General features: G+C 49.6%; 34 protein-coding genes and 1 pseudogene. 12 read left to right on the top strand and 23 right to left on the bottom strand.

Annotated elements, in window-relative coordinates; translation table 11 throughout:
- Window positions 1–313 precede the first annotated feature (313 nt).
- The 4 genes from DSM465_RS0109360 (at window position 314) to DSM465_RS0109345 (ending at window position 4,017) form a co-directional block, all read left to right on the top strand.
- Window positions 314–658 (top strand): DUF3870 domain-containing protein, encoded by a 345-nt coding sequence (locus tag DSM465_RS0109360; protein ID WP_008881326.1) that lies wholly within the window; start codon window positions 314–316, stop codon window positions 656–658.
- 79 nt (window positions 659–737) lie between these two features.
- On the top strand, window positions 738–1,901 hold the full coding sequence (locus tag DSM465_RS0109355; RefSeq protein ID WP_029761209.1) for a DUF819 family protein: 1,164 nt from the start codon (window positions 738–740) through the stop codon (window positions 1,899–1,901).
- Window positions 1,902–1,923: 22 nt separating this feature from the next.
- A complete protein-coding gene (locus tag DSM465_RS0109350) occupies window positions 1,924–2,991 on the top strand; it encodes a dipeptide epimerase (protein WP_008881328.1) in 1,068 nt (355 codons plus the stop codon).
- Between the two features lie 18 nt (window positions 2,992–3,009).
- Window positions 3,010–4,017, top strand: coding sequence for a C40 family peptidase (locus tag DSM465_RS0109345; protein ID WP_029761208.1), 1,008 nt, complete (start codon window positions 3,010–3,012; stop codon window positions 4,015–4,017).
- Between the two features lie 165 nt (window positions 4,018–4,182).
- Here DSM465_RS0109345 and DSM465_RS0109340 read toward each other — a convergent pair whose 3' ends face one another.
- From DSM465_RS0109340 to brnQ, 6 genes are all read right to left on the bottom strand, one after another.
- Window positions 4,183–5,655 carry a sodium:solute symporter family protein gene (locus tag DSM465_RS0109340; protein WP_008881330.1) on the bottom strand — a complete coding sequence of 491 codons (1,473 nt, stop codon included), beginning with the start codon at window positions 5,653–5,655 and terminating at the stop codon, window positions 4,183–4,185.
- Window positions 5,652–5,852, bottom strand: coding sequence for a DUF3311 domain-containing protein (locus tag DSM465_RS0109335; protein WP_008881331.1), 201 nt, complete (start codon window positions 5,850–5,852; stop codon window positions 5,652–5,654). The genes DSM465_RS0109340 and DSM465_RS0109335 overlap by 4 nt, the downstream gene beginning before the upstream one ends.
- A gap of 43 nt (window positions 5,853–5,895) precedes the next feature.
- Window positions 5,896–7,080: a M20 family metallopeptidase gene (locus DSM465_RS0109330; RefSeq protein WP_008881332.1), complete on the bottom strand. Its 1,185-nt coding sequence runs from the start codon at window positions 7,078–7,080 to the stop codon at window positions 5,896–5,898.
- Between the two features lie 175 nt (window positions 7,081–7,255).
- The gene (locus tag DSM465_RS0109325; RefSeq protein ID WP_029761207.1) at window positions 7,256–8,485 is read right to left on the bottom strand and encodes a hydantoinase/carbamoylase family amidase; all 1,230 of its coding nucleotides are present in this window, start codon (window positions 8,483–8,485) and stop codon (window positions 7,256–7,258) included.
- Window positions 8,486–8,730: 245 nt separating this feature from the next.
- The gene (locus DSM465_RS0109320) at window positions 8,731–10,038 is read right to left on the bottom strand and encodes a helix-turn-helix domain-containing protein (protein WP_008881334.1); all 1,308 of its coding nucleotides are present in this window, start codon (window positions 10,036–10,038) and stop codon (window positions 8,731–8,733) included.
- Between the two features lie 466 nt (window positions 10,039–10,504).
- Entirely contained in the window at window positions 10,505–11,815 is a 1,311-nt protein-coding gene (gene brnQ, locus DSM465_RS0109315) for a branched-chain amino acid transport system II carrier protein (protein ID WP_008881335.1), read from the bottom strand.
- A 346-nt stretch (window positions 11,816–12,161) separates the two neighbouring features.
- Here brnQ and DSM465_RS19850 point away from each other — a divergent pair, with 346 nt between their 5' ends.
- Window positions 12,162–12,329 (top strand): hypothetical protein, encoded by a 168-nt coding sequence (locus tag DSM465_RS19850; RefSeq protein WP_155121008.1) that lies wholly within the window; start codon window positions 12,162–12,164, stop codon window positions 12,327–12,329.
- 155 nt (window positions 12,330–12,484) lie between these two features.
- On the opposite strand, the gene DSM465_RS0109305 is transcribed toward DSM465_RS19850, so the two are convergent.
- Together DSM465_RS0109305 and DSM465_RS0109300 are read right to left on the bottom strand one after the other, a co-directional pair.
- A complete protein-coding gene (locus tag DSM465_RS0109305) occupies window positions 12,485–13,834 on the bottom strand; it encodes an N-acetylmuramoyl-L-alanine amidase (protein WP_029761206.1) in 1,350 nt (449 codons plus the stop codon).
- A 394-nt stretch (window positions 13,835–14,228) separates the two neighbouring features.
- A complete protein-coding gene (locus DSM465_RS0109300) occupies window positions 14,229–16,349 on the bottom strand; it encodes a YecA family protein (RefSeq protein WP_029761205.1) in 2,121 nt (706 codons plus the stop codon).
- A gap of 836 nt (window positions 16,350–17,185) precedes the next feature.
- On the opposite strand from DSM465_RS0109300, the gene DSM465_RS0109295 reads away from it, so the two are divergent.
- Window positions 17,186–18,790 (top strand): hypothetical protein, encoded by a 1,605-nt coding sequence (locus DSM465_RS0109295; protein WP_029761204.1) that lies wholly within the window; start codon window positions 17,186–17,188, stop codon window positions 18,788–18,790.
- A complete protein-coding gene (locus DSM465_RS0109290; RefSeq protein ID WP_029761203.1) occupies window positions 18,787–21,567 on the top strand; it encodes a DEAD/DEAH box helicase in 2,781 nt (926 codons plus the stop codon). The genes DSM465_RS0109295 and DSM465_RS0109290 overlap by 4 nt, the downstream gene beginning before the upstream one ends.
- A gap of 756 nt (window positions 21,568–22,323) precedes the next feature.
- Here the strand turns inward: DSM465_RS0109290 and DSM465_RS20090 are convergent.
- The 3 genes and pseudogenes from DSM465_RS20090 to DSM465_RS0109260 form a co-directional block, all read right to left on the bottom strand.
- Window positions 22,324–22,455, bottom strand: a complete 132-nt coding sequence (locus DSM465_RS20090; RefSeq protein ID WP_257788508.1) for a hypothetical protein — start codon at window positions 22,453–22,455, stop codon at window positions 22,324–22,326.
- A 175-nt stretch (window positions 22,456–22,630) separates the two neighbouring features.
- Window positions 22,631–24,518, bottom strand: a pseudogene (locus tag DSM465_RS0109265) (fructose-specific PTS transporter subunit EIIC).
- 149 nt (window positions 24,519–24,667) lie between these two features.
- Window positions 24,668–26,611, bottom strand: coding sequence for a BglG family transcription antiterminator (locus DSM465_RS0109260; protein WP_029761197.1), 1,944 nt, complete (start codon window positions 26,609–26,611; stop codon window positions 24,668–24,670).
- Window positions 26,612–26,807: 196 nt separating this feature from the next.
- Between DSM465_RS0109260 and DSM465_RS0109255 the strand changes: the two genes are divergently transcribed.
- Complete coding sequence (locus DSM465_RS0109255) at window positions 26,808–27,239, top strand: endonuclease domain-containing protein (protein ID WP_008881343.1); 432 nt, start codon at window positions 26,808–26,810, stop codon at window positions 27,237–27,239.
- A 73-nt stretch (window positions 27,240–27,312) separates the two neighbouring features.
- Here DSM465_RS0109255 and DSM465_RS0109250 read toward each other — a convergent pair whose 3' ends face one another.
- The 10 genes from DSM465_RS0109250 to DSM465_RS0109205 all read right to left on the bottom strand — a co-directional run bounded on the left by DSM465_RS0109250 (window position 27,313) and on the right by DSM465_RS0109205 (window position 37,371).
- A complete protein-coding gene (locus DSM465_RS0109250) occupies window positions 27,313–28,284 on the bottom strand; it encodes an MTP-1 family protein (protein ID WP_029761196.1) in 972 nt (323 codons plus the stop codon).
- Between the two features lie 285 nt (window positions 28,285–28,569).
- On the bottom strand, window positions 28,570–29,046 hold the full coding sequence (locus DSM465_RS0109245; RefSeq protein ID WP_029761195.1) for a macro domain-containing protein: 477 nt from the start codon (window positions 29,044–29,046) through the stop codon (window positions 28,570–28,572).
- 30 nt (window positions 29,047–29,076) lie between these two features.
- Window positions 29,077–29,454, bottom strand: a complete 378-nt coding sequence (locus DSM465_RS0109240; protein ID WP_011888315.1) for a DUF488 domain-containing protein — start codon at window positions 29,452–29,454, stop codon at window positions 29,077–29,079.
- Window positions 29,455–29,786: 332 nt separating this feature from the next.
- Window positions 29,787–30,671, bottom strand: a complete 885-nt coding sequence (gene galU / locus DSM465_RS0109235) for a UTP--glucose-1-phosphate uridylyltransferase GalU (RefSeq protein WP_008881347.1) — start codon at window positions 30,669–30,671, stop codon at window positions 29,787–29,789.
- Between the two features lie 17 nt (window positions 30,672–30,688).
- Complete coding sequence (locus DSM465_RS0109230) at window positions 30,689–32,035, bottom strand: TrkH family potassium uptake protein (RefSeq protein WP_035498382.1); 1,347 nt, start codon at window positions 32,033–32,035, stop codon at window positions 30,689–30,691.
- A 265-nt stretch (window positions 32,036–32,300) separates the two neighbouring features.
- Window positions 32,301–33,359 carry a BtaManbiosPhlase gene (locus tag DSM465_RS0109225; RefSeq protein ID WP_029761192.1) on the bottom strand — a complete coding sequence of 353 codons (1,059 nt, stop codon included), beginning with the start codon at window positions 33,357–33,359 and terminating at the stop codon, window positions 32,301–32,303.
- 2 nt (window positions 33,360–33,361) lie between these two features.
- A complete protein-coding gene (locus DSM465_RS0109220) occupies window positions 33,362–34,309 on the bottom strand; it encodes an MTP-1 family protein (protein ID WP_029761191.1) in 948 nt (315 codons plus the stop codon).
- Between the two features lie 39 nt (window positions 34,310–34,348).
- Entirely contained in the window at window positions 34,349–35,179 is an 831-nt protein-coding gene (locus DSM465_RS0109215; protein ID WP_008881351.1) for a carbohydrate ABC transporter permease, read from the bottom strand.
- On the bottom strand, window positions 35,166–36,044 hold the full coding sequence (locus DSM465_RS0109210; protein ID WP_008881352.1) for a carbohydrate ABC transporter permease: 879 nt from the start codon (window positions 36,042–36,044) through the stop codon (window positions 35,166–35,168). Before DSM465_RS0109210 ends, DSM465_RS0109215 begins: the two co-directional genes overlap by 14 nt.
- Window position 36,045: 1 nt before the next feature.
- The gene (locus tag DSM465_RS0109205; protein ID WP_029761190.1) at window positions 36,046–37,371 is read right to left on the bottom strand and encodes an extracellular solute-binding protein; all 1,326 of its coding nucleotides are present in this window, start codon (window positions 37,369–37,371) and stop codon (window positions 36,046–36,048) included.
- A gap of 475 nt (window positions 37,372–37,846) precedes the next feature.
- Between DSM465_RS0109205 and DSM465_RS0109200 the strand changes: the two genes are divergently transcribed.
- Entirely contained in the window at window positions 37,847–38,860 is a 1,014-nt protein-coding gene (locus tag DSM465_RS0109200; protein ID WP_008881354.1) for a LacI family DNA-binding transcriptional regulator, read from the top strand.
- A gap of 409 nt (window positions 38,861–39,269) precedes the next feature.
- On the opposite strand, the gene DSM465_RS0109195 is transcribed toward DSM465_RS0109200, so the two are convergent.
- Window positions 39,270–40,208: a DMT family transporter gene (locus DSM465_RS0109195; RefSeq protein ID WP_029761189.1), complete on the bottom strand. Its 939-nt coding sequence runs from the start codon at window positions 40,206–40,208 to the stop codon at window positions 39,270–39,272.
- 296 nt (window positions 40,209–40,504) lie between these two features.
- Here DSM465_RS0109195 and DSM465_RS0109190 point away from each other — a divergent pair, with 296 nt between their 5' ends.
- Both DSM465_RS0109190 and DSM465_RS0109180 read left to right on the top strand, forming a co-directional pair.
- Window positions 40,505–40,981: a hypothetical protein gene (locus DSM465_RS0109190; protein ID WP_029761188.1), complete on the top strand. Its 477-nt coding sequence runs from the start codon at window positions 40,505–40,507 to the stop codon at window positions 40,979–40,981.
- A gap of 304 nt (window positions 40,982–41,285) precedes the next feature.
- Entirely contained in the window at window positions 41,286–41,783 is a 498-nt protein-coding gene (locus DSM465_RS0109180; RefSeq protein WP_008881357.1) for a L,D-transpeptidase family protein, read from the top strand.
- Window positions 41,784–42,452: 669 nt separating this feature from the next.
- On the opposite strand, the gene DSM465_RS20260 is transcribed toward DSM465_RS0109180, so the two are convergent.
- Window positions 42,453–42,959 carry a hypothetical protein gene (locus tag DSM465_RS20260; RefSeq protein WP_394359147.1) on the bottom strand — a complete coding sequence of 169 codons (507 nt, stop codon included), beginning with the start codon at window positions 42,957–42,959 and terminating at the stop codon, window positions 42,453–42,455.
- A gap of 41 nt (window positions 42,960–43,000) precedes the next feature.
- On the opposite strand from DSM465_RS20260, the gene DSM465_RS20255 reads away from it, so the two are divergent.
- The gene (locus tag DSM465_RS20255; protein WP_029761186.1) at window positions 43,001–43,360 is read left to right on the top strand and encodes a pre-toxin TG domain-containing protein; all 360 of its coding nucleotides are present in this window, start codon (window positions 43,001–43,003) and stop codon (window positions 43,358–43,360) included.
- Window positions 43,361–43,389 lie beyond the last annotated feature (29 nt).

The raw sequence follows: 43,389 nt of genomic DNA, 5'->3' as shown, positions 1-43,389 counted from the left end.
GTCAAGTACATTTTGTGGTGAAGAGCCATATGCTATCTATAATACCATTTTAATCATAACGAAAAAGAATCTCCACTCCCGTGGCAACCGTTAATAGGCGTCAATCTAGTCACCGCTATAACCTTCTATTCCCGATGTCTTCCGTCATCATATGACGATAAGCAGATAAAAACAAAAAATAAAAATAATATTGACTATTTTATCCCCTTTTGTAAAAATAATTATAAAAGGCAAATGCGTATTGTGAGCACGTGTATGAATGTTTTTCATAACTCCCTCTCACAATGCCCGTATTTGCTCCGGAGGATCTGTTATGTTTGGCGATCATACCATTTATATCATTGGTGAAGCCAAAGCCCCTTCCAACAATCCAATCACTCAACAGTACAAACTATTCTTCATCGGACTTGTGGTGGATAGAGAAACAGGCAAAATTGTTGACGCGGACTGCACAACCACCATTGATTTAACGAGAGCCTTTATCCGAAGTCTATTCGTAGGTCAATCCATCTTGGATATCGAAGGGGTTTCTCAACAAATCCAAACACGCTATTTTGGCTCATCACAAAAAGCATTGACGGTTGCGTTTAAAAACGCAAGTTTAAAATACCAATCGATTCTTTCAGCTGCTTCATCTGTCTCGTCAAAACGCAGATGAAACCCAGCGAATAGAGGCGTCTCTTACTCTATTTGCTGGGTTTTTTCTTTTTACAAAACCAAAAAGGAGGAGAAGCTTTATGATTCAAGATGGAATCGTTTACTTAAGCGTCTTGCTAGCCTTTGCAGCTCTCGTTGCACTAGCAGAGCAAAAATCACGATCCAAGCTGTTTAAGGCAGTTCCCGGCATTATCTTTATTTATATTGGCGGGGCGCTAATGCAAACGATGGGAGTTTTCGGGACATCCGAATCGATCGATCAAACCTACAGCACCGTTCGGAGTGTACTTCTTCCCGCCATGCTGATTCTCATGTTGCTTCACTGCGATCTGCGCAAAATTATTAAGATGGGGCCAAAGATTCTTTTAACCTTTTTCGCCGCTTCACTCACCATTATTTTAGGTTTTACTATCACCTATGTATTGTTTAAAGGCTTGTATGCAGAAGGAACATGGAAAGCGTTTGCCGCGCTGAGCGGAAGCTGGACAGGTGGCTCCGCCAATATGGTTGCTTTACAAAGCATCTTGTCCGTTCCCGAAAATATTTTTGGCTATGCACTCATTATGGACACGGTGAACTACTCGATATGGGTTATGTTTATGTTTTGGCTTGTACCATTTGCTGACCGTTTCAACCGTTGGACGAAGGCCAATACAGTCACCATTCCAGCCGTAAATGATCAAATCGCTGCGGCGAATGAAAATCGCTCTGCAAGCATAGGCTTTACAGAGTTGATGATGATTATCGGGTTCAGCCTCCTCTTATCAACGATTTGTACCAAAATCGGTAATACATTACCCGAAATTGGAGCCGTTTTCAATGCATCCACTTGGGCTGTAGTCATCGCCTCCATCATCGGAATGGTTCTGGCCATGACTAAAGTAGCTGATATTCCGGGAACCAACGAGGTATCCAAAGTGATGCTGTACACGATTATTGCCTTAATTGCATCACAAGCTGACTTTTCTCAACTCTTTCAGGCACCGATTTACATCGTCTCTGGATTTATGATTTTGCTGATTCACGCCGTTCTCATGCTCGTTCTAGCCAAATTGTTCAAACTTGATTTGTTTACAATGGGAGTTGCTTCTTTAGCCAATATCGGAGGAGTTGCATCCGCTCCTATTTTGGCAGGGGCTTACCATCAGTCTCTGATTCCAGTTGGCATTCTCATGGCGTTGCTTGGCAATTTGCTTGGCACCTATTACGGACTGCTTATCGCCCATATTTTATCATCATTGTGATGCGCGAAAGGATGTTTGATTCATGAAAATAAAGCAGATCAACGTCACTACCCAATCCATTCCACTCGTGAAGCCATTTAAAACAGCCTTGCGAACAGTTACGCAAATTGAAAGCATCCTAGTCAAAGTCACCCTTGACAATGGGATTGAAGGATATGGAGCTACAGTTCCGACAGAAGCCATCACAGGGGAAACAAAACAAAGCATCATAGGAGTCTTGCAATATAGACTCATTCCGGTCGTCATCGGCCGCGATATTGAAATGATCGCGAAAAACACAAAAGATGTGCAAACATGTTGTGTCGGCAATACAAGTGCCAAAGCAGCACTAGACATGGCCATGCACGATGCACTTGGCAAACACTTAGAAATCCCCCTTTATCAATGGTTCGGTGGAAAAACTCATGATCATGTAAACGATATGACCATCAGCGTCAATCCAACAGAGCAGATGATTCGCGATGCAGAAATAGCAATCAACCACGGATTCTCCGTTCTAAAAATCAAAGTGGGGAAAGAGGCTAAAAAAGATATAGAACGAATCAAGCGGATTTACGAAGCGATTGGACCGAACGTAGTGCTGCGCATTGATGCCAATCAAGGATGGACGGCAAAAGAAGCTGTTCGTATTATTCGTCAATTGGAACAAAGCAACCTCCCAATCGAGTTTATCGAACAACCTGTTCCGAAATATGATATTGAAGGATTGCGCTTTATTCGCGAACGAGTCAACATCCCCATTATGGCAGACGAGAGCGTGTTTTCTGCTCACGATGCTCTCACACTCATTCGCTGCCAAGCAGTGGATTTGATCAATATTAAGCTGATGAAAACCGGAGGATTACGAGAAGCGTATACTATCGCCAGCCTTGCGGAATCAGCGGGCATACAATGCATGATTGGAAGCATGATGGAACCGACACTTTCCGTATTAGCGGCAGCCCATTTAGCAGCGGCTCACCCCAACATTACAAGAGTCGACTTAGATGCGCCACTATGGCTCGATGACAGCAACCAGTTCCCGTTCTTTCAAGGAAGCGAAATTCATCTTCCGAACTCTCCTGGGATTGGTATCTCCTATCCATCTTAATTTAAAGGAGGAAATGCTATGAATCTATGGAGAAGGATGATCACCGGTGTACTTTGCTTAATCTTCCTCTTTTCCCTTTTTACCCCTGTACACGCTAAAGCGGATGATAGCGAAACCGCCTATGTAGATGTAGCGGTTGCCACTCTTTGGGTTGAACCGGGAATAACCCGAAGCATTGATTCGCCATCCCTGTCCAACCCGGTTGATCTATGGACATGGACGAAAAGCATGTCCTATGAAGAAAAACTGTGGCTAGTCGGGAACCTCGAAACCCAAGCGCTATATGGCACCAAAGTAACGATATTGGAAAAACAAGGAGATTGGGTAAAAGTAGCCGTTCACGGCCAACCGACCCCTCGCCATTCGCTTGGCTACCCAGGTTGGATGCCGATTCACCAACTGACAAAAGGAACAGCGTTTTCCCAATTTCAGTCTAAGCCGTTTGCCCAAATCATCAAACCAACCGCTTGGCTTTACCATGATCCAAACAGCCGCAAACGGTTCATAGAAATCAGTTTTGCAACTCGTCTTCCAGTCATATCGACTACTAAGCACGCTGTAAAAGTGATGACACCTAGCGACGGAGCAAAATGGTTGAAACAGGAAGACGTCCAAATTTTCCGGACTGAAGCAGACATCCCGGCTCCTACTGGAGAAGATGTCGTTCGTACCGCCAAACAATTTTTAGGATTGCCATACTTATGGGCGGGGACGTCCGGGTTCGGGTTTGACTGTTCGGGATTTACCCATACCATTTATAAAGCCCACGGTATTACCATTCCACGCGACTCATCAGTGCAGGCGCAGTTTGGCCTCCCAGTTTCAGAAAAGGATTTACAACCGGGGGATCTCCTCTTCTTCGCCTATGATCAAGGCAAAGGAAGAGTACATCATGTAGGGATGTATATTGGTAATGGAAAAATGATTCACTCTCCAAACTCTAGCAGTACGGTTCGTATCGATGACTACCGTGCTCCGGGATATGGCGAGGAATTCGCAGGCGCTAGACGATACATTCAACGTTAATCTTTTCAGAGAATAGGCTACAAATTCCTTTTCAGACTGTTGGATGACAAAAACAAAGAAAACCGTTCTTTTTCGGTTGCGACAACGTAACCAAAAAAGAACGGTTTTTTCCTTATAACCTGAATGTGTCTCTCCAACCAATGACGGACAACCAATCCTTCTTCCTTACACCACCCGTTTTTCGGCATCAGCACGAACCGAACGAAACGGAATCAAGCTGACTGTGATGGTCACCGCAGTGTTGACGATCAACGCGACAATGCCGACGTTTAAATCTTGTACGACTTGCGGCAGTGATGGAAACAAAGTACCGACGCTGCTATCGGATAACGTAATGTACGCGACCGTAGCGACACCAGCTAAAATGCCAGCAAACGCTCCTTGCTTCGTGACAAAATTTTGCTTCTGCAAGCTTAAGACAAATGCGGGGAACAATTGCGTCACAAGGCTGTATCCCATAAGAAGCAACGCCACAATCGTATCACCGCCCCGGAACGTAAAGTACAATGAAACAAGAGCGATGACCGGGACGAGATATTTCGCCAACTTGGCGACTTGCTCGTCTGTTGCGGATGGCACAAACACTTGATACACATTTTTCACAAGTAACGTCGATGCGCTCATCAAAATCATCGACCCTGGCACCATCGCGGTGAGCAGCCCAGCGGCGCCAATGACCCCAACAACCCACGGGTCAAACGTTTGAATGGACAATTTTAATAATGCCAAGTCTGCATCCGAACCTTCAAGCCCTGGCACTTGCAAAATAGCCGTGAAGCCAACAAAAAAGACAAATAACAACACTAACTGATAAATCGGCAAAATAATGGCATTTTTCCGAAAGACGTTGGCACTTTTTGCCGAATAAATCGAGCCAAACGTATGAGGCCACATGTAAAAACCAAGCGCTGTCAACAACACAGTTGAAATGAACCATGAGGCGCTCATCCCTTTGTCCGGCAACGCTAAAAATCCGGGTTTCGCCTGCTCAACGGCCTCAAACATCGGTTGAATTCCGCCGTAATAGTGGAACGGAAGATAGATCCCTAAAAAGACGGCGACGACTAAAATCATGATATCTTTCACAACTGCCGTCCATGCTGAACCGTGAATGCCTGAAATCATTACGTAAATCGTGACCGCCAACACACCGATCCAAATCGCAGCAGTCGGGGAAATCGTGCCGTAGGAAGCTTCGGAAACGATGATACCCAGCCCTTTCAGTTGCAGCACTAAATACGGAATGAGCGCCACAACCCCTACCAGCGCTACGAGAACACCGAGCATCGGGCTGTCGTACTTGCGAGCGAAGAAATCTGATTGGGACATCAACCGATGCTCTTTCGCGTACTTCCATACTTTCGGCAGCATCCAATACGATAACACATAAGCTAGGCAGCCGTAAGCGATGATGTAAAACGTTGGCCCGCCTTTGCCATACGCCCAACCACTTCCACCAAGGAATGTAAATGTCGTATAAATCTCACCAGCCATCAAGAGAAACACAAAGATCGTACCAAACCCGCGGCCGCCGACCGTCCATTGCTCCAAGTTCATGTCTTTCCCCCTGCGCGCCTGCAGCCCCAGATAAAGAGAAAACAACAAGAAAGCAAAAATAATGATTAACGCCGCGTTCATGCTTGCTCATCCTCCTTCACCGCGGGATCAAAGCGATAAACAATCGCCATAATGACCGAAGTCACGATTACCCAAGCAACCAGCCAAAATAGCAGAAACGGCATTCCTAATACGTAAGGCTCCACCCGGTTCACAAATGGGATGCCACCAAGCATACCAAGAAACGGCAACACCATCAGCCAACGAATCGATTTCATCCTCTCCCCCCTCCCCTCATTGGATGAACGAAGGCGAAAACGGTTATTCCGCTTCCGCCAATAATTTCAACGTTGCACCGACAAACAATTGCACACCGATTTCGAGCGCATCTTCGTCAATCGTAAAGCGCGGATGGTGATGCGGATACACAATTCCCTTTTCTTCGTTTCTAGCGCCGACGTAGAAGAAGCTGCCTGGCGCTTTTTGCAAGAAGGCGGAGAAATCTTCGCCACCCATGTTCGGTTTCAAGCGGGCGACAGCTTCCTCCCCAAACAGTTCACGCGCTGTGTCTTCAATGACGCGCGTCACTTCATCGTAGTTCACAACCGGGCGATAGCCGTAGTTAAATTCGAACTCGTACGAGGCGCCATGCGCTTCGGTAATGCCTTTCACAATGCGCTCCATCCATTGCGGCACCGTGTGACGCAACGTGTCATCAAACGTGCGCACCGTCCCTTGGATTTCGACCTCTCCAGGCAGGACGTTATGCGCCGTGCCGGCGACAAATTGCGTCACGGACAAAACGAGCGGCTCGACCGGGTCAACGTAGCGCGAGACGATATGTTGCAAATTCGTCACGACTTGCGCCCCGATCGCGATAGCATCGATCGTTTGGTGCGGCATGGCTCCATGGCCACCCTTGCCGATAATGCGAATGAAAAAGCGGTCCGGCGCGGCCATCATCGGTCCGTACACAATGCCGACTTTTCCAAGATCAAGCGGCGACCAAAGGTGAGTGCCGATGACGACATCGACCCCGTCCATGACGCCAGCTTGCACCATCTCTTCCGCTCCTCCTGGGAACAGCTCTTCCGCGTGTTGGAACAAAAAGCGAATCTCACCACGGATCGTATCGCGCAACTGGGAAAAAATTTTCGCCGCGCCAAGAAGCATCGCCGTATGGCCGTCATGACCGCACGCATGCATGACGCCAGGGTTTTTTGAGGCAAACTCAAACGTATTTTCCTCTTGAATCGGCAGCGCGTCCATATCAGCGCGAATGGCGACGACCCGTCCCGGCTGCTTGCCGACAAGCCGCGCCATCACGCTTGTTTTCGTCGGCCTTGAAAGCTCAAGATGACCGAACGATTGCAGCGTCTCGTAGACAAACTGCGCGGTTTTCTCTTCTTGGAACGACAATTCAGGATGAGCATGTAGATGGCGGCGCCAGGCAATGACGTCCGCTTTCACTTCATCAACGAGTCGTTTAATTTCTTCCCTTGTCATCCAAGTTCTCCCCCTGTTCTTTTTTGTTCCTGTCGCCCTTGACGTCACTTTTGTCCCTTTGGCGGACGTTGATCAAGGTCAACTTCAACTCTAGGCATGTCATACGATGCTCAATGAAATGGCTCGTATGAGAGGTTCGTTAAACGTTTGACGCACCCTTCGTTTGTCTTTTTCGTTATTGTCCCTGAGCCAGCTGCCATACAGTATGATAAAGAACAGCCGCCCCTGCCACGCAATCATCTTTTGTGCTCCATTCTGCAGGGCTATGGCTCACCCCGTCTTGAGAGCGGACAAAAATCATTCCGATTGGACAGAGAGGAGCGAGCTGCACCCCGTCATGGGCTGCGCCGCTTGGCAGCCAAAACGGCGGATAACCGAGCTGCTTGCACGCTGCTTCCGCGGCATGCTTCACCTCGTCGGAACATAACACCGGCGGCATGTCTTGCAGCCATTCAGTCGTGACGCGAACGTTCCGTTCCTTCGCGATCACTTGTGCCCGCGCAGCCACGGTCTGCCACACTTGATCGCGCACCTCAGTCTGCAAGTCACGCAAGTCTAACACAAATTCGACCCGTTCCGGGATAATATTAATGCCGCCTGGAAACACGTGAAGCTGTCCGACCGTTCCGACCGTTGTCCCGGTTCGTCGCGCCTCTTCCTCAATCACTGCGATGATTTGAGCGGCCGCGGCCATCGGGTCGCGACGCAACGACATCGGTGTCGCGCCGGCATGCTCCGCCTTTCCTTCGACGGTGAATTTGACCCAGACAAGCCCGGCGATGCCGGTGACGATACCAACAGGAAGTCCTGCCTCCTCAAGTACCCGTCCTTGTTCAATATGTAATTCAACATACGCTTTGACCGTCCCAGGTTTTCGTGCCGCTTCATGCAAGCGGTGCGGATCAAGCCCCGCCTGCCTCATCGCCTCGGCGATGGAAATTCCATTCGCATCACAGTAATTGAGCGCTTCTGACGGCAACGTCCCAGCCATGGCGCGACTGCCGATCATGCCGAAACGAAAGCGGGCTCCTTCTTCGTCCGTAAACGCCACAACTTCAATCGGGTGATGTGTCTTCACTCCTTGCTCGTTCATCGCCTGAACGACCTCGATGCCTGCCAACACCCCGAGCGGACCGTCAAAACACCCACCGTTGTAAACCGAATCGACATGTGAGCCAATGAGCACCACCGGAGCCTCCGGATTCGTGCCTTCTTTCCGCCCGATCAAGTTGCCCGCTGCGTCTTCGTACACGGACAGACCTGCTTCGCGCATATAAGCGGCAACCAAGTCTTTCGCTCGCCGTTCCTCCGTGGTGAATGAGAGTCGTGTAATACCGCCGCCTGGCTGCTTCCCAACTTCCCCTAGTTCCATGAGTCGTCGCCAAAGACGTTCCCCCTGAACCAATTTACTCCCCACTTTCTCCTTCAGGAGATTTACGGATGAATTTCGGTTATGTCCTTAATTATAACGTATTAAACGAAATTTTCAAATATTACAAATCATAATGAATAGAATAAATATTATCTCAGCGAGCCCCTAGTTTTCTCTACTAGCGAGCGGCCCATTTCACCTTGACGACCGCACCTTTTTAGCCAAAACGATAAAAATCGGCTTCCACAAACAGCAGAAGCCGATTCACCATCTGATGATTATAAAAAAATGCGATACACTTTCCGCGGGCGTCCACGGGGATACGGACTGGTTTCCCCGATCGCCTCGGCAAGGCCAGCAGCCTCTAATTCTTTTAAAATCCGGCGGGCACTGCGCGGCAAAATTCCCATGTAGACAGCCAACTCATGTGCCTCAATCTCGTTCTTTCCTCGCTTGCGCAAAACAGCCTGAAGCTTGCCAAGCGTCGCAGCGCTTAAACTCGTGCGGCTGGCCAGTTGCCGCAGCTCCTCATCGCCGAGCGAGTAACGAATTCGCTCCCCCTTTCCTAACGGACCTGCAATCGTCCCATCATCAAAGGCAACCATCCAAGCTCCTCTTCCGCAGTGTTTCGCATGCAAAAATGCCTTTCCCGCTTGGATTTCCGCCTCGTACGCTGTTCGCCCGATGCCGATGCCGCACGCCACGATTTCGTCATAAAGGTGTGCCATCTCCTCCTCAGAAGGAATCGTTTTATAGCTGGCGGTCATCTCTTTTAACGCACCTCTTGTTGTAAAAATGACGTAGCGACCCGGTCCGGCGCATTTGAGCGATCCTTGTACTTTTTTCGTATACTGCAACAGTTTTTCTGTCGCCTTCAGTTCCATTTTATAAATCTCATCCGTTGAAAATGCCTCCGGGGATGTAATCATCATCGAATCCACTTCGATCATCTGCACGGCGACTTGTGCATCTTGTACATGGAGCATTTCCCCTGTGCGAATGATCGTTTGCACGACCGCTTCAACAGCTGAACGAGCGGGCAGCACCCGATACACTGGCATCCCCATTTTTTCCATTTCCAGATGAGCGGTTCGTAGGCAAGTGACGGCGGCTTTCGTTTTCCCTTGCCTCCATAAGTCGTAATGATAACTAGCAAGCTCTTGAGCGGAAATGCCTCCTTCGTAATGCTTGATATGCGGAACCGGCTCTTTAATGTCGGCTTCCTCAAGCAGTCGCTCCACTTCGCCGCGCTCATATGTATCAAAGCTTAGCTGAGAGATCGGAATTTGGTTGGTATAATACGCCTGCAGCAACGTACGATATAAGCTCGCCCCGGTATGCGGCACGTAAAACAGCGGCACCTCGATCTCACCGGACTGCTTGGCGATTGAATATGGCACTTGTCCGGAAAACAGCCACATATCGACCTCAGAGGCAAGCGGACGAATCAAGTCGAGAATTTCACTTTCGTTCCAATAAACGACTGGAAGGCAAACGAATTCTTTATATTCCTCCACCACCGATTGAATAATCGGTAACGAGTCGTCTGCTCCTAATATACCTAACCGAATGCGAATGACGCACACCTCCCCGCCCGAGGGCTAACAACGTCCTCATCTGCATGTCTTGCTTCCCCGAAACTCCTCTGATTGCCCGTTCGGGAACATCAACCTACGTCAAAGCCGTTGCTGTAGGCGCTTGAGCGAACATCCCACAGCATTTCAATACCGCTCTACCCTAACATTGGGCACATGTCTTTAGTCAAACAAATCGCGGTCACAAGACCAACATCTCCCGTTCCCGCAATCGCCATCTTCACGGTTTCTCACACCTTTATCCATCCATTGGGGCGATAAACGGCTTGTCCCTATTATATCGAATCACCTGCGGATATTCACAGGTTTCACCGAACTGCTTGAGTAACAGCGAAAAAAGAGGATGCCTCAAAAGCAACGAGGCACCCTTTTAATACCATATATACACACCAAACACCTTTATTATTCTATCATTTTTTGTTTAACTAGAGAGCGGAGGGTCTGTTAAGTCAGTCCCTTACGCAGCATGTTTCCGTCTCGTTGCGGACGGCCGGTCCATGATAAAGCCGAGCACAGCACCGATCAATGCTGGTACGATCCAACCGAGCCCGACCGAAAACAGCGGCGCCCACGAGAGGAGCGGTTCTAACCATGCCGTTTCCAACCCGATCGCTTTTAAACCGTCGTACAAGCTAAACACGCCGGTAAAGAGCAACGCAACACCGTACACTTTCGTCGAACCGCGGTAAAAGCGGCGGAAAAACGATAAAGCAACCAACACGATCGCCAATGGATATATCATCGTCAACACCGGAACAGAAACGGCGATCAGCGCATTTAACCCTATGTTCGACATCAAAAAGCTAAATACAGTCAGCACAGCGACATACGACCGGTACGAAACCGTCGGTGTAAGCTCCTGAAAATATTGCGCACAAGCGGTAACAAGGCCAACCGCCGTCGTCAAGCAAGCAAGAGCTACGATCACACCCAACAGCAACTTCCCGCCGTTGCCAAACAGCAGCGATGACACGTATGACAACAGCTCCGCTCCGTTGGCAAATGAGCCGGCATCAGCCATTCTTGCACCAATGATAGCAATGCCAGTATAAACGAGCGCGAGTCCTAATCCGGCGATCATCCCGGCTTGAATCGTCGCCTTTGCCTGCGACGCCGGCTGGTTAACTCCGCGGTCACGAAGCGCGTGGATGACGACGATGCCAAAAGCAAGGGCAGCGATCGTATCCATCGTTAAATACCCTTCCAGTACCCCTTTCGCAAACGGCGCAGAGGCGTACTTCTCCGCCGGCACCGCATGCGGGTTATCAAGCCGGATCAAACCGGTAATGCAAAGCACAGCAATCGAAAGCAGCAAGAGCGGCGTTAATAGTTGACCGATTCGATCGACAAGCTTCGATGGGTTTAAACTAAGCCAGTACACAAGGGCGAAAAAGATGCCAGTAAACAACCACATCGCGAAAGAAGCGCTTTCAGAAAAAAACGGCTTGACCCCAATTTCATAGGCAACGCTGGCCGCGCGCGGAATGCCGAAAAACGGACCAATTGCCAAATACACAGCGAGCGAAAAGCAAAGGCTGAACACCGGATGGACCGCGTTGCCGAGCGAACGGACACCGTCTTTGGCGAACGCCACCGCCGCGACCGACAACAGCGGCAACCCAACACCGGTAACGATAAATCCAAGAATTGCTGGCCATACCGCCGTTCCTGCTTCCATTCCTAAATATGGAGGAAAAATCAAGTTCCCCGCGCCAAAAAAGAGAGAAAATAGCATCAATCCTGTAAACAGCACATCTCTCGTTTTCATCATATCCCTCATTTCTATGTTAGCAAAATGAATTGAATATTCTGATATATCACAAAACAAACGCGCCACTTAGGATTATAATGAAATATTACTATCCTAATACGTTTTAAATATTATACTTTTTTTACTATTTTGTCAAGCCCCTGTTCTGGCTATTTCGTCCCAGCAGCCATCGAGCAAAGGCATGATCAGTCTTCAAAAGCCAACGAACTTCTGTGATTGGCTAACAATCCCCCTAAACAAGAAGGGTCATAGGTATATTTTACCTATAGAGACAATCTCTTGATGAAAGGAAGCTAGATTGACAAAAAAGTTACCCTCATAGAAACATTAAAGATGAACTAGTATGGATGGAAGAGAAGACAAAGATTGTTTGCTCGTTGCCAATCAATATCATGTCCAAACCAACACTTTAGAAAAACAAAATGAAGGACAAATAGGGATGTTGGTTGTCATTAGGCAAGTACATATCAATGTCTCAAAACTTCCCCCTCATGGTATGTGCAATAAGTGACAGGAATTACTCTTCCCCCGTGTGCTCATGCCGAGAAATGAAGGCTTTCTCGATTTGAAATGGTAAAAAAGCGCCCCGAAAAATCGGGACGCTTTTTGTCGTGCGGCCTGTATGCCGCAGATCCGTTGCCTATTTTTGGCAAAATGACCGGTTTGTTATTGAAAATAATGGCGCACGGCGTTCACGATAGCCGTCGTCACTGTTTCTTGATAGCTGTCTGTCGCCACAACCTCGGCATCCGACCGATTGCTTAAATAGCCAAGCTCAAGCAGCACAGACGGTCGTTCATTTTCCCGCAGTACGTAATAGTTGCCAAAGGCGAGGCCGCGAAATGGCAAAGCAGAGAGCTTTGAGAACGGCCCTTGGAACGATTGCGCCAACCCGTAGTCGGCGAACCGATCGTAATAGTAGGCGGTGATGCCAGAAGCATCTTCATCCTCCGCGCTGTCGTAGTGTAAACTAATAAACGCATCCGCCTGGTACAAACGGGCGGTGGCCACGCGTGCCGACAGCGGCACGTAATCATCATTGACACGCGTCAACACCACGCGCGCTCCGTATGTTTCGAGCTTTTCTTTCAACCGCTCGGCCGTTTCCATTGTCAATGTTTTTTCCGTTACGCCATTGACGCTTTCCGCTCCCCCGTCTTTGCCGCCATGGCCGGCGTCAAGCACGATCGTTTTTCCGGCAAGCACTTGAACAGGTGTGCGCGTCCATTTTTTTACATATTGACGCGGCCCATTTCCCTGAATGGTGGCAAGGTCAACAGCAGCAGGCGAAGCCGATTCAGCCACTGCCTCTTCCTGATTCCCGACGGCCTGTCCATTTTTCATTTCGACGTACTCCGCTGCCACCCAACCACCTAGCCCGGAACGGGTAACGATCTTATACCAATCTTGTTTTGTTTCGACAATCTCAACGCGCTCACCGTGCAAAAGCCGTCCGATCCGCTCCGCGTCCAATGACGGCGCAACCCGCACGTTCAGTGAATCAGCCGTCACGACTCCTGTCTGCCGTGAACCAGTTGGAGATTCGGCATCTACCAAATACGATGCCGCCACCCAACCAACAGCCTTTTTTGTGACGATTTGTTTCCATTCTCCCTTTTCTTTGATGACAATGACTTGATCCCCCTGTGCCAGATGGCCAATAATACGCCCATCTAGCCCCGGCTCTTGCCGAAGACGAAGCCGATCTTCTTGCACGATTTCCATTTCGCGCACAGGAGCGGCATACGATGCGGCAATCCATCCGATTTTATTCTTCTTCCATTCTATTTTCAACCAGCCGTCTTTTATATCGATCAACCGATACGTTTCACCACGGTGAACGTTCGCCAACGGACGGTACGGCACACCCGGCCCTTGGCGGACGTTCACCCGATCAACCGTCACGACAGCCAATCGTTCCTTCTTCTTATTTTCCCCTTTCACCTCTGCCGGCCAGGCAGCTGTAACCAAACAACACAAACAAACCAATATGGCGAACCATCTTCTTGGCCTCATGCACCTTCCCTCCTAGATGTCTCTCGTTCTACTATATGGTTCGCACGTAAGAGTCGATTTCCTGTCTGTCGGTCGGGAAAACCGCTCGACAGAACGAGCGCCAGCACGACGATAAACCGACAACGGATGCCCTATTTCCACACAATGTTCCCTAGCACGACAGCTGCCAAATGAAAAAGATACGAGCGTTGCCGAGTAACGGCGAAAACATTCTTTGCGTTCTCTCAGTGTCCCCCGCTCAGCACGGCTGATTCGTCCTTCCATCACTCCAAACGATAGAAAAATAACCATGAACAAGTTTTGCACTCCACCCAAGTGTGAAAATAGCACTCCAAGGCATACACATTTTCACAGAAAAAGAGGATGCCCCACAACGGGACACCCTCCCACATCTTTACACCTTAGCCAATGGCTGATCAAACTGAACGAACGCTTCTAGATAAGGAGCGGCCTGTGGCGGGTACACACGCTGAACGGAAGCCAGCTCCCCGTCTTTGTTAAAGGTGGCTTTTACGTACATACCAGGCTCTACATACGATGTAGCCGACGGAGTCAGACGCCAGTGAAGCTGCTCACCCGTCTCCAACCAGTCGAGTATGGCTTCTTCCTGGTCGACGTTCACCACTCGGAATGTCCCCGTCCGGTGCTCCCCTTTGTTTTCCATCATCTGTTCTGAAGCAGTATCTGCCATCACCACCGCTGAGTCAGACCGGTGATACAACCGGAGAAGACGGACGGCCTTCAACAACGGCTCGCTCAATTCCGCAACGAGTTGGCGCACGACCGGAGCATGGTTTGTCTGATAGCGGCCATCAAGCCATTTCGCGAACGCCTGAACGGCGCTTAATACTTGTTTTGCCTTATTAACAGTTGCATCCGGAGAAAACATGATATAGTGAAAGGCTAGACATTGCTGCCAATGACGCTCTTCTACCTCATCCCATGATGACAGCGACGTCGTCTGCAAATAATGGCCGACCGCTGTTACACCGAGGCGGTATTTCGCTTCCGTCGCTTCCGATTTTCCTTCCGTTTTTTCTTGATAAAATTCGATTAAATCCGCACCGAAAAAGCGTGCCTCCCATTCCGCCGGCATGACAAAATACTCCCCATCATCGAGCCGTTGAAACACTCGAATATGAGTTTTCCGCTCGGCTTTTGGCGTCACAAATGGCGAGAGCGGCAGCCCGTAGCGGGAACGGACACTGTTGGTATCGACCGTTACTGGACAGCCCGCTTTTCGGAGACGCTCGAACGTATGGTATTCATATGTCCGCAACCATTGCTCGACTTCTTCGTGCTCCCCGTCCATTGCCAACTCATGAACGGACCGTCCGTTCCATTCCTCATGCGGCACATGCAGCATCTGCTCTAACATCATCGCACTGTTGGCAACTAACGCCATATATTGCGGCTCGCCCGGCGGCAACTCGACATGGTACGATAGCAACTTCACTCCTTTTGGAACAACGTGCGTCTTCGTCGACCGCGACACGACCCGCGCAGACATACCGATTGCCTCAAGCGCTTCTGTCAGCACTCGTTCTGCGTCCACATCGAAGGCGGAAAATGTCATTGTCCGCCCTCTCCCTTCTAAAAAGCCCACTAATTCGTCGATATAAATAGGGCCAGAAGCAAGACGATCCCTATATTCGTACGTCACGCCGCGCAACGAACCTTTGATGGTTTCCGCGTTTTCTTCATCAATGATTCCTATTCCGTGTTGGGCTAGTTGGCGGAGAGCTTTCCGCGCATCGGATATGTCATAGACGATCGTCCATTGTTCCACCGATTCCGTATCACGCTCGGATAGTGAAGAAGCACGATGGCCCGCATCAACGATATCGAGAAAATGGACAAACACTAACTCTTCATACGGCATATCCGTCTCTTGAAGAAGTGTGCGTATTTGTTCTTCGGCTTTCTTCACCCCGTCCGGCCCGATGATAGAAGCAGCCCCCTGAACATAATAACCGTTGTCAGACGGTTCGAGAAACGCAAACATACCTCCCCACGGCACTACATTCGGCATCGTTTCACTAAATGGCATAAACAGCGTTTCTCCCGTCCACCGATCTACCGCTATCACTCCGTCGTCATTCCGGTCAACGAACTGGACAAGGCGCGGGACGAGCCCCACCCATCTATCGAGCATTTGCTTCAGCTCCGGAGTCAGATGGCGCCCTTTTTCGCGTTGAAACCACTCAACGCCGCGCATCCCGTTTGGAAAACGATGAACGAATAAATACCAAAGCGATTCGAGCTTCTCAAGCATCTCACTTTGCTTCTTTTGCCAAATTGCCTGACGGAACGCGTGTTTTACCGCCACTCGTTCGCCGTATGGCAACTCCTCATCCAAAAAGCGGCGCACCCGTTGCGACAATTCGTATTTCTGTTCGAAAAAACGATGTTGTCGCGCTCGCTTCGTCTCTTCTTCCATCACTTTGTTCATGCAACATTTCTTATATTTTTTCCCGCTTCCACACGGACACGGGTCATTTCGTCCGATCGACATGTAACACCCTCCTTTATGTTTCGCACCATCATATTCGCCAGAACAACTTACAATTATACAAAAGTGAATGTGAGTGGAAAAATCGAAACACTCGCAAAGACGGATGGCTACACCGCTTGCCCGAAAAGAAAACGAGCATGCCCATCAGAAAACTGCGGCAGTGTCTATGACTATCCGTCATAGCTGCAGACAACCGCCGAGAAACATCCGTTCATCAGCTCCAAACGAACGCAAAGAGGTCGAATATATGTACAAGAAGAAAAGAGGGAAACTTTGTCACGAATGCGTTCACCATCCATCAGGCAAACGAAAGTCGATTCCCTCTCACAAGATTCGGCTCTTTTCTCCATGAAATGTCCCTAAACAGGGAACAACGTCGGGAAAGGCGAAAAAGCGAGGAAAAGAGACTTCATCCTCGCTTTTGCTTTGCTTATTCTTAAAAGCCGGTGAAAAACAACCGTTTTCTGTCAAAAGCGGTTTGTGAAAGCCTTCAAACTCAAGATTTCTCAATGAGAAAAATAGATTTTTGTGTCAACAAAAGCACATCGTGCATGCATTCAACAAATTCGCCGTTCAATCATGGACTTGATCGACACTGCTTCTTCCTTTTCACAACAATGGTTTTTCGCCGCCGCATGGACAAGGGGCTTCTACGACGCTGCCGACATATCATTTCTGCTTTGTACAAAAAGCCCCGCCGTTGTCTTTATTGTATCATAGTTGATAGAAAAAAAGAAAATGCTCCTTCTTCCCATGGCGAAACGAGCATAGCAACCGTTCGGTCCCCCATGATATAATAAATGGATATTAAGAATGGACGGAAGGGATGAACCGCTATGTTGCAAACAGCCATCTCGAAACCTCTCTTGCAAAAGGCAGCAGCTGATTTGCAAAACGACCTACCGTTTTCCGTTTATAAACCCCTCATTCAAAAAGGGCGCGATTTATCACGGCGGGGATTTGTCTATAACGTCATCGTCATCGACAGCGAACGAATCAAAGGAAAAGTAGCTGACATAACCATTCACGATGTCACGCTCGATCTCGCCGACGTCATCGGCCACCATGACTGCCCATGCGAGACAGAAGGCCCTTGTTCGCACGTGCTGGCCTTGTTTTTTTACGTCTACGGAAACGTCCTTGACAACGGTGAATTGCTTCGCCAATGGAAGCAAGCAGAAAAGAAACCACCGCAAACCGTTTCCCCTGCCCCCAAAACATCAACGGTCGCACCAGCCGAATCGGTCGACGAATGGTGGGAGCAGTTTGCGAAGGCGCTTGATGAGTTTGCCGCCCGCCATCGCCGCCGCGACGATTGGCCGTATCGACTCGCCCATCAGCTGTTTCCGGCGCTAGTCAAAGGCGGCCCGAAACATCACGCCGCCCGGGGGTTGTACCGGTTTCATGCCGCCTTGTTTTTGTTCCATCATCTCATCGAGTACGGAAAAGAACGCGGTTGGCACCAACGTTTGTTTGGCTCATACGGGCAATTTTCCTGGCAGCAAGATGTCGAATATATCGCCGATGAACTGTTCGAGACGTTGGAGCGGTTCTCATCCAATCCGTCGGCATCAGCGCCTGACCCGCTGATTAAACAAACCGTCCCCTATGTGCGGGACTTATTGCAGATAGCGGACTTCTTCCCTTCGCTTATCTACGATCTTTATACGGCGGCTTGGGAGCTGCTGTTCACAACAGAGGCACAACGTTGGCAGGAAAAAGAGCACTTGCTCCGACTCGCCAAAGAAAAGCGAATTCCACTTGCCTTTTTGGCAGCCGCCCATTTAGCCTTTTTGCTGAAAGAGGATGAGGAAGCGTTTGCGTTATACCGGGTCTTTCCGGAGAGTGCCGCACCATGTTTTATCGAGTGGACGAAGCGGCTGATCACCTCCGGTCCGCCTGACCGGTTTGCATCGTTTTGGGCGAAAGGGAAACAAGAGCTTCCTTACTACTTAGCCGCCCTTCCGGAACCGGAACGAACAAAGTTTGTCAACGAGATCGGCCAGCTGTACGAATCATACGCCCAACAGAACAACCGATGGGATGAGTACGAAGCGCTCTTAAACCACTGTTTCCCATACAGCGCCAACCGCTATGTTCAATTTTTGCACCGCCAAGGACGCTACCAGCACATGATCGACTTGTACTTATGGGCGAATATGACCGCCCATGAAATGGATCCGCAGTTTTTAAAAATGCTCGAGAAGCAAGACCCTGCGCTCGTCTTACCGCTTTACCACCGGGCGGTCATACGGTTTGTCGAAGCAAAAAATCGACCAAGCTATCGCACAGCTGTTCGCTATTTAAAAAAGCTGCGCACGTGCTATCGGGCGCTGAAACAGACGAACGAGTGGAACGCCTATCTCGAACAGTTATGCACCAAGACCGCACGCATGCGTGCGTTTCATGAAGAACTACGGAAAGGAAAATTGCTTCCATGATGGAACAAGCGTTACAGACGATCACCCTTTCGTGTGAGTGGAGTGAGGAACGACAATGCTTTTGGCTCAGCAGTTCATCTCCCGCGACAAGCTGGGCACCACTTGTGTTCGCTTGGCATGAAGAAACGTTTTACGGCACGCTGATCGATTCCGTCATTGTCAATGGCCGAGAAGTGGTCCAACTATCACCGTGGCAAGCGCTCACCTTTTTTGCCTCGCGCCCATCGATCAGCTTCGTCGCCATCGAATGGAAAGACGAATTTACCGCCCAACTCGAGACATGGGCAAGGCAAATTTGGGACGATCTGCGCGAGCGTCGCTTCCGCCCCGATTTTGCAGCGTGGAAAGAACGCCGGTCGACGCTTTGGAGCGAGGCACAGCACACCCGCTGGCTCGGGCTCGACGCTGACCCGCACCCGTTCATTACAACATGGCGGTCGCTCGCGATCGCTGACTGGCTGTCGCGCGATCCGGAACTGCGCGACATCTGGCAAGAAATCATAAAGGCCTATCCGGCCATCCTAGCCCGCAACGACCAATGGATAAGTGGAGAAGACGATTGGCTCGAACAAATCGGTTGGCTTGGCGAACGGCCGCTGTTTACCGTCGGCTTGCGTCTCGTTGAACCGCCGGAAGACGGTGATTCATGGACGCTGGAAACCGTCTTGATCGCCTTAGACGACAGCGTTGTCGTCCCAGTGGACGAAATCCCGCGCGCTTGGCGCCCGTATGAACAGTCCATCGCCCGCGCCATCCGCCGCATCGAAACGATCATCCCATGGCTTGGTGGCAACGGTGAGCTGCGCAACGAGCTGTCCGATGACGAGGCGTGGCTCTTTTTGTCCGAAGAAAGCTTAAAGCTGACCGAAGCGGGTGTGCGGCTTCTCTTGCCCGACTGGTGGCATAACATCCGCCAGGCGCAGCTGTCCATCAAAGCGAAACTGTCTCCTTCCGTCCATGCCGAATCGCTCTTTGGCCTTGAACGCCTCTCCGACTTTGACTGGCGCGTGGCGACCAACGGCATCGAACTGACGGAAGAAGAGTTCGCGGCGATCGCCGAACAAAAGCGGCGCCTCATCCGCCTGCGCGGCCAATGGATCGCCCTTGACCCTGCGCTCGTCCGCCGTGCGCAAACGTTGATGGAAAAAGCGAAACAAGAAGGGGTGCCGATCCACGAAATCGTCGCCCAAACGTTATTGGCTGAAGCCAACGCACGCGACGAAGCAACAGATGAACACATTCCGATTCATATTGACGTCCAAAACCAATTCCGGGCGTTCATCCGCCAGCTGCATAACATTGACGAGCTCCCCACCGCTGTCGTGCCGCCGTCGTTTCACGGCACGCTCCGCCCGTACCAGCAACGCGGTGTCGACTGGCTCGCCTTTTTGCGCCGCTTTGGCTTTGGCGCCTGCCTCGCTGATGACATGGGACTCGGCAAAACAGTCCAGCTGCTCGCTTATTTGGCTTACGTCAAAGAAACGGAGCGCCCGGACACCCCGGCGCTTCTCATTTGTCCGACAAGCGTCATCGGCAACTGGCAAAAAGAATGCGCCCGCTTCACCCCTGAGCTGCGCGTCTACACGCACCACGGGCCCAACCGTGCGAAACATGAGGCGTTTTTGCAGACGGCGGGCAGGGCAGATCTTGTCATTACGTCCTATAGCTTAGCCCATTTGGACGGGGACGATTTAAAACAGCTTCATTGGCATACCGTTTGCCTTGATGAAGCGCAAAACATTAAAAACGCGCAGACGAAACAAGCGCGCGCCATCCGTCGCCTGCGCGCCAAGCATAAAATTGCCTTATCGGGCACGCCGGTCGAAAACCGCCTAAACGAACTTTGGAGCATTTTCCACTTCTTAAACCCGGGCTATCTCGGCAGCGCAACAGAGTTTGAACGCCGCTTTGCCGGGCCGATTGAAAAAGAAGGAGATGCCCATAAAAAAGCGGCGCTGCAGGCGCTCATCCGTCCGTTTCTCTTGCGGCGGACGAAAACAGACGAAGCGGTCGCCCTCAACTTGCCGGATAAGCTTGAACAAAAAGAATACTGCCCGCTCACAGCTGAACAGGCGGCTTTGTACGAGCAGCTCGTCAACGACACGCTCGAGCGGGCGAAAGCGGCGAGCCCGTTTGCACGGCGCGGGTTGATTTTGCAGATGCTAAACGGCATCAAGCAAATTTGCAACCATCCGGCGCTTTATTTAAGAGAACGATCGCCCCGCCAGCTGGTCGAGCGGTCGCATAAGCTCGAAAAACTCGTGGAACTCGTCGAACAAATCCGCGCCAATGATGAGTCTTGTCTCATTTTCACCCAATACGTGCGCATGGGCGAGATGATTCAGGAACTGCTTTCCGACTTGTTTGACGAACCGGTGCTGTTTTTAAACGGCAGTGTCCCAAAACCAACGCGCGACCGGATGGTGGATGAGTTCCAAGCGCGAAAAGCGCCAATTTTCCTTTTGTCGCTCAAAGCAGGCGGCACCGGGCTCAACTTAACCGCCGCCAACCATGTCATCCATTTCGACCGTTGGTGGAACCCCGCCGTCGAAAACCAGGCGACCGACCGCGCCTACCGTATCGGGCAAACGAAATTCGTCCACGTCCATAAGCTGATCACGACCGGGACGATTGAAGAAAAAATTGACGAGATGCTCGAACAAAAGCAAGCGCTCGCTGATGTGATCACTGAAGGCGAAACGTGGATCACCGAGCTGTCTGACGATGAGCTGCGCGACTTGCTCACCTTATCCGCCGCTGCGAAAGGAGGCGCTTGATCATGCCAGAAGAAAAGCGGAAACGGAAGAAAAAGAAGCCGGAAAACCCGTGGGAAAAGTTGCTGAAGCGGATGGAAGAAAAGTTGAAAGAGCGGGAAACACGACAGATGAGACGGTAAAAATCGATAACGCAGTATGACAAACGTGAGACGGGAAAACAAAACGTGGGCCACTTTGAAGTGCCCCTCCTGTCAAGTAGATACGAATAAAAAAGCACATGTAAGCAGCCTGAGTCCTCATTAACCCCCTAATGAATTTGGACACTCGATGAGGTGTTTTTATCATCGAAGTGACCAAATGAAGGGGGGCTTTTGATGTACATGAAACGAAGAAAACATTCGAAGGAAATTCAGCTACAAGTATTGAAAGAAGCAAGCGATGGGCTTACTACGTCCGCAGCGAGAGAAACGGATTGTATATCCGAAGAAACTCGATCGAAATCGCATGATTACCGGCTCGAATCAGTTATGGGAAATGGATGTGACAAGAGGAACGACAAGCGGGATCGGTGGATTTTCGAGCTTTCCCCTCTCCTTCATTGTTCATCAAATATATATCCACAGCTTTTCAACTTTACATCAAAGGTTTTTCGTGTTTTCCTCATAGAAAAATCCCCCTCTATAGTAGACAGATTCATGTGCTTTCTTTTTTCTGTCTACTATCAGGGGATCATATCACGTATTCCCACGCTGTTTTTTGCCTTCGAGCAGCGGAACGAACGATGTGAATTTTCGTCTAGACATCGAGCTGTGGTTGTCATCGTTCCTCATTAAGCGCATAGACGATCACGTCTTGTTTCATCGGATGGATGATCCACGACTCGTTGGCAACGCAAACGAATTGAATTTTATGTAAAGATCGTACGATTCGATGGTTTTGCAGCGTCATAGAAACAGTCCCTTCGGTCGATTCAAGACCGTCATCGCTATGTTCACTCCCCTTAATCGTGCTCGTACGACAACACCGGAAATAAGCCGCAAAGACAAAAAAGCCCGCTCCATTTCCCCTTTTTGTTTAGTGATACCAAGGTGTTGACAAAAGGGGCAATGGGGGGCTTTTACGCTTAACCGATCGTTTGCAGCAGGTTGTAGGCCTCTTCTTTCGTTTGCACAGCCAACAGCTGCTCCCGGAACGTTTCGTCCATCAGCTTGCGCGCCAGCATTTGCAAAATTTTAAGATGCTCATTGCCCGCGCTTTCTTCCGGAACAGCGATCATAAAGATGAGTTTAGCCGGTGTGCCGTCCAAACTGTCCCAGTCCACGCCATTTTTCTGCAACCCGAAAGCAACAGCTGGCTTGATCACCGCTTTTGATTTGCCATGCGGAATCGCAATGGAAAAACCGATCGCCGTCGAACTTTCTTTTTCCCGTTTGATGATCGCTTTTTTGAATTTCCGAGCGGATTCAATTACCCCTGCTCGATCTAACTTTCCGATTAGCTCATCAATCACTTGCTCTTTTGTGCTTCCTTGTAGCTCAATGTCAATCAGCTCAAGACTTGTTAAATCGGATAACGTCATCGTAACCAATCCCCTTTCCTTCTGCGCTACTTGTCTATCGCTACTGAACATCTTTTTTCAACATGTTCACCATCAAGGCAGTGACCATCACACCGATAACAATAGCCATGAAAAACATGATCCAGTTGTCCACCGCTCCTAATACAGCCACAACAGGACCTCCATGCGGCACATGATCACCGACCTTACTTACCATAGCAATGGCCGCTCCAACCATCGAACCAACCATAATGGACGGGATTACCCGCAGCGGATCTTTCGCCGCAAACGGAATCGCTCCTTCGGTGATACCGACAAGCCCCATCGCCAAGGCCGCTTTCCCTGCTTCTTGCTCTTCTTTCTCATATTTTTTCTTGTTTAATAGCGTCGCCACTCCCATGCCCAGAGGCGGAATACAAATGGCGGCTGCAATGGCTCCCATAATATAGACGTTGCCTTCCCCAATCATCGTCGCGCCAAAAAGGAAAGCGACCTTATTCACCGGGCCACCCATATCAAAGGCGATCATCGCGCCTAAAATCAGCGCCAAAGCGATGCTGCTTGTCCCTTGCATATTATTTAACAGGTGAGTAAGCCCACTCATCATGCTTGAGATCGGTTGGCCAATCACATAGATAAACAGCGCTGCGACCACAAATGTTGACAAAATCGGGATCACTAAAATGGGCATAATCGGTTGAATCATTTTCGGTACATTCCACGATTTCAACCATTTCGCTACATATCCAGCAATAAATCCAGCAACAATTCCACCTAAAAATCCGGCCCCTGCCTCACTATGATAAAAACTGCCGTTAGCGGCGATATAACCGCCAATCATTCCAGGCGCCAATCCCGGACGGTCCGCGATACTCATCGCGATGAATCCCGCTAAAATCGGAACCATGAACGTAAATCCAACACTACCGACACTTAATACCGCATTCCAAAATTCACTTTTCACTTGCAAGCCTTCGCCTGTCGGATCACCGCCAATGGCTAACGACAAAGCAATCAGCAATCCGCCGACCACGACAAACGGAATCATGTACGAGACTCCATTCATTAAATGACGATAAATAGGGTTTTGCTTCGACTTCATTTCTTTCTTATACTCTTCGACTGATTTCAGATTGGACTTGTATACCGGTACAGTTCCGTCTATAAACTGCTGGATTAATTTTTCCGGATGGCGGATTCCTTCTTGAACACCGACTTCGATCAATCTTTTTCCGACAAAACGGGACTTGTCCACCGTCTTATCAGCGGCGATAATAATGCCGTCCGCCTCACGAATCTCTTGCTCCGTCAGCTCATTTTCCACACCGATGGAGCCTTGTGTCTCTACTTTCATTTCGACCCCAAGTTTCTGCGCCGCCTTTTGCAAGTTTTCCGCGGCCATATACGTATGAGCAATGCCATTTGGGCACGAAGTGATGGCTAACAACTTCATGCGAATTCCCCCTTCTCCGGTTTGGTAACCGTTTTCATCTTTACTATACAAGGAAATTCGCTTGTAAAAAGGTCAAATTTTTACCGAAATATGCGGTAAAACGTTGTTTTTTGTCAAAATAACGACTTCACTAGGTACCCTCTGTTCGCTCAGTCCATGGCTTTCAAACACGAATGAAGCACCTTGAGCCATTGCTCACGGGTTGTCTCTTTCACTAATTTTTGCACCATGTCCGGATGCTCACTCAACCATGATAATTCCCGAAACAACTGTTTCGTCCACTCACGTTTTTCTTTTACAGCGAGCAGAAAGACGAGCTGGACGCTCTCTCCTCCCCAATCGATCGGTTGTTTTAGCGTGGCAACAGCGATGGCTGATTGCCGAATAAACCGTGGGTCGCCATGCGGAATGGCCATACCCGAACCGATGGTAGTAGCTGCTGTTTTTTCTCGAATAATCGCGCTATGAATATACCGCTCCTCTACGTAACCGAATTGATGCAGGGCGCTTGCCAATTCCTCAATCACCTCATATCGGTGCTCCTTTTCTAACTGAAGCACGATAACCCCTGACTGTAAAAACGAAAAAAGCGCTAGTTGATCCATCTTGGGGTCTTGATCGTAGCGGTATTTCAAAAAACGTTCAATCTTCTTAAGGTCACTTTTCGGCAAGAGAGGAGAAACGACGATGACCGGCACACCACTGGTTGTTAAAGGCGCCGTAGATATAATAAGATCAATACGCTGCTGCTGCACATAACGATCTACTTCCTCTTTCCGAACACTCCCAACAATATGCAAATCGCGAAAATGGCGCTCCAATTTCGTTTGAATCAGCTGCGACATGCCAATCCCAAGTTGGCAAACGATTAGGACATGTTGATGTTGTGCATTGACTTTTTTCAATCGTTCATAAGAAGCTTGGAAGTGTAAAACAAGATAAGCAGCCTCTTCTTCAGGAATCTTGTACGGAAACTGGGGGTTCAGCTCAGTCACCGCGGCGATCACTCGATCAAACATATAAGGGTACGCTTTTTTAATCTCACTGACCATCGGGTTCGAAATCGGCAACCCGTGAATCAAACGGTGGAAAGCCGCCGCTGAATGGAGAAATAGTCCCTCTTTCAGTTCGTTATCACATCCAAACTCAATTCCTGTTAAACGGGACATGCAATCAATCAAAGACTGGACAACGAAATGGATAGACTGATCATTCTCGAACAATATTCCTGCTTCTTTGGACGGCGAGTACCGCAATTTAGCACTTAACAAGTGGATCGTTAAAAAGGTAATTTCCTCTTCTGGAAAACGAAGAGCAAAATAAGGCTCCAATCGTTTTACAAACGCCACCATCCATGCATACTCATCTGTTTTTTGAATCCCGTCCTTGTTCGATACGGGACCAATCGGCTCGTTCATTTTGATTCGTTTCAAGGCAATCAACGTATGAACTAACAGGCTTTCCCTCGTTTCATCTGTCCACGTCATATGGTGCGGCACTTCGATCTCGCTGAGCACGTTTTCAATCACCGATACTTCATGGGCAGGAAATTGCTTTTTCACAAAAGAGCGATTGGTGAAGGAACCGGCAAGTTCGCAAAGATTGGCGGCAGCAGCCCGTTTATTCCGTTCACTTCCATCGATGATCAGCCCCAATTTCTTCCTTAACACGAGCCGCAACCCGTACTTTTCGAGCCATTGCTCCAGTTGATGCAGCTCTTTTTTTAGCACGCTCTTAGGCATGTAGTATCGATTGGCCAACGATTGCAAAGTGACATGACTCGTTCCGAGCAACAGCTCATAAGCCATTTCCATTAAACGCTCTTCCTGGCTATCGATCGAGTGAGTTGTCCTATACAGCTGTTGGTATAATTTTTCCCGCTCCCCCTCATGAATGTGCAAGGCGACCCCAGTCCCAGGTTTTTTTTCTAAATACGCATCCGTATGCTGCAACAGATCAGACTCAATCACCTTTAAGTCATTCCGAACGGTTTTTTCCGAGCAGCCAATCACCTCAGCCAGGTGCTGGGTAGAAACATATTGGTCCGAATCCGATAATAAGATCCGTAAAATTTCTTTCTGGCGTTCGTTCATCGGATGTATTTCACCTCGTTGAGCCGTCGTAATGGTTGCCGAATGGATCACGCCCGTTTAGGTCATTCCCATTCTACTATATTCCGATCATTGGACGAATTACAAATAGATGCCCATAAAAAAATGCCTATGTCATGAACTTCTCGCTACGGTTACCTTCGCCCAAACGTGTCTATCCTATGATTAGGTGATGGTCATGGTCGAATATCTCGTTTTCTTCGGATTGATTGCAGCGGCTGTTGTCTTGTTTGTCCGGCACGAAATCTGGGAGAAACGCCATCCATCTCAGTCGCTGTCGTTTGATTGGGAATATGCTAAATGCGAAAGTCCCATCGAGCGAAAATTGTATGAGGCGCTAACGTGGAGCGGTTATAACGTGAAGGCGCAGTACGTCGTTCCACCGGCACGCTACCGGATTGATTTAGCGTTGCCGCAATACAAAATCGCCATCGAGTGCGACGGCAGGGCGTACCATTCGACGCCGGAACAAAAGCGGCACGATCAGAAAAAAGACGCCTATTTACGGCGCAAAGGCTGGAAAGTGCTCCGCTTTCCCGGCAGCGTAATTCATGCGAACGTCGGTGATGTGATTCAACAAATCGAAGAAGAAATCCGCCGGACAATATAGAAAAAGGATCGGCCGGGAACACCCCCCATGAGGGTCTGTCCATCAATGCCGATCCTTTTTCTTCATCTTCCGTTTAGACAGAAACATACATTCGATCAAGTTCTTGCGATTCATACTTCACAAACGGGTCGATCAGCGAAATTTTTTGCGCCTCGGCATCGCTCACACCAGCGTACAGCTCAGCCGTCCCGTCCCCTTTGCGGATGAGTCCGCCACTAAAGACAACGTTCGCTAAATCCGGCCGTTTCGCCGGCCCGTCTAAAAAGTGAGAGCGAAGCGCAAGCAATTCCAGTTCAGAGCGCTCCATCGTCTCTGGATTTAAGACGAACACCATCGGGTAGTAATGACGGTTGCCATGCTCGTCAAAGCAGGCGATATGGCCGAGCGCACCGACAAGCCCGTTCGCCAACAAATGCGCCTCATTCACGCCGCCCCATTCCTCATCAGTGAATTGGGCGTCAAGAAGCGGAGCTGCTTCAATCACATCCGGCGTCAAGTCATCGAGCGAAAAAATGCGAGTAAAACCAATTTTCCCTCGGCCGCCCTTTTCTCCTTGCGGGCGAGTAAAGACGCCGATCGAGCCGTCTTTCAGTTCGACAAGGCGGATATCTTTCATCCCATCCGGCCCTTCCGCAAATTTTTTCAACCCACGGATGTTTGCGCCACGGTAAAAGACTGTCCGCCAGCTGAGCGCGCCATCAAACGCCGGATGTGGAAACGTTTCCACCCCACCAAACACAAGTTGCCCGTGAATGCGCGCTACAAACGGATCTTGCAAAGCAAACACTGGCGCTCCTTCGCGCGGAACCCAGACGCCCTCGCGCTCAACGAAAAAGTACACTTCCGATTGCTCACTGTCGCGCGACTCAACGCGCCCAGCAATGACAAACTCACCGTCATCTTCAAACGGCGCGGAAATATTATAAACGTCCCGGTCCCCGACACCCGCAAAGCGCAATTTTTTCGGTTCAAACGGCTGCGGAGCCAGACGAAACTCGTCAACTAGCATTTCACATGTCTTTAAAGTTGGGAATTGAAATAACATGATTCATCCCTCCGGACGATGCCAAAAACGCCATAGACGGCATTTTTGGCCGTTTTTCCTGGTCGCGGTTCGAACAGGAAACGCCAAACTTCCTTTTCACACCGGCTTCATCACTCGGACACCAACGACGATGCCACCTCCCGTTAGCCGGATCAGGAAGTGAAAGAAACTTTTTTGTGTTTTATATTATAATATGATATGGTGAATCACGAAACGTGTTATTCTTTGCCAAAAAAAAGAAGGGCCGAGCGTTGTCAAGGCCCTTTTTCTTCCTTATTTGTTTAACTAAACCTGCTGGATAAACGACTCATCGATATCGACCACGACAAACTCCACATCCATCACAGGCTCAAGCACCTCACGAAACAGCTTTGCCACTTTCCCTTTATCCAGCCCACCAACTCCTGTTCCTAAAGCTGGAAGCGCCACGTGCTTAATCCCGTGCTCCCGACAATATGTGATCAGCCGCTCAAGGCATTGGCGGACGATCGCATACGATGTCTGCCCTGCGGGCTGCTTCATCGTCACGAGATGAATGACACCACGAAACGGCAACGTCCCTGCTCCAGTCACATACAAATCCCCTGGTTGTGGATCTTGCGCTTGGCAGATGCGGATTGCTTCCTCTTCAATGGCGCGGCCGCCTGCCCGACGGATCGCCGCCGCCACTCCGCCGCCCATCGGTCCAATGCCGTTAGCGGCATTGCAAATGTACTCGACCCCTTCCACCTTCGTCAAATCACCGACGATCGCGCGAATCATCGCTTATCCCTCCTCGTCGTTCGCTCGTTCTCAGCCCATTCGGCGCAAAAACTCGCAAAGAACAACGGCATGATTATGTCGCTCATCTTTGGCCGCGTAAAGCAACGTCACCGTCCCGGAAAGCGAAAGCAGCTCGCCCACAAGCGCCCGCTTCGTTTCATCGGTGGACAACTCCCACTCGTACTTTCTGGCAAACTCGGCAAACCGCTCCGGCCGATGGCCGAACCATTGCCGCAACTCGGGACTCGGGGCGATCTCCTTCAGCCAACCGTCGAGGCGCGCCGCGCTTTTCGCCACCCCGCGCGGCCAAAGGCGGTCAACAAGAATGCGGGTGCCATCGGAATCGTCGTATTGTTCATAAATTCTTTTTACTTGGAAACGGCCATTCTGCTTTGATTCGTTCGCCATTGTTCATCCGTCCCCCTGCTGTTTCGCGTGCGCCACTTGCTGTGCCAACGTTCATCGACACAGAAAAAGCCAGTGAACACCGCGGTTTCTGCATACTAGTGACTTTAGAGAACGCTACACATCAATGGTTATCTATTAGAAAAACATTTTTTACGCTTTGTTGTTGATGGCATCATTCCTCTGATATTGAACACTTCTCCCTGCGCTCACGCTAGGAAGTAGCGGGCCTCTCGGCTTAGGATAAAGCTCAAGACCAAGAGATTTCGCGGTTTGAAACTCCCTCTAACCGCCCGACTCTTGATCGTTGCTAGCAGAGGCGTGCGGCGAATCGTTCACTCAGCCGATCCTTTCGCCTCTGTCACCATCCGCTCTAAAAACGAAAGCAAATCGTCGCGCAGCTCCTTGTTTTGCAAGGCAAACTCGATCGTCGTTTCGATAAAGCCGAGCTTCTCCCCGACATCGTACCGTTTCCCTTCGAACTCATAGGCGAAGACACGCTGAATTTCATTGAGCCGCCCGATCGCATCGGTCAGCTGAATCTCCCCACCCGCACCGACTTCTTGCTTCTCTAAAAACAAGAAAATCTCCGGCGTCAATACATAACGGCCAACGATCGCCAAATTGGACGGCGCCGTGCCTGGAGCCGGTTTTTCGACAAAACGACGCACTTGGTAGCGGCGGCCCCGCTGCTCGAGCGGATCGATGATCCCGTAACGGTGCGTCTCTTCCTCCGGCACACGCTTGACGCCGATCACCGAGCTGAATGTTTGCTCGTATTGATCAATGAGCTGCTTTAAGCACGGCGTTTCCGCTTGAACGATGTCGTCACCCAACAACACCGCAAACGGTTCATCCCCGATGAAACTGCGGGCGCACCACACCGCATGCCCTAATCCTTTCGGCTCTTTTTGGCGAATGTAGTGGATGTCTACTTTGGATGGCTCTTTCACTTTTTCCAACAAATCGAGCTTCCCTTTTTGCTTGAGCAGCTGCTCGAGCTCAAACGCATGGTCGAAATGGTCTTCAATCGCCCGCTTCCCTTTCCCGGTGACGATAATAATGTCTTCAATGCCTGATGCCATCGCCTCTTCCACAATATATTGAATCGTCGGCTTATCGACAATCGGAAGCATCTCCTTCGGCATCGCCTTTGTCGCCGGCAAAAATCGCGTCCCAAGCCCTGCCGCAGGAATGATCGCTTTGCGCACTTTTTTCATGATTCCTTCCCCCTATTCTAGCCGATAATGACCCGTTCTTTCGGGTAATGGTAGCTATCTTTCACCGCTCGGCCGCGGATCAGCCATAAAAATGAAATGATGCCGACCCGACCGATAAACATCAACATCACCAACACAAGCTTGCCAAACGGGCTAAGCTCGGGGGTAACACCGAGCGACAGCCCGGTCGTCCCAAATGCCGAACATATTTCAAACAAAAGCGTGACCACAGGGAGTGACGACTCCGAGACGGAAAGCGTAAGAACCGCCGCAAAACAAAGAAACAGCGCCGCAATAAAAACGACAAACGATTTTAAAATATCTTCCTCGTGAATTTCGCGCCCGAACACTTTGACTGCTGAGCGCCCTTTCGCATAATGCCAAACCGTTAACAAAATGACCGCCAACGTCGTCGTCCGAATCCCGCCACCGACGCTACTCGGAGAAGCACCGATGAACATCATCGCGCTCAAAAGCAATAACGTCGGGTGGGAAAACTCGTTCATATCCATCGTCGTCAGCCCACCGCTGCGCGATGACACGGACTGAAACAGCGCATAAAAGAGCGAACGATGCCACGACTCTCCAGCAAAAAAATGATTCCATTCAAGCGCATAAATCGCCACCGTGCCAAAAATGACAAGGGCAAAAAACGTTACGGTCGTCAATTTCGTAAATAGCGAAAACCGATAGCTTCCTCGGTTGCGCGCAAACAAAAACTCTTTCACCTCAATGAGCACCGGAAATCCGATCGATCCTAGAATGATGAGGAGCATATGGACGATTTGCACGAAATAATCGCCGGCGAACGGAATAAGCGACTTGCCGGTAATGTCAAACCCCGCATTCGTCGTCGCGCTGACCGACGCAAACACGGCCTGCAAAAACGCTTCTGGCCACGTCGGAAAATACCGCAAAAAATACACGCCCAAAACAAGCGCACCGACCGCTTCAATCGCGAGAATCAAGAAAAAGATTTCCCGCGCGAGCTTCACGAGCCCTGACAACGCGAGCCGGTTCTGGTCTGCCATGATCAGCTGCCGCTCACGAAATCCGATTTTTTTGCCAAACAACAGCCAAATGAACGTACTCAGCACCATCAACCCGATGCCGCCAACTTGCATCATCACAACTAAAACGACAACACCGAGCGTATTAAACGTCTCCGGAACCGATACGACCGTCAACCCGGTCACACTAATGGCGCTTGCCGCGGTAAACAGCGCGTCAATCCAGCGAAGCTCCACCCCCGGCCGGTGCATAACCGGCAACCATAGCAACAACGTCGACACCGCGACCGCCACCAAATAAAACAGAATGATCAATTGAATCGTTGACAGCTTCAACCATAATGAACGTTTGATTGCCACGTGGCCATTCACCCACCATTGCCTCGACCAGCGCAGGAACGGCTTCCTCACACTGATCCTGCTCAGTATTTATACGTACGATCAATCAATGTTGTTTTCCATTATATCAAATCTTCTTAGCCGAAAAGAAATTTGTTTCGATTCTTTTTAAACAGAAAGAGAGAGCAATACACCATTGTCACGATCAGCCCCACAAAAAAAGAAACGCCTAATCTGTTTAGGCGTTTCTGTCCATGCTCCAATGTGTGGGTTTTCTTTTTCATCCCTTACCAAGCGAAGCCAAAATCTCGCTAAGCCGCAGCTCAACACAAGCCATTGACGTATCCGCGGCGCCGTAATACATTTTCACGATGTCACCGTCAACGAGCGCTCCGCACGAGAATACGACACGCCCGAAAAAGCCGTTCACTTCGTAATCCGCTTCCGGCTCGACAAGCGGCTGCTCCGAGCGGGCAATGACTTTCGATGGGTCATCTAAATCCAACAACACCGCCCCCATGCAATAGCGGTGGTCTTCTGACGCACCGTGGTACAACTCAAGCCAGCCGTGCTCCGTCTTGATTGGCACCGCACCGCCGCCGATGCGGGCGCTGTCCCATTTCCCTTCCCGCAAGCCGAACAAAAAGCGGTGATTTCCCCAGTAACGCAAATTGTCCGACTCAGCGATCCACACCTCAGGACGGCCGTTGCTTCTTGGCACCGGGCGGTGAAGCGCATAATACTTGCCGTTAATCTTCTCCGGAAAAATGAGCACGTCTTTATTCTCCGGTGCAAAAATCATCCCGTGATGCTCAACCGTCCGAAAATCGGTCGTCGACACCATCACCTCGCCGACCCCTTTGGGCGACACAGCGCTGAAATAAATGTAATACGTCCCGTCAATGTACGTAATGCGCGGGTCTTCCACTCCAAATGTCTCTAACTCATTCGAAGGATAGATCAACGGCCGATCGTCAATCGTAAAGCGCCGCCCGTCTTGACTGCGGGCAAGACGCAAATACGATAGTGACGTCAAATACAAAAATCGTTCCGTCCCTGCCTCTTTAATGACCCTTGGATCGGAAAAATCATAGCGCGGGTCGTCCTTGTGAAACTCATAAATATCGACCTTCCCTGTCTTTGAATTCCACACCGGCGCCTTCACCACGTTCGGGTCATCCGACACGGGACGTTCTGCCACCCGAAGCAACAACAACACATCCCCTTGAAACCTCGCCACCCCGGCGTTAAACGCACCGATCACTTCAAACCCATCATGATACGGCAGCACATCATTCGGCGTAATGAGCGGATTTTCTTCATAACGGTAAAGGTGCATCATCATCCCTGCCTCTCGTATTTCATAAATGGATCAACAATCGTTAGCTTTTGTGCTTCGGCATCGCTTGTTCCAGCGTAAAAATCAGCTGTGCCATCCCCTTTGCGCACGAGTCCGCCGCTGAATACAACGTCTGCCAAATCGGGGCGTTTCGCCGGCCCATCGAGGAAATGAGACCTTGTGGCGATCAACTCCATTTCCGACGCTTCCCCAGTATCTGGATTGAACGCAAATACCATCGGATAATAATGACGGTTCCGTTCCTGATCGAAACAAGCGATATGACCAAGGACACCGACAAGTCCATTGGCAAGCAAATGCGCTTCATTCACGCCTCCCCATTCTTCATCGGTAAACTGACCGTGAATCAAAGGAGCGTCTTGAATCGCTTTGACCGTCAGTTCATCGAGCGAGCCGACGCGGGTGAACCCAATTTTTCCGCGACCACCTTTTTCACCTTGTGGGCGAGTGAACACACCGACAGATCCATCCCGCAATTCAACAAGCCGAATATCCTTCATTCCATCAGGTCCAGTAAAAAAGTGCATCAATTCATTCATCGTTTTTCCACGATAAAACACCGTCCGCCAATATAACTTCCCATGAAGCACAGGGTGCGGAAACGTCTCCACCCCACCAAACACGAGATGCCCGTGCACACGCGAAATAAACGGATCCTGCAACGCGAACACCGGGGCCCCTTCGCGCGGCACCCATGTTCCCTCACGTTCGACAAAAAAGTAAACTTCCGACTGCTCGCTATCCCTCTCTTCCACCCGTCCGGCAATCACCCACTCACCGTCATCTTCGAACGGCGCGGAAATGTTGTACACATCGCGACCTCCAACACCGGCAAATGCCAGCTTCTCCGCTCGAAACGGTCGTGGAGCACGCGCGAGCTCCTCAAGCAATGTTTTGCATGTTTTCATTGTCGGCATCCTCGTCTGCATAACGTCTCTCCCTGCTCTCTTTTCCATCGTGATGTTTCATTATTTTAATATGAACTGCATACCTTCTTTAAAATTCTTGCTAAACAAAATGAACAAAATCAAAATCGGCAGCGTGAGTAACACTGAGGCGGCATACATTGGCCCCGGATACCCCCCATACGGCCCAAACATTTGCGCCAACAATACATTTAATGTCAACATCTTTTCGTTATTGACGACCAGCATATCCCAAAGAAGTTCCACCCATCGTTCCATGAAAAGGAACAAGAAAATAATCGTTGTGATCGAGCGCGACATCGGCCAGATAATGCGGCGAATGATGGTGAGATGTCCTGCCCCATCCATCTTGGCCGCTTCGATCAATTCATCAGGAATGCTGCGGAAAAAGTTCGTATACATAAAGATCGCCCACAAGTTGACGGCCTTCGGCAAGATCATCGCCCAATACGTGTTGTACCAGCCGAAATACCGGACGATCAAAAACAGCGGAATCAACAAAATGATCGACGGATAAAACATTTGAAACAAAATCGCGTTATTGACCCATTGTCTCCCCTTAAAGGTCACTTTCGACAACGCATATCCGACCATCACCGCCGTCACCAGCATAAGAAGCGTTGATGCCGATGTGACAAGCAAACTGTTGAAAAACGCCCGAAGCCACGGCCGCGGCACGACATCTTCACCGCCTTGAAACAGCCATTCATACGAGCGTAATGTCAATGACGACGGAATCAACTTTCGATCGACTTCATCCCATGGAGCAAGCGAGCCTAACACCATATACAAATACGGGAAAACCATGACGAACAAAACCGCAAACGCCAGCACATAAAGCAAGCCAACCTTCCATCGTTTACTCCCAACCATGTCTGCCACCCCATTTTTCCAACAGCTTGCGAAAGATGAAAATCGACGCAAAGGTGACGATCGAATTGATGATCGCGACCGCCGTTCCGTAACCTGCGTTTAATTTTTCAAACGCCTGGTTGTAAATCTCTAGCTGCCACGTATGGGTCGCATACTCCGGCCCGCCGCCCGTCAACACATATGGCTCCGTGAAAATGCCAAACATCAAGCCGACTGCTAAAATCGTCACCGTATAAAACGAAGGGTACAGCATTGGAATAGTCACGTGCCAAACCCGCTTCCAGCCGACCGCACCGTCGATTTCAGCCGCCTCATAGACTTCTTTCGGAATACTTTCAAGACCCGATAAAAACAAGAGCGCATAGTAACCGACAAACTTCCACGCCATCATCAGCACGATCACTAGCGCCGCCAAGGTCGGAGACCCGAGCCAGTCAATATCGAGACCAAACACATCTCGCAAAAATTGATTGAACGGACTGTTATAAGAAATAACCCCTTTGACGACAATCGCCGATGCTACTCCTGACGCTAAGTACGGCAAAAAATACCCAACGGCAAAGAGCCCTTTCCACCGTGGCAGATGATGAATGATCAACGCCAAAATCAGCGAGCCAGCGATAACGATCGGCACAAACATCAGCATAAACTTGTACGTCACCCAAAACGCAGCCCGCACACTCGGACTGAACAACGCATCGATAAAATTTTGAACCCCTACTGTCTCATATTCTGGAGAAATCAAGTTCCAGTTCGTAAAGGCGAGATATAACGCCCAAAATAAAGGGATTAAAAAGAAAATAGCGGAATAGATAAGGTATGGGCTGGCGAGCAGCCAACCCACTTTTGCCGTGTGCTTATTCATGTTACTTTAACACCCCATCGATCGCTTTCTCCATATCCTTCCAAGCTTTTTCAGGGGTTTTCTCCCCTTTAACAACGGGGTTCAACGCTTGTTTGCCGATCAATTCTTGAATTTCAACCATTTGGGCATTATCCATCGGCGGCAACGCATTCGGGATATTTTCCGCATACAGTTTCAACTGCGGATTTTCCTCAAAATAGGAGACAAACGCCTCGTTCGTTGACAAATCATCCCGCGCTGGCGGCAAATTCGTCTCTTTCAGCCATTCCAAATCGTTTTGTGGGTCAGAGTACACCCATTTGACGAAATCGAACGCGGCTTGTTGTTGCTCTTTCGTCGCTGAAGCGTAAATGACTAGCCCTTTTGTATCGGCAAACGTTTTTGCTTGCGCTGGATCCATTCCATCCGGCACCGGCGGCATGGATAAAACGTATGTTTCGTTAAATTTCATTTCCGGAAACTTCTCCGCCCAATAAGGGAACGTCCATGGTCCTAAATCGACCATCACCGACGTGCCGTTTTCAAACGGATCTTTCGTCTCCCTCGTCAGTACTAGTTGATTTTTACTTAAATCCGCAAAGAATTGAAGTGTTTTTACTCCCGCGTCGCGATCCGCGCTCAGTTTATTCCCATCAATAAAATGCGTTCCATTCGACGCGGCGTTATACAGCATAAAGAAGTCAAACCATCTTGCCCACCATGTCGGTTTGGCCAAATCGGCTCTCGCCCACAAAAACTTGTCTGGATATTTTTCTTTTAGCTTTTTGCCGACCTCAAGGACTTCGCTATATGTTTTCGGTGGCTCGTTATATCCTAACTCTTTCAATAGATCGATTCGCCAACCAAACAGCATGGCGTTCGAGTAAATCGGCAGTACATACTGATGTCCATCAGCAAATTTCCAAGTGGAAATCGTCGTTTCCATTTGCCGCTTGCGAAGTAAATCGTCAAATCCGTCAAATTGATCCATGGGCACAATCGCCCGGCTTTCCGCCAATTGCGCGGCAAAACCACGCGAGATGTTTTCCGAAAGGACCGGTGCGTTTCCTGCAGCAATGGCGGACTGAATGCCCGCCTCCGAAGAAGGGCTTTCCGGCATCGGCGATACTTTGATTTTCACATGTTTATGCTCTTCCATATAGCGGTCGGCCATCTTCTTCCAGAACGCTTGTTGCGTCGGGTTCGGCGCTGCCCAAAAATCAATCTGCACGGTTGAACTTTGCTTCCCCTCTCCTTGCTCATTTCCTGCTTGTCCTTGGCAGCCCGTTCCGATCACCACAGCGGCAAGTAACACCGAAACGAGCTTAAACCACTTGCGCTTTTTCATCGTTTATTCCCCCCTTATATGAATGAGCAGATGATTAAAACGCTTACACAAACAATTGATTTGGACAATGTCTCTCCTTTCCCTGACAGATCACTAAGGCAGACAATCTTGTCAACTAAAAAACAATCTTTGTAACTATATTTTTATACATTACAAACACATTATTTCACGATGAAACCGAATAGTCAACTTATTTTTCGGAAAAAAGCAAAAAAATAATGATATTTTTCATGACTAACAAACTTGACAACTTCATTTTGTAACGTTACAATGACATCCTGTATATACTTTTCCGATGTTTTGAATACCGTTCAGTTTCACAAGGAGGTATAATGGAACGAAGAAAAAGCAAAAACAGAAATCGTTTTGGATATTCCGACCTATAATCAGGGATAGGAAAGCGATGACAATCGTCATCCTTATCGCACTTCAAATAGCCGAAAAGGCAAAAAGAGTGAACAGGTGGAGATAGCGAATGAAAAAACGGGTCACCATGCAAGACATCGCTGATCGGCTCAACATTTCTAAAAACTCCGTCTCTCAAGCGCTGCGAGGCAAAGAAGGGGTGAGCGAAGAAACGAGGCAGCTTGTAAAGCGTGTCGCGAAAGAAATGGGGTATGAATATCCCTCCTCTCGCTCGAAACATCGCGAGGAGCCGCCGAAGCAAATCGCCCTCATCGCTTCAGACCGCGCATTTTCGCTGAAATTTTTCGGCGAAATTTACTTGAGCATCGAACAGGAAGCGCTATCACATGGCATGAAGCTACACATTCAGTCGGTCAACGAGCAACAAAAACAACAACGTCTGTTGCCTTCGTTCATCGAGGAAAAGCTCGTTGACGGCGTCATCATTCTTTCCCATATCAGCACCGAATACATCCAAAAAGTGGTCTCAACCGGCATCCCGACCGTCCTTGTCGATCACCATCATCCGAACATTTCCGCTGATGCGGTGCTGACAAACAATCGATTCGGCGCCTACATCGCTGTCCAGCATTTGTTGGAGCTCAACCATACCGATATTGCGTTTGTCGGCGACATTCACTATTCACCGAGCTATCAAGAACGGTATGAAGGGTATTTATTGGCGTTGAAAGATTACGGGGTGAAACCGAACGAGGAATGGATATTTTGCCACGCACAAGAGGACGAAACAGCGATCGCCAACTACATACGAGAGCTAAAGCAGCAACCAACCGCCTGGTTTTGCGTCAATGACGGATTAGGCTTTTTCGTCAGCACCAGCCTCCAACAATACGGCCTGAACGTACCTGGCGATGTCTCCGTCTGTAGCTTTGATAACGGACAACTATCGCAAATCGCCACGCCGAAAATTACAACCGTCGACATCGATCTGAAGCGATACGGCAAACGAGCCGTGGAATTGTTACGGTGGCGGTGGGACAATCCGGACGAACCATTTCAGGAAGTGTTATTATCGACGAAACTCATCAAACGGGAATCGACAGCGGCGAAACCAAAGCGTTAGGGCGGGGCTCTCTTTGGCCCTGCCGGTTTGCCGAACGTTAGCGATTCACTCCTCTTCAGTTGCAGGCGTCGGATTTCATCCATTCACAGGCAATCCCGTCAATTCATGAATCGTTTGCTGCTCCTTTCATCACCATTTACCGTTTTTTCTTGTTCTGCACGTCCTCAAATGCGTAAAATCGATATGCTCATGCGTATCTGGGCGAAAGAGAAACATAAATTCCGCAAAATGACTGATTGTGAGTGGTCACTATCGTATTTCCCCGTCGCTCTCATGAAGCCCCCTGCCTATGGCACAAAAAAAGTCGCCCCCATTCAAGAGGCGACAACCCCTTTTCTACTCCGTGACCCTCGCATCCATTCTTGTTGCTTTTCCCTCTGAACACATTACACCGAAGCGGGAGAACGCGTTACCACATCCCCGCCTTTCTCCCGCCTCTTGTCGCGACATTCGTACGGCGAAAGCGGGCGCTTACGTCATCCATTCCTCCGCTGCCGAGAACGACACCTGCCACGATCAGCACAAAGCCTAGCCCTTGCGCCCACGAAACGGGCTCGTCGAGCAACCAATGCGCCCCAAGCAGCGAAAAGAACGGATTGAGGTTGATAAACACCGCCGACTCAGCCGGACCGAGATGTTGAACGGCTTGGTTGTAAAACATATGGCCCAGCGCTGTCGCCACGACGGCCGAAGCGAGGAAAATCGTCCAAAGCAACGGTGTGCCCTCCTTCAAACTGGACAAACCACGGGGCTCAAGCACCAAACCTAGGACAAACAGCCAAAGCGACCCAAAGATAAGCATCCACCCCGTCATGACGCGCGCGTCGACCGTCGCCTTTTTGATCATAATAAAGCTAATCCCTTGCGCCAAGACGGCCAAAAACACGTATACATCGCCGACCGACAAATGACCAAGGCCACCGTTGCCGTTCGCAACGACAAACATAACGCCAAAAAACCCGAGCGTGATGCCAAGGAGCCGAAACATCGTCGGGCGCTGGCCTAAAAACACCATCGCCAACAGCGCCGTGACAAGCGGCACCATCCCTAAAACTAGACCCGCATTGACCGCCGTCGTTCTCGTCAGCCCCACTGCAAGGAAAAAGTGGTGAGCAACGACACTAAACATAGCGGCCAAGCCGATCTGTTTCGCTTCTTTCCAGCCGACTTTTCCGAGCCGTCCAATCCCCCATAAAAACAAAAGCACGACTACACCAGCCGTGAAAATCCTTAGCGCCGTCAAGGTCACCGGGGAAAAGTGCTCAACAAGAATTTTCAACGCCGTCACGTTCAATCCCCAAGCGACCATGATCCCAACCAGCAGCGCATAAATGTATGATTTCCGCATCACCCTCGACCTCTCCTAGAGCTGTGTTCTCGGTGGAATGCCAAAGGAAAAACGGAGCCGATTTACGCTCCGTCTATCCACCCTCATGCTTGCGAACGCCCCCTCGTCATAAGGGTTCGGACGCTTTTTGTTCCACCATTACTTCTTCCATTTATTTTACTACATCCGAATCGATTTTTTGACTAAAAATACAGCCGCAACTAACCAAACTGTTCCCCGCTTCTCCAAAAACAGCCAAACAACCCATATCCGCCGCCGACTCGGCATATGGTAATAGTAGAGAGGAGAGAAAACCGATGGTTCCACGCTACCGCCAAAAAACGATCTCCGCACAGACGGGAGTAACCATCCTTACCGCCGTCGCCTTGCTCGCTGTTGTGCTGTCATTGTTTCTATCCAACGAACGCCATGAAGCCAAACAAGTCGTTAAGGCATTTTACCGCTACGAACAGGCGGGGGACTTCGGCAGCTCGTGGGAACTGTTTCATCCACAAATGAAAAAGAAATTTCCAAAAGATGTTTACATTCAACGCCGCGCCCATGTCTTTATGCAAGACTTCGACGTCGAGACGTTTGAGTACCGCCTTGACGAGGCGGAACACTTGGCTTCGTGGTCGATGTCAGGTGAACACAAACCGTTACAAGATGTCTACCGTATCCGTGTCATCCAGACATTCCATAGCACTTTTGGCGTGTTTGAACTCCATCAAGACGTATTTGTCGCCAAGGAGAACGGGAAATGGAGCATCTTATTCCCTTACGATTCGTCATGAGCTTTTACTACTCCATACGGTCTTGAAGGGAAGCCAGCATCATTTTTTTCCACTCAAAACATCCACATATACGAGCGAAGCGCATCACCGCCTGGTGATCGTTATCGCTCTCTTCATTCATTCGCTATGTTTCTTTTTGTTCAAGAACGATCGTTGGAAGGAAAAAAACGGATTTTCACCACTACTCTAGCGAAGAGAACGGTTTCCTCATTCGTTTGGCAACCTTTCTAGGATTTTCTCATACATTAATGTATCATGCACCCGAACGGGTTTCTCCGTCGAGCGAACAAAGGAGTGACAGCCCATGTACAAACATATTGTCAAACGCGGGGAAACGATCTCTTCCATCGCCAGAGACTACCGCACATCAGTGGAGGCGCTGCTTCGCGCCAACGGTCTCACCGCCTCATCCATCATCTTCCCTGGACAAGAGATCATCATCCCTCACCTTCCGGCAAAAGGATCGATTCCGTACACAATCCATATATCTATCAGCCGCCGACAACTCATATTGAAAGATAGAGGAAGAACAATCCGCACCTACCCCGTTGGTGTCGGCAAAATGGTTACCGCCACGCCTGTCGGTGATTTTGTCATCGTCAACCGCCAACCCAACCCGGGCGGTCCGTTCGGCGCGATGTGGCTCAGCTTATCTAAAATCCATTATGGCATTCACGGTACGAACGACCCGTCCTCCATCGGTAAATACGTATCGAGAGGGTGCATCCGCATGCACAACAAAGACGTGCTCGAACTCGCTTCCATCGTCCCAAACGGAACGGAAGTGTTCATCCGGCCGTGAGGACAACCGAAAGCACCTAATCGCCTACGCGAGAAGTCTTCTTTTAACGAAGTTTCAATATTCATAAGGCCGCCATTCGTCTCTAGCGAACGGACACCGTGTTTCTAATCGTGATAGCAGATGACAACCGATCCAGCAAGCGGTAGAAATTGAGACGATGGCGGTCGGGATTCTTGGTACCATGCCAAAGACATTTTGCTCAAATCGCTCAGCGCATTGTGACAGAATCAAGAGCCCGATGTATACATTACGGACTTCCACTGATAAAACCACTGCTTCCAAACGACGCATCGACACCGTCGTATTTCTTCTCAAAGACCATTCGATTCTTCTCCTCAAATACCCGTCGCTGACTTGGTAAAAGAAATGGACAACGATCAACCACTCATCCAATAGCATCAAAGAGCCTATTCCCTTCCCATAGAAGCTTGTACAAGAGAAAGCCAGGCAACAGCCAGTCTCAGTCGTTCGATTTTCACGGTGAACACCTGAACACTGCAAAACGCGTCAAAAGCGCGACTCCTCGCTCACCATTGATCGGAGGACTGCACCCTTCAATATCAACAATGACGAGCGATGTTCTCTATCCTCATCACGCTCCACTTTTTCTATCCATGAACGAAACCACAACTCTACCTTTCTCTGATTTTACAAACCAACCATTTTTCCTCAAACAATGTCCTGCTCTCCGCCTGCTTGTTCTACAAGCAGAAAGCAAACAAAAACGCTTTTGTGAAGGTGCCCGCTATGAGCCAAACGAGCGAATGCCCCGACTAGGTGAATGGTTTGTTGGCACATTGATTCTAACCAAGGGCTTTGTGAAAACAGCAGGAAATATAACCAGGGAACTAGCCAATAAATGTTATCAAAATAACAATCTGTATGATTTTGGACTTTGATACTATTTATGGTAATCATGAGTAGAGAGATGAGACAACATGCTGAGCGGATCCAAAGAAATGGAGGGCAAAGGAGCTGGCGAAGGAAGGCATTCGGCGGATGAACGGTGAGACCGCGACCATGAAGGAGCAGTGCAAGCAATGATTCAGTTGAAGCCAAATGAATTAGAAACGGTGGCGAAGCATATTCCTGATGCGGAAGACGCACGCGGACGACGCTGTCGTGGGAACTTTCTTCTCTCGCCATGAACCTTCCTGGCGTCAGCACTCCTGCCATCAAAGCGCTGCGGGACGAACTCGTTTATTGGCTGCAGCGTTATGAAGAAAGAGCTATTGTATCGCACCGCCGCAGCGATGCGTCAAGCAGACCAAACGTCGTCCGATAACATGAAGGAATTCCACTTAGACCTGATTGGTTGGTACGACTTGCAACACATATTCGGGGAGTACGACCCAGTCATTGGAGAGCGCCTATCGTTTGGTGATCGGCTGTTGGCAGGAGGAATATTGATTGCGTCGATTGCTCCTCCCGCAAAAGGAGTCGGCATGGCAGGAAAAGCAGCGACCAAGGGAGCGAAGGTGCTCCACACCACTTCTCCCCTGTCGAAAGTGAAACATGTCATGCGCGATGGTAAATCTTCCAAACGATTTACCATCAAGTCATCAAAGCACCGTTGACGGAAACCATCCGCCTGTTCAGGAAACAA

This window comes from Geobacillus thermodenitrificans subsp. thermodenitrificans DSM 465, from assembly GCF_000496575.1.
Classification (GTDB): domain Bacteria; phylum Bacillota; class Bacilli; order Bacillales; family Anoxybacillaceae; genus Geobacillus; species Geobacillus thermodenitrificans.
Note: the sequence above shows the minus strand (reverse complement) of the source record. Positions and strands in the feature narration are given on the sequence as shown.

Coding starts and splice junctions, on each gene's coding strand:
- DSM465_RS0109360 (WP_008881326.1), top strand. CDS start 314: ATGTTTGGCGATCATACCATTTATATCATTGGTGAAGCCAAAGCCCCT.
- DSM465_RS0109355 (WP_029761209.1), top strand. CDS start 738: ATGATTCAAGATGGAATCGTTTACTTAAGCGTCTTGCTAGCCTTTGCA.
- DSM465_RS0109350 (WP_008881328.1), top strand. CDS start 1,924: ATGAAAATAAAGCAGATCAACGTCACTACCCAATCCATTCCACTCGTG.
- DSM465_RS0109345 (WP_029761208.1), top strand. CDS start 3,010: ATGAATCTATGGAGAAGGATGATCACCGGTGTACTTTGCTTAATCTTC.
- DSM465_RS0109340 (WP_008881330.1), bottom strand. CDS start 5,655: ATGAACGCGGCGTTAATCATTATTTTTGCTTTCTTGTTGTTTTCTCTT.
- DSM465_RS0109335 (WP_008881331.1), bottom strand. CDS start 5,852: ATGAAATCGATTCGTTGGCTGATGGTGTTGCCGTTTCTTGGTATGCTT.
- DSM465_RS0109330 (WP_008881332.1), bottom strand. CDS start 7,080: ATGACAAGGGAAGAAATTAAACGACTCGTTGATGAAGTGAAAGCGGAC.
- brnQ (WP_008881335.1), bottom strand. CDS start 11,815: ATGAAAACGAGAGATGTGCTGTTTACAGGATTGATGCTATTTTCTCTC.
- DSM465_RS19850 (WP_155121008.1), top strand. CDS start 12,162: ATGGATGGAAGAGAAGACAAAGATTGTTTGCTCGTTGCCAATCAATAT.
- DSM465_RS0109305 (WP_029761206.1), bottom strand. CDS start 13,834: ATGAGGCCAAGAAGATGGTTCGCCATATTGGTTTGTTTGTGTTGTTTG.
- DSM465_RS0109300 (WP_029761205.1), bottom strand. CDS start 16,349: ATGTCGATCGGACGAAATGACCCGTGTCCGTGTGGAAGCGGGAAAAAA.
- DSM465_RS0109295 (WP_029761204.1), top strand. CDS start 17,186: ATGTTGCAAACAGCCATCTCGAAACCTCTCTTGCAAAAGGCAGCAGCT.
- DSM465_RS0109290 (WP_029761203.1), top strand. CDS start 18,787: ATGATGGAACAAGCGTTACAGACGATCACCCTTTCGTGTGAGTGGAGT.
- DSM465_RS20090 (WP_257788508.1), bottom strand. CDS start 22,455: ATGACGCTGCAAAACCATCGAATCGTACGATCTTTACATAAAATTCAA.
- DSM465_RS0109260 (WP_029761197.1), bottom strand. CDS start 26,611: ATGAACGAACGCCAGAAAGAAATTTTACGGATCTTATTATCGGATTCG.
- DSM465_RS0109255 (WP_008881343.1), top strand. CDS start 26,808: ATGGTCGAATATCTCGTTTTCTTCGGATTGATTGCAGCGGCTGTTGTC.
- DSM465_RS0109250 (WP_029761196.1), bottom strand. CDS start 28,284: ATGTTATTTCAATTCCCAACTTTAAAGACATGTGAAATGCTAGTTGAC.
- DSM465_RS0109245 (WP_029761195.1), bottom strand. CDS start 29,046: ATGATTCGCGCGATCGTCGGTGATTTGACGAAGGTGGAAGGGGTCGAG.
- DSM465_RS0109240 (WP_011888315.1), bottom strand. CDS start 29,454: ATGGCGAACGAATCAAAGCAGAATGGCCGTTTCCAAGTAAAAAGAATT.
- galU (WP_008881347.1), bottom strand. CDS start 30,671: ATGAAAAAAGTGCGCAAAGCGATCATTCCTGCGGCAGGGCTTGGGACG.
- DSM465_RS0109225 (WP_029761192.1), bottom strand. CDS start 33,359: ATGCACCTTTACCGTTATGAAGAAAATCCGCTCATTACGCCGAATGAT.
- DSM465_RS0109220 (WP_029761191.1), bottom strand. CDS start 34,309: ATGCAGACGAGGATGCCGACAATGAAAACATGCAAAACATTGCTTGAG.
- DSM465_RS0109215 (WP_008881351.1), bottom strand. CDS start 35,179: ATGGTTGGGAGTAAACGATGGAAGGTTGGCTTGCTTTATGTGCTGGCG.
- DSM465_RS0109210 (WP_008881352.1), bottom strand. CDS start 36,044: ATGAATAAGCACACGGCAAAAGTGGGTTGGCTGCTCGCCAGCCCATAC.
- DSM465_RS0109205 (WP_029761190.1), bottom strand. CDS start 37,371: ATGAAAAAGCGCAAGTGGTTTAAGCTCGTTTCGGTGTTACTTGCCGCT.
- DSM465_RS0109200 (WP_008881354.1), top strand. CDS start 37,847: ATGAAAAAACGGGTCACCATGCAAGACATCGCTGATCGGCTCAACATT.
- DSM465_RS0109195 (WP_029761189.1), bottom strand. CDS start 40,208: ATGCGGAAATCATACATTTATGCGCTGCTGGTTGGGATCATGGTCGCT.
- DSM465_RS0109190 (WP_029761188.1), top strand. CDS start 40,505: ATGGTTCCACGCTACCGCCAAAAAACGATCTCCGCACAGACGGGAGTA.
- DSM465_RS0109180 (WP_008881357.1), top strand. CDS start 41,286: ATGTACAAACATATTGTCAAACGCGGGGAAACGATCTCTTCCATCGCC.
- DSM465_RS20260 (WP_394359147.1), bottom strand. CDS start 42,959: ATGGCAGGAGTGCTGACGCCAGGAAGGTTCATGGCGAGAGAAGAAAGT.
- DSM465_RS20255 (WP_029761186.1), top strand. CDS start 43,001: ATGAAGAAAGAGCTATTGTATCGCACCGCCGCAGCGATGCGTCAAGCA.